Here is a 56,474-nt window from a genome sequence, read left to right as displayed (position 1 = left end):
AGATTAATCTAGGCCGGTTTTTTTGCCCGCCGCCGGAGCCTTTCCCATGCCCATCCTCGAGATCCGCCATCCGCTGATCCGTCATAAACTCGGCCTGATGCGCCGCGCAGACATCAGCACCAAGAATTTCCGTGAGCTCGCTCAGGAAGTCGGCGCCCTTTTGACCTATGAAGCCACCAAAGACCTGCCGCTGGAATCCTACGACATCGAAGGCTGGTGCGGCACTGTGTCGGTCGAGAAAATCGCCGGCAAGAAGATTACCGTGGTGCCGATCCTGCGCGCCGGTATCGGCATGCTCGAAGGTGTACTCAGCCTGATTCCGGGGGCCAAGGTCAGCGCCGTGGGCGTGGCCCGCAACGAAGAAACGTTGCAGGCCCACACCTATCTGGAAAAACTGGTTCCCGAAATCAACGAACGCCTGGCCATGATCATCGACCCGATGCTCGCCACCGGCAGCTCCATGGTCGCCACCATCGACCTGCTGAAAAAGGCCGGTTGCCGCGACATCCGCGCCATGGTGCTGGTCGCCGCGCCGGAAGGCATTGCCGCCGTGGAGAAGGCTCACCCGGACGTGACCATCTACACCGCTTCCATTGACGAGAAACTGAACGAACACGGTTACATCATCCCAGGCCTGGGCGATGCCGGTGACAAGATCTTCGGCACCAAGCAGAAGGACGCGTGACCATGCAGCAAGAGTTCAACGATCCGCTCTGGCGCACGGTGCTGTCCGGCGCCCAGATGCTGTTCGTGGCGTTCGGCGCCCTGGTGTTGATGCCGCTGATTACCGGCCTCGATCCGAACGTAGCGCTGTTCACGGCGGGCCTGGGGACGATTCTGTTCCAGATCGTCACCGGGCGTCAGGTGCCAGTGTTCCTGGCTTCGAGCTTCGCCTTCATCACCCCGATCATTCTCGCCAAGGGCCAATTCGGCCTCGCGGCGACCATGGGCGGTGTAATGGCGGCCGGTTTCGTCTACACCTTCCTCGGCCTCGCCGTGAAGATCAAAGGCACCGGCTTCATCGACCGCTTGCTGCCACCGGTGGTGATTGGCCCGGTGATCATCTCCATCGGCCTGGCCATGGCGCCGATCGCCGCCAACATGGCGATGGGCAAGGCTGGCGACGGTAGCGAGCTGATCCACTACCAGACGGCCATGCTGATCTCGATGCCTGCGCTGCTGACGACGCTGATCGTCGCGGTGTTCGGCAAAGGCATTTTCCGCCTGGTGCCGATCATCTCCGGCGTGCTGGTCGGTTTTGCGATGGCGTTCTATTTCGGCGTGGTCGATACCGCGAAGATTGCCGCGGCACCGTGGTTCGCGATCCCCAACTTCACCGCGCCGGAATTCAACTGGCAGGCGATTCTGTTCATCGTCCCGGTGGCATTGGCCCCGGCCATCGAGCACATCGGCGGCGTGATCGCCGTGGGCAGCGTGACCGGTCGCGACTACCTGAAGAAGCCCGGCCTGCACCGCACCCTGCTCGGCGACGGCATTGCCACCACCGCCGCCGGTTTGTTCGGCGGTCCGCCCAACACCACCTACGCCGAAGTGACGGGCGCGGTGATGCTGACCAAGAACTACAACCCGAAAATCATGACCTGGGCGGCGATCTTTGCCATCAGCCTGGCGTTCATCGGCAAGTTCGGCGCGCTGCTGCAAAGCATTCCAGTGCCGGTGATGGGCGGGATTCTGTGCCTGTTGTTCGGTTCGATTGCGGCGGTGGGGATGAACACGCTGATTCGCCACAAGATCGACCTGGGCGAAGCGCGCAACCTGGTGATCGTTTCGGTCACGCTGGTATTCGGGATAGGCGGCGTGCTGGTCGGCACCGGCACCGGTCCGGACGACTTCGGCCTCAAAGGCATCGCGCTGTGCGCGGTGGTGGCGATTGCGCTGAACCTGTTGCTGCCGGGCAATGACAGCTGGAAGCACAAGAAGGCGGATGAGCCGCTGATCTAAGGCTGACACAACACCCTGTGGCGAGGGAGCTTGCTCCCGCTTGAGTGCGCGCAGCACTCACAAAATCTTCATGGATTGCGAGAATTTTGGGGCCGCTTCGCGACCCAGCGGGAGCAAGCGCCCTCGCCACAGTTTGTATTTCTACAGCGCCAACGGCGCTCTTTCGCACAAAGTTTTCAGCGCCTTGGCCCACTGCGGATCATCATTGAGACACGGCACCAGCACCAACTCATCTCCCCCCGCTTCGCGGAACAGTTCATTCCCGCGATCACCGATTTCCTCAAGCGTCTCGATGCAATCGGCAACGAACGCCGGGCACATCACCAGCAACTTCTTCACGCCCATTCCCGCCAGCTCATCGAGGCGTGCTTCGGTGTAGGGTTCGATCCATTTCGCCCGACCCAATCGCGACTGAAACGACACCGACCACTTGCCGTCCGGCAAGCCCAGCCGCTTGGCAAACTCGGAAGCAGTGCGCAGGCATTGGGCGCGGTAGCAGGTCGACAAAACTTCTGGCGAAGCGTTCAGGCAGCAATTATCGCTTTGGAAGCAATGGTGACCGGTAGGGTCTATTTTCTTCAGATGCCGCTCCGGCAAACCGTGGAAGCTCAGCAGCAGGTGATCGTAATCCTGCAGTAAATACGGCTTGGCGCTGGCCACCAACGCATCGAGGTATTCCGGCTGATCGTAGAACGGCTGGAGAATCGAAAACTGCACGTCGAGTTGCTTCTCCCGCACGACCCGCCGGGCTTCCTCGATCACCGTAGTGACGGTGCTGTCGGCGAACTGTGGATAAAGCGGCGCGAGGGTAATTTTCTTGTGACCCTGGGCAGCGAGCTGCACCAGTTTCGTTTCAATCGACGGCTCGCCGTAACGCATGGCCAGTTCTACCGGACCGTGAGTCCACTCAGCGGTCATGGCCTGCTGCAAGCGACGGCTGAGCACCACCAGCGGCGAGCCCTCCTCCCACCAGATCGAGGCATAGGCGTGGGCCGACTGCTCCGGGCGCTTGATCAGAATCAGCGACACCAGCAAACGTCGCACCGGCCATGGCAGGTCGATCACGTACGGGTCCATCAGAAATTGATTGAGGTAGCTGCGCACATCCGCCACAGAGGTGGAGGCGGGTGAACCCAGGTTGACCAGAAGCAACGCGTGATCGGTCATGCAACGTCCTATTTCAGAGGCGGCTGGACAAGTCGTCCAGGGCCGCGCGCAAATCAGTGAACTGGAATGTAAAACCCGCTTTCAACAAACGCGCCGGCACGGCTTTCTGGCCGCCCAGCAGCAGCAATGACAATTCGCCCAAACACACCTTCAACGCCAGGGCCGGCATGGGCATGAATGCCGGGCGATGCAACACGGCGCCCAGCGTGCTGGCAAACTCACGATTGCGCACCGGTTTGGGCGCGCAGGCATTATAAGGACCGCTGGCGTCTTTCTGATGCAGAAGAAAATCAATCACGGCGATTTGATCCTTGATATGGATCCACGGCATCCACTGCCGACCATCGCCAAGAGGCCCGCCCAGTCCCAGTTTGAACGGCAACAACAGCCGCGACAAAAAGCCGCCCTCGGCAGACAACACCAACCCCGTGCGAATCAGGATCACTCGGATGCCCAAGGCCTCGGCGCGCTGCGCGGTTTCCTCCCAGGCAATGCACAACTGGCTGGCGAAATCGTCGATGACGGGTGGAGATTCCTCAGTCAATTCCCGCTCGCCACCGTCGCCGTACCAGCCCACGGCGGAGCCTGAGATCAACACCTGCGGTTTCTGTTCGCGGGTGTCGAGCCAGGCCAGCAGGGTTTCTGTCAGGGTGATGCGACTGCTCCAGAGCAAGGCCTTGCGCTTGGTCGTCCAGGGCCGGTCGGCAATCGGAGCACCCGCCAGGTTGATAATCGCGTCCACGGGCTCTTGTCCGAGGTCTTCCAACCGCGCGACACCACGAACTTCTGCACCGCAGATTTTCGCGACTTTTTCAGGTGCCCGACTCCATACCGTCAGACGATGTCCCTGGCTCAGCCAGTGTCGGCAGAGTTGACTCCCTATCAAACCAGTACCGCCGGTCAGCAATATGTGCATGACTTCTTCCTCGCGTGGCGTTTTACCCTGATCACTAGTCTATTTTTATAAGCAGGGATCTTTGATATCGGGCAGGCTCTGTTGATAACAATAGGCCAAGCTGTCAGAACGAGAACGCTAAAAGTTATACCAAAAAACAATATTGTACAGGTTTCATCCACGGCGTAGTCTGTACAGAAAGGCAAACGAGGCCCCTATGACTGTACCTATCGCAATCATCGGCACCGGCATCGCCGGACTCTCAGCCGCCCAGGCGCTTACGGAGGCCGGGCATGTCGTTCAACTTTTCGATAAAAGCCGCGGCAGTGGCGGACGCATGTCGAGCAAACGCAGCGACGCGGGTGCTCTGGACATGGGCGCGCAATATTTCACTGCCCGCGATCGCCGCTTTGTCACGGAAGTCCAGCGCTGGCAAGCCAACGGCTGGGTCGCCGAGTGGACGCCACAGCTCTATACCTTCCACGGTGGCCAGCTCAATCTGTCGCCGGACGAACAGACGCGCTGGGTCGGCACGCCGCGCATGAGTGCCATCACCCGCGGCTTGCTCGGCGATTCGGAAGTACATTTCGCCTGTCGCATCACCGAGGTCTATCGGGGTGAGGAGCATTGGCATCTGCAGGACGCCGAGGGATTCACCCATGGCCCGTTCAGTCATGTCATCGTCGCCACGCCCGCGCCCCAGGCGACCGCATTGCTGGCCTCCGCGCCGAAGCTCGCCGGTGCCGCCGCCGGGGTAAAAATGGACCCCACCTGGGCGGTCGCGCTGGCCTTCGATACACCGCTGGACACCCCCATGGAAGGCTGCTTCGTGCAGGACAGCCCGCTCGACTGGCTGGCCCGCAACCGCAGCAAACCGGGGCGTGACAACACGATGGACACCTGGGTGCTGCACGCCACGAGTGCCTGGAGCCGGCAACATATCGACCTGCCCAAAGAGGCTGTGATCGAGCAATTGCATGGCGCGTTCGCCGAACTGCTCCACAGCGCGATGCCAGCGCCTACGTTCAGCCTCGCCCACCGCTGGCTCTACGCCCGCCCCGCCACCAGCCATGAATGGGGCACCCTGGCCGATGCCGATCTGGGGCTTTACGCGTGTGGCGACTGGTGCCTGTCCGGTCGTGTCGAGGGGGCATGGCTCAGTGGTCAGGAAGCCGCCCGCCGCCTGCACGAGCACCTGCAATGAACCGAATCAACCCGAGCAAGCTGCTGCTGTCGAAATGGACAGCAGCCCAGCCGCAAAACCGCGAAAAACATTTTCTGGTCACCGAGCTGTTCCGCGACGAGGAAGGCACGGTGCTGGACGTCGAATTGCAGGCGGTGCTGACCAAGCGCAGTGAGCGGCTCGACTGGCAAACGCTGAAAAACAGCGACACCTGGATCCTCGGCTGGAAATAGATCGCCTGTAGAAGCGAACTCGCAATGTCCGTCAATGCCTTCGCTTTAAACCTGACACGCTTCAGCAATCTCAGGTTCATGGTGATCAGCCTCGCTCCCACAGGGCTCCCGCAAAAACCTATACAAATAATTTGACTTGTACACCTTTGAATCTATGATGAAGGCATGTTGTACAGAAATTTAATTTTGTACAGGTCTTGGATTCGAGGTGCACCCATGCCCCACGCCAGCGCGAAACCGAAAATTGCTATCAGCGCCTGCCTGATGGGCGCCGAGGTGCGTTTCAACGGTGGGCACAAGGAATCGCGGCTGTGCAGCCGCACCCTCACTGAATATTTCGAATTCGTCCCGGTCTGTCCGGAGGTCGCGATCGGTCTCGGCATCCCTCGGCAACCCATACGACTGGTCGGCGACGCTGAACAACCTGAAGCCCTTGGCACTGTTGACCCTGAACTGAATGTCACCCGAGCGCTGGCCGATTACGGCGAGAAAATGGCCATTGAGCTGGACAATATCTGCGGCTACATCTTCATGCAGAAATCACCGTCATGCGGCCTGGATCGGGTCAAGGTCTACCACGCCAACGGCGCGCCCGTAGACGGCGGCGGCCGAGGCATCTATGCCCAGGCTTTCTGCGCGTTGCATCCGGACCTGCCAGTGGAAGAAGACGGTCGTCTCAATGACCCGGTACTGCGGGAAAACTTCCTTACCCGAGTGTTCGCCTACAGCGCCTGGCAAGAGCTGCTGCAAGCGGGCCTGACTCGCCGCGGACTGACGGAATTTCACTCGCGGTATAAATACCTGCTGATGGCCCACAATCCGGTGCAGTACAAAACCCTGGGCAATCTGCTGGGCAACATGGGCCAGATCGATCCGAAAGAACTCGGCCCACGCTATTTCAGCGAACTGATGGCGGCCTTGAAGAAGTGCGCCACGCGCCGCACCCACACCAATGTTCTGCAACACATCAGTGGTTACCTCAAGCAGGTCATCAGCGCTGACGACAAACAGGAAGTGCAACACGTCATCGGCCAGTACCGTCACGGCATCGTGCCGCTGGTGGTGCCGCTGACGCTGCTCAAACATCACTTTCGCCGACATCCGGATCCGTACATTGCACAACAGGTTTACCTGCAACCGCACCCGGAAAACCTAAGCCTGCGAAACGCGATCTGATGAAAACTCCACTCGACACCAGTGCCCGCGAAGACCTCGGCGCCGACTTTAAAAAAGCCCTCGATGAAGGCTGGCTGCCGATTCGTGAAGTGGCCCGGCAGACCGGCGTCAACGCCATCACTTTGCGCGCCTGGGAACGACGTTACGGGCTGATCGTGCCGCAACGTACGCCCAAAGGGCATCGACTGTTCAGCGCCGAACACGTGCAACGCATCCTGACGATCCTCACCTGGCTCAATCGTGGCGTGGCCGTCAGCCAGGTCAAGCAACTGCTCGACTCCCCGCAAGCTTTTAGCGAGTCGGTCGAAAATGATTGGCAGGTGCTGTGCAACACGCTGCTGCAAGCGGTCACTTCGCTCAACGAACGCACCCTCGATGACACCGTCAACCAGGCGATCGCTTTGTACCCACCGCGGACCCTGTGCGAACAGTTGCTGATGCCGTTGCTGGCCGAGCTTGAACAACGCTGGCAGGGCCAGTTTGGCGCGCAGATGGAGCGTGTGTTTTTTTACTCCTGGTTACGCAGCAAATTCGGCGCGCGCATCTACCATAACAACCGTCAGTTGCGCAGCGCACCGCTGCTGTTGATCAATCACTCCGACCTGCCGCTGGAACCACATCTGTGGCTCACCGCGTGGCTGATCAGCAGTGCCGATTGCCCGGTGGAAGTGTTCGACTGGCCGCTGCCGGCGGGCGAGCTCGCACTGGCGGTCGATCACCTGCAAGCTCGCGGCGTACTGCTGTATTCCAGCAAAGCCATGAACCTTGCGCAGTTGCCGAAACTTTTCAACGGCGTCGACGGCCCAAAAATGATTGCCGGACCAACGGTGTGCATCCACCACGCCGAGTTGTCCGTAAAAACGACAGAGATTGCAGAATTGTTCCTGGCCGAAGATCCGTTATCGGCGCATCAGGACCTGCTTCAGCGCGGGCTTATTTAAATGAATCGTACGGATACCACCCTGCAATTGATCTGGCTGCGCAGCGACTTGCGCCTGCATGACAACACCGCCCTGTCGGCCGCCGCATCCCGGGGCCCGAGCGTGGCGGTGTACTTGTTGAGCCCGGAACAATGGCGCGAGCATGACGATGCACCGTGCAAAGTGGATTTCTGGCTTCGCAACCTTCGCGAATTGAGCCGCACACTCGGCGAGTTGAACATCCCGCTGCTCATCCGCATGGCCTCGCGCTGGGATGAAGCGCCGAAGGTTTTGCTCGACCTGTGCCAGCAGTTGAAGATCGACGCGGTGCACGTCAACGAGGAGTACGGCATTCACGAAAGCCGCCGTGATGCGGCGGTAGCCGACGCACTGAAAACCAAGGGTATCGACTTTTATAGCTACCTCGATCAGTTGCTGTTCAAGCCCGGCACCGTGCTGACCAAGACCGGCACGTACTTCCAGGTCTTCAGTCAGTTCCGCAAGGTTTGCTACGACCGTCTGCGCAGCTCGTTGCCGAGCCTGGTGAGCGCGCCAATGGCTCAATCGCGCCTGACCGTCGACAGTGATGAAATCCCTTCAAGCGTTGCAGGCTTCGCCACGCCCAGCGAAACCTTGCGCGCGCTGTGGCCCGCCGGTGAAACCGAAGCCCGTCGCCGCCTCGACACCTTCGCCGATGCGCAGATCGACTACTACAAAAGTGAACGCGACTTCCCGGCCAAACCCGGCACCAGTCAGCTCTCGGCCTACCTCGCGGCCGGCGTCATTTCCCCCCGCCAGTGCTTGCATGCAGCCCTGCAAAGCAATCAGGGCGAGTTCGAAAGCGGCAAAGTCGGCGCCGTCACCTGGATCAACGAATTGCTGTGGCGCGAGTTCTACAAACACATTCTGGTGGGCTACCCACGCGTCTCCCGCCACCGCGCCTTCCGCCCGGAAACCGAAGCCCTGGCCTGGCGCGACGCCCCCGATGAACTGGCGGCCTGGCAAGAAGCGCGTACCGGCCTGCCGATCATCGACGCCGCGATGCGCCAACTGCTCGAAACCGGCTGGATGCACAACCGTTTGCGCATGGTCGTGGCGATGTTCCTCACCAAGAATCTGCTGATCGACTGGCGTGAAGGCGAACGTTTTTTCATGCGGCACCTGATCGATGGCGACCTCGCGGCGAACAACGGCGGCTGGCAGTGGAGTTCGTCCACCGGCACCGACTCCGCGCCCTACTTCCGGATTTTCAACCCGCTCAGCCAATCGGAAAAATTCGACAGCGAAGGCCTGTTCATCAAGCACTGGCTGCCGGAGCTGGCCGGGCTGAACAAGAAAGACGTGCACAACCCGGAAAACCTCGGAGGCCTGTTCGGGGTGGCAGGTTATCCGTCGCCAATCGTCAATCTGAGTACGAGCCGCGCTCGCGCGCTGACCGCGTTCAAAAACCTGCCATCGCGACAAAATGCCGGAGGTGGCTATGAGTGATTTTCTGCGGCGCTTCGCCCGGCAGTTTGGTGAACTCAACAAAGACAACCTGCAACGCCTGAATGAGTTGTATACCGCTGATGTGCATTTCACCGATCCGCTGCACGAAGTACAGGGCATCGGGCATTTGCGCAGCTATTTCAGTGAGCTCTACGCCAACGTCAGCGAGCTGCGTTTCGATTTTTACGGCTTCGACCAGACCGGCGAAGGCGAAGGTTATCTGCGCTGGGTCATGAGCTACCGCCATCCACGCCTGGCCGGCGGGGGCTTGATTCGGGTGGATGGCTGCTCGCACCTGCTCTGGAGTGACAAGGTCTATCGCCACCGGGATTACTTCGATGCCGGGGCTCTGCTTTACGAACATGTACCCGTATTGGGCCGGGCAATCGCCTGGTTGAAAAGGAGAATGGGATGAGCCTTACACCTCCACGACGATATTGGCTGACCGGGGCCAGCAGCGGCATTGGCGCCGCGCTGGCCGAGGAAATCCTGAAAACCGGCGCCCACCTGGCGGTCAGCTCACGCTCGCTGGCGCCGCTGAAAGTCTTGTCGCAACGCTATCCCGGGCAAGTGTTGGTGGTGGCGGGAGACCTGACCAACAGCCAGACCGTGCGCGAAATCGGCGAGCAAATTACGCATGACTGGGGCTCGCTGGATACGGTGATTCTCAATGCCGGCACCTGCGAATACGTCGACGTTCAGCAGTTCGACTCGTCGATCATCGAGCACGTGGTGCGCACCAATCTGCTGGCCAGCAGTTACTGCATCGAAGCGGCGCTGCCGCTGTTGCGCAAAGGCACCGCGCCGCACCTGGTGGGCGTCGCCAGTTCGGTGACCTACCTGCCGCTGCCACGGGCGGAGGCGTATGGCGCGTCGAAGGCCGGGCTGCGTTATCTGTTCGAATCGTTGCGCATTGACCTCGCGCCCGAAGGCATCGAAGTCACCGTGGTCAGCCCGGGGTTCGTCGACACACCGCTGACGGCGAAGAACGATTTCCCGATGCCGCTCAGTTGGCCGGTGGGCAAAGCGGCGCGGCACATCTTCGCCAAACTGAAAAACCGGCCACTGGAGATCGCGTTCCCGGCGCTGTTCATGGCGGCGCTCTGGCCGCTGTCGAAAATGCCCAACCGGGTGAAACTCGCCATCGGCAAACGCATGGTGCGCAGCAGTCCGCCGATCAAGGACGTGCCGTGAACATCGCTATCATAGGCAGCGGCATCTCGGGGCTCACCTGCGCTTACCTGCTGAATCGAAGCCACGCGATCACCCTGTTCGAGGCCGGCGACCGGGTCGGCGGTCATACCCACACCGTGGACGTGAAGGTCGATGGCAAGGAGTATGCCGTGGACACCGGTTTCATTGTGTTCAACGACCGGACCTACCCGAATTTCATTCGCCTGCTGGGCCAGATCGGCGTCGGTTTCAAAGCGACAGAGATGAGTTTCTCGGTCACCGACCCGGACAGCGGCCTCGAGTACAACGGCAACAACCTCAACAGCCTGTTCGCCCAGCGCCGCAATCTGCTGTCGCCGAGGTTCTGGGGCATGCTGCGGGATATCCTGCGCTTCAACAAGCGCGCTCAGTCCGACCTGTCCGAGGGCCGGATCGCGGCCGACACCACGCTCGATGAATACCTCAAGGCCGGCGGTTACGGCGAACGGTTCATCCTGCATTACATCGTGCCGATGGGCGCGGCGATCTGGTCGATGCCGATGGCCCAGATGCTGAATTTCCCGGTGGAATTCTTTGTGCGGTTTTTCAAGAATCACGGTTTGCTGTCGGTCAACAATCGCCCGCAATGGCGGGTGATCGAGGGCGGTTCGAGTGCGTACATCGCACCGTTGACCGCGACCTTCAAGCAGAAGATCCGCCTCAACTGTCCCGTGATACGGGTCGAGCGCGATGCCGATGGTGTCGTGATCCACAGCAGCGCCGGCAGCGAACGCTTCGACAAAGTCGTGTTTGCCTGCCACAGCGATCAGGCGCTGAAACTGCTGGCCAAGCCGAGCGAAGCCGAACGGTCGATCCTCGGCGCCCTGCCCTATGCCGACAACGAAGTGGTGCTGCACACCGACACGCGCCTGCTGCCGTCGCGCAAACGCGCCTGGGCCAGTTGGAATTACCGCCTCGGCGGTGCCGGACATACGCTGGCCGCGGTCACCTACGACATGAACATTCTGCAAGGCATCCAGAGCGACACCACCTTCTGCGTCAGCCTCAACCAGAGCGCCGGCATCAGTCCGTCCATGGTGCTCGGCCGATTCACCTACGCCCATCCGCAGTACAGCCTGGCGGCAGTGGCCGCACAGGCGCGCTGGGAAGAATTGAATGGCGCGCAACACAGTTTTTATTGCGGCGCCTACTGGGCCAACGGTTTCCATGAAGACGGCGTGGTCAGCGCGTTGCGCGTGGCCCGCTCGTTCGGGGAAGTGCTGTGAACAGCGCCCTCTACAGCGGCTGGATCGCCCATCGGCGGTTTGCCCCAAGGCGCCATGAATTCCGTTACCGGATCGGCCTGCTGTACCTCGATCTCGATGAACAGGACGTCGTGCTCGGGTTGTCACCGCTGGCGGGCAACCGCCGTTTCTTGCCGTTTTCGTTTCGCGAAAGCGACTACCTCAAAACCTGCACCGGCAACGGCATGCGCCTGATCGATGCAGTGCGCGAACAGGTCCGCCTGGCCATTGGTCATGCGCCACAAGGGTCGGTGTGCCTGTTGACCCAGCCTCGCAGTTGGGGCCTGGCGTTCAACCCGGTGAGTTTTTTTTATTGTTACGAAGCTGACGGCCAACTGGCGGCGATTCTTGCCGAAGTCACCAATACCCCGTGGCGCGAGCGTTATCACTATGTGCTGCCAGCCAGGACGCCGGAGGACCTGCGTGACTTCCATCAGCATTTCGCCGTGGCCAAGTCGTTTCATGTGTCGCCGTTTCTGCCACGCGATCTCGAACACCGCATGAGCTTCAGCCCCGTCGCGAAAAAGCTCGGCGTGCACATGGCCGACTGGCAGGGCGAGCTGAAGCTGTTCGACGCCACGCTCAACCTGAAACGCGAAGACTTGAGTCGCGCCAGCCTGCACCGTTACTTGCGGCGCTTTCCGTGGATGACCGCGAAAACCTGCCTGGCGATTTATTGGCAAGCCCTGCGCCTGCTGCTCAAACGCACGCCGATATTTGCTCATCAAGCTGCCAATGGCAGCTTTCAAACCGCCACCGTTCCGCCCAAGGATCGCCGCCATGAAATCCTCTAGTGTCTCGGCCAAGGCCACACCGCGACGCATCAACGGTCTGACCGAGATGTTGCTGCGTCGCGGTGTGCTGCGGCAACTGGCCCACCTCAAACATGGACAACTGGTGGTCGTCGAGGACGGCGAGCGTCTGGTCTTCGGCACCGCTGGCAGCCATTTGCTGGGGGAGATTCACATCCTCGATGCCGCAGCGTGGGGACTGGTGGCAAGCAACGGTTCGATCGGCGCGGGCGAGGCGTTTATCCACGGTTACTGGAGTTCGCCGGACCTCACGGCAGTGGTTCGCGTGTTCGTCAGCAACCTGGAAGTGCTGGATGCGCTGGAAGGCGGTCTGGCAAAACTCAGCCGGCCGTTCGTTCAAGGGTTGCACTGGCTCAACCGCAACACGCGCAAGGGCTCGCAGAAAAACATCGCCGCGCACTACGACCTCGGCAACGACCTGTTCGAACAGTTTCTCGACCCGACCATGATGTATTCGGCGGCACAATTCCTGAGTCCCGAGGACAGTCTGGAACAGGCTCAGTTGAACAAACTGCAACGGATCTGCCAGAAACTCGACCTCAAACCAAGCGATCACCTGCTGGAAATCGGCACCGGCTGGGGCAGCATGGCGCTGTACGCGGCACAGCATTATGGCTGCAAAGTCACCACCACCACGCTGTCCAGGGAGCAGTACGCCTTTACCGCGCAACGGATCGACGCCCTCGGGTTGCAAGATCAGGTCACGTTGTTGCTCAAGGATTACCGCGACCTCACCGGGCAGTACGACAAACTGGTGTCGATCGAGATGATCGAAGCCGTGGGCCATCGCTTTCTGCCGACCTATTTCAAGCAGTGCGCGCACTTGCTCAAAAGCAATGGCTTGATGCTGTTGCAGGCGATCACCATCCGCGAGCAGCGCTACGAGCAGGCCAAGGGCAGCGTCGATTTCATTCAGCGCTACATCTTCCCTGGCGGCGCCCTGCCCTGTGTGCAGAAAATGCTTGAGATCGTCAGCCGCGACACCGACATGAACTTGCTGCACATGGAGGATTTCGGCCTGCACTACGCACGAACCTTGCGCCTGTGGCATGAAAACTTTCGCCGCGCCCAAGGTCGCTTGAGCGAATTGGGCTATGACGATTATTTCCTGCGGCTGTGGGAGTTTTACCTGTGCTACTGCGAAGGGGGTTTCCTGGAGCGCACCATCGGCACTGCGCAGTTACTGCTGGCCAAACCTTCGGCGATCACCGAGCCGCTGCTTGGCCGCTTCGATGCTTGAACGCTTGGCCAACGCGGCGCTGTTCCAGCTCGGCTGGTTTGTCTGCGTGATCGGCGGCAACAGTTTGTGGTTGTTGGTGGCGCTGGGCGCTTTGGTGATTCATCTGCTGTGGATAAGTCGTTGGGTGGACGAAGGCCGGCTGATTCTCAGCGTGGTGTTGCTGGGCACGACCGTCGACAGTTCATTGCACTGGCTGGGGGTGTTCGAGTTCAACGAGATCGTGCCGCTGATTCCTCTATGGCTGATGCTGTTATGGGCGCTGCTGGCAACGACGTTGCGCCATTGCCTGCAATGGACCGCAACGCCCTGGTGGCTGGGCAGCCTGCTGGGCGCCGTGGGTGGACCGTTGTCGTATTACGCGGGAGGACAACTGGCCGGGGTGCAATTCCCTTATGGCCAAGTACCGACGCTGATAGGCATCGGACTACTCTGGGCACTGCTGTTTCCCACGTTGCATTTCATGGCCCAGCGGTTGGCGGCGTCCGACACCCATGATTGAGCGTCCGTCAGGCCTTTCACACAGCGCCGACCGACTGACTTACACTGCGCGCCATGAAGACCATTCCCCACACACAAATCGCCGAAACGGCGGTCACCTGCTCGACCTGCGCAGCCTGCTGCTGCCAGCTCGAAGTGATGCTGATCACCGACACGGGTGTGCCCGAGCGTTTTATCGATACCGATGATTGGGGCGGGGAAGTCATGCTGCGTCTGGACGACGGCTGGTGTGCCGCGCTGGATCGCAACAGCATGATGTGCACGATCTACGAAAAACGCCCGCTGATCTGCCGGGAATTCGAAATGGGTGCACCGGAGTGCATCGATGAGCGCCAAGGGATTACTACGGCGTATCGGTGATCTGCATTAATGCCTTCACAGTCGCCAAAGCGAGACACAGAACCTGTGGCGAGGGAGCTTGCTCCCGCTGGACTGCGCAGCAGTCCCCTTTCTTATTGACAAGAAATGGGGCCGCTCTGCGCCCCAACGGGAGCAAGCTCCCTCGCCACAATTTTTAAACCTTACAACGGCATCGTGTAGTGCAGTGCGTAACTTTCTACGCCATCGTTCGGGCTGCTGAACCCTGCATTGGAATAGTGCGTCGCACGAATCCCGACTTCATGTCCGCCCGCAAAACGCAGGCCGAAGCCGAAACGGTCTTCGAACTGAAAGGCACTGCCCAGTTTGTTGTCTTCAAGTTCGGTATTCGAGAACAACGCCACGCCAACCCCGAGCTCTACATAAGGCTTGACGTTCTGACCGGCAAACTCATAAACAAGAACCGGCGAAAACGAAAGGCTGTTGTTGCTGGAAGTCTTGTCGCCTTCCCAATAGGTGTAGGCGCCGCTCCAGTACCCGGTCAATCGACCGACATCACTCTGCAACCAACTCGTGTCCCAATCGAATTGCATGCCCAGTCGATAGGTCATGGTCGAATCGCTGGTCTGGCCGACCCCGAACTCCACGCCTGCCGCCTGTGCGCTAACACTTTGCCCCATTAGTGCGGCCGCAATCGCGGCCAAGCAGAATAGTCGCTTCACTAGAAACATCCTTTTCCGAACGATTTCATAGGTTTTTTTTGTTGCTCACCGCTATAGAAGTCCGCGCTTAATCAGAAGTTCACCCCAATTATTCGTTCCCCCAGGATTTTTTTTCATCTCTTGAAGCTTTGCACAACGCCAGCGGTATTCCACAGGATCGGCAAGATATTCCTGAAATGCTCCGGATCGGCACTCGTCCAGAACTGCGCAGCACGTGCAGGTCCCTCGGCGAGCAATTCACGCTCAGCCAACAAGCGCTGAAGTTGCCGCGCTACAGCGGCGCCGGTATCAATCAAGCTGATATCTTCAGGGATCATCTGCTTTAGCAACGGTTTTAGAAAGGGATAATGCGTGCAGCCGAGAATTATCGTGTCGCAGCCGGCGGCGAGCAGCGGCCCTACATAGCCGGCCAGCAATTCACGCAGGGCAGGACTGTGCAAATCGCCGTTTTCAATCAACTCCACCAGCCCCGGACACGGCTGAGTGATCACCCGTACATCGGTGGCGAAGCGGTCGAGTAACGCGGCGAATTTGGCACTCTGCAAGGTGCCGGTGGTGGCGAGCACACCGACCACTCCGCTGCGGGTAGCCGCTGCAGCCGGCTTGACCGCGGGCTCCATGCCGACGATGGGCCAGTCTGGATAATCGCGCCGCAAATCCGCAACGCCGGCGACCGTTGCCGTGTTGCAGGCCAGCACCAAGGCCTTGGCGCCCTGCTGCTGAAAGAAATCGGCCATCACGCGGCAACGCTGCTGGATGAATTCCGGGGTTTTCTCGCCGTAGGGAATATTTCCGCAATCGGCGACGTACAGCAGGGTTTCGTTGGGCAGCAATCGCTGGATCTCGGCCAGCACCGACAGCCCACCGACACCGGAGTCGAACACGCCAATCGGCGCTTCACGCATGTGTCGACCCACAGACGCTGCAACCCGGATCACGCTTGACCCGCAGCTCGCGAAAACGCGAACCCAAGGCATCAATCAACAACAACCGTCCCACCAGCGGCTCGCCGAAACCCACCAGCAGTTTCATCGCTTCCAGCGCCTGGAGGCTGCCAACCAGCCCCACCAGCGGACCGACGACGCCGGCTTCACTGCACGTCAGTTCAGCTTCACTGCCGTGCCCGTATAGACAGTGGTAGCACGGACTTTCCGGACGACGCGGGTCGAACACCGACAATTGCCCTTCGAGGCGAATCGCCGCGCCGCTGACCAACGGCTTGCCCGCGGCCACGCATGCGGCGTTGACCGCTTCGCGGGTGGAAAAATTGTCGGAGCAGTCCAGCACCAGATCCACGGCCGCAACGGCGGCGGCCAAAGAATCTTCGTCCAGCGCAGTGCGATGAGCGACTAACGTGATTTCGGGGTTGATTGCGCTCAGTCGGCGAATGGCCGAATCGACCTTGGTCTGACCGACGCTGTCGGTGTCGTGAACGATCTGGCGTTGCAGGTTGGTCAGGTCGACGGTGTCGAAGTCCGCCAGATGCAGTTCACCGACGCCAGCCGCGGCGAGGTAAAGCGCAACCGGTGAACCGAGACCGCCAAGACCGACGATCAACACGCGGCTTTCTTTCAGTCGCAACTGACCGTCGATATCGACGTGCTGCAACAGAATCTGCCGACTGTAGCGCAACAATTCCTGATCATTCAGCACGGCAGGCGCCCCAGGCTGATCCGTTGGTGGCCGCCCAGATCGGTGCGGCTGTGGACTTCTTCAAAACCGCGGGTCTGCAGCAGATCGCGTACGGCTTCGGCTTGATCATAACCGTGTTCGAGCATCAACCAGCCACCCGCGTCCAGGTGATCCGGTGCCTGGGCGACGATCAGACGCAAGTCGTCGAGCCCGTCGATACCCGCTACCAACGCACTGGCCGGTTCGAAACGCACATCGCCTTCCACCAGATGCGGATCGGTTGAAGCAATGTAAGGTGGATTACTGATGATCAGCTGAAAACGCTGACCTTCCAGCGCGCCGAACCAATGGCTGTTCAGCACGGTGGCATTGTTGAGGTGCAGGCGCTGGCGATTGCGCTCGGCCAGGGCCACGGCTTCGAGCACGCGATCCACGGCGGTGACGCTCCACGCCGGACGTTCACTGGCCAGGGCCAGGGCGATGGCGCCACTGCCGGTGCCGAGATCGAGGACTTTGGCGGGTGCCGCGGACAACAATTCAAGCGCGGCCTCCACCAGCAATTCGGTGTCGGGGCGCGGGATCAGCGTGTGCGGGGCGACTTCCAGATCGAGTTTCCAGAAACCTTGCTGGCCGAGAATGTACGCCACCGGCTCTCCGCCACGGCGGCGTTGCAGGTATTCGGCGAATTTCAGCGCAGCGTCGCTCGGAACGATGCGCTCCGGCCAGGTGTGCAGAAAACTGCGGGACTTGCCCAGCGCCGCCGCCAGCAGCAATTCGGCATCCAGACGCGCCGTCGGCGAGTCGGGCAAATCAGCGGCGCGCAACAGACTGGCAATGATCGTCATTCGATGGCCGCCAGTTGGTCAGCCTGATATTCGGCCAGCAACGGCTCGATCACCGCATCGACACCGCCCGCGAGAATTTCATCGAGGGAATACAGCGTCAGGTTGACCCGGTGATCGGTGACCCGGCCCTGAGCAAAGTTATAGGTACGGATCCGCTCCGAGCGATCCCCCGAACCCACCAGCAATTTACGCTCGCTGGCGATGGCATTGGCGGCGGCGCTGGTCTGCTGGTCGTTGAGCTTGGCCGACAGCCAGGACATCGCCCGGGCGCGGTTTTTGTGCTGGGAACGTTCTTCCTGGCACTCGACGACGATACCGGACGGCAAGTGCGTGATGCGGATCGCCGAGTCGGTCTTGTTGACGTGCTGTCCACCGGCGCCAGAGGAACGATACGTGTCGACCCGCAAATCCGCCGGGTTGATCTCGATCGCTTCCTGTTCGTCCGGCTCGGGCAATACCGCCACGGTGCAGGCCGAGGTGTGGATGCGCCCCTGGGATTCAGTGGCCGGAACCCGTTGCACGCGGTGCACGCCGGATTCGAATTTCAGCTTGCCGTAGACGTTATCGCCCTCGACGCGGGCGATGACTTCTTTATAACCGCCGTGTTCGCCGATGTTCTCCGAGAGGATTTCCACCCGCCAGCCACGCCGCTCGGCGTAACGCGAATACATGCGGAACAGGTCGCCGGAGAAAATCGCCGCCTCGTCGCCGCCGGTGCCGGCACGGATCTCGAGGAACACGTTGCGCCCGTCGTTCGGGTCCTTGGGCAGCAAAAGCCGTTGCAGGCTGGCTTCGATCTCGATCAGTTGCTCCTTGGCTTCGCGAACTTCTTCCACGGCCATTTCGCGCATGTCCGGGTCGCTGTCCTTGAGCAGGGCCTGGGCGCCTTCGAGGTCGCTTTGCACCTTGAGCAACTGTTTATAGGTGTCGACGATCGGCTCGACCTCCGCGTACTCCTTGGAATAGGCGCGGAATTTGGTCTGATCGGAAATGACCTCGCCATCGCCAAGCAAGGCGGTCAATTCCTCGAAACGGTCCTGGAGGATGTCCAGCTTATTGAGCAGTGACGCTTTCATTGCGGTTTTTTATCCGAAAAGCTATCCGATGAGCCCTCACCGAGGGCAAAGAGTTCCTGGGCCATGGCCAGTGCGTCGAGGCGACCTTCGGCAGAGAGCTTTTTCAACTGCACGCTCGGTGCGTGCAAGAGTTTGTTGGTCAAGCCTCGCGCCAATTGCACCAGCACGTCTTCGGCGCTGCTGCCATTGGCCAGCATCCGCTGGGCCTTCTGCAATTCTTCGTCACGCAGGCGCTCGCTTTGTTGGCGATAGGCCTTGAGCACATCCACCGCCGCCAGTTCGCGCAGGCGGACCATGAAATCTTCAGCGCCGATCGACACCATCTCTTCCGCCGCTTGCGCAGCGCCCTGACGGCTCTTGAGGTTTTCGGCGACCACTTCGTGGAGATCGTCGACGCTATACAGGTAAACGTCGTCCAGCTCGCCGACTTCAGGCTCGATATCGCGCGGTACGGCGATGTCCACCATGAAGATCGGCTTGTGCTTGCGCAGCTTCAAGGCACTTTCCACCGCGCCCTTGCCGAGGATCGGCAACTGGCTGGCGGTGGAGCTGATGACGATGTCGCTGCGCACCAGTTCTGCCGGAATGTCCGAGAGCAACACGGCATGCGCGCCAAACTGCTCGGCCAGAATGCTTGCGCGTTCCAAGGTGCGGTTGGCGACAACGATGCGTTTTACGCCAAGCTCATGCAAATGCCGGGCGACCAGAGTGATGGTCTCGCCGGCGCCGATCAGCAAGGCCTGGCTGCGTTGCAAGTCGCTGAAAATCTGTTTCGCCAGGCTGACCGCGGCAAACGCCACGGACACCGGGTTTTCGCCGATGGCGGTATCGGTGCGCACTTGCTTGGCGGCATTGAACGTCGCCTGAAACAGACGCCCGAGCAGCGGACCGATGGTGCCAGCCTCGCGGGCCACGGCGTAGCAGGATTTCATCTGGCCGAGAATCTGCGGTTCGCCCAACACCAGCGAATCGAGCCCGGAAGCAACCCGCATCATGTGACGAACTGCCGCATCATCTTCGTGCACATAAGCGCTCGCGCGCAGCTCGTCGAGGCTCAAATGGTGATAATCGGCCAGCCAGCGCAGCACGATGTCAGCCGAAAGGTGATCCTGTTCTATATAGAGTTCACTGCGATTGCAGGTGGAGAGGATCGCAGCTTCGCGGCTGTCGGTGAGTCGGCAGAGCTGCTGCAAGGCCTCAACCAGCTGCTCAGGGGTAAAGGCCACGCGCTCGCGGACGTCTACTGAAGCAGTCTTGTGGTTAATACCGAGTGCAAGGAAGGCCATTCAAGGTCGCTGATGGTGACGTGAAGCCGGCAATTGTCCTACTTCGACACAACGAGAACAACTACTCGATCTCTATTGCCCCGGTAGGCGATGCCCGGATTTGCGAGCGGTTCTCGTTTACACGAAGCGTACACCGGCCCTGGGGGCGCTGGCTTGCCGGCGATGGACTGACACACACAGCCAGTTCCCTGTAAAAACTCGTCATCGTTAACGACCATCGCTGGCAAGCCAGCGCCCACAGGACACGACGCAGAAGGGAAAATGCCCGGCCGGTTATGTTTGGCCGAAGGCTTGTGTCATGATGATCCGACCGCAGGTTAGTCGTCCTCTTCCTATATGAATAGATCTTCCGCGTTGCTCCTCGCTTTTGTCTTCCTCAGCGGCTGCCAGGCCATGGCACCCGTTTCGTCGGACGGTACGCCGCCGGTCGAAGACAGCACTCCGGCCCCTGAAAAGCCCAAGGTTTACAGCTCATTCAGTGAAGAAACCGTCTTCAGTCTGTTGAGCGCCGAACTGGCTGGCCAACGCAATCGTTTCGACATTGCGCTGGACAACTACGTGACCCAGGCCATCAATACCCAGGATCCGGGCATCTCCGAGCGGGCGTTTCGCATCGCCGAGTACCTGGGCGCCGACCAGGCCGCCCTGGATACCGCGCTGATCTGGGCGAAAAACGCCCCGGACGACCTCGAGGCGCAACGGGCCGCCGCCGTGCAACTGGCGCGCGCCGGGCGTTATGACGACTCCATGGTCTATATGGAGAAAGTCCTGCAAGGCAAGGGCGACACGCATTTCGACTTCCTTGCCCTGTCCGCGGCCGATACCGATCAGGAAACCCGCAACGGCCTGATGAAAAGTTTTGACCGCTTGCTGCAGCGTCATCCCCACAACAGCCAGCTGATTTTCGGCAAGGCCTTGTTGATGCAACAGGACGGCGACAGCAAAGGCTCGCTGGCCTTGCTGGAAGACAACCCGCCGGACGACGGTGAAATCGCCCCCATTCTGCTGCGCGCACGCTTGCTGCAAACCCTTGATCGCGGCGATGAAGCGTTGCCTCTTCTGCAAAAAAGCATCAAGAAATACCCGGACGACAAACGCCTGCGCCTGACTTACGCACGCATGCTGGTCGAACAGGACCGCATGGACGACGCCAAAGCCGAGTTCTCGAGCCTGGTTCAGCAGTACCCGGAAGACGATGAACTGCGATACTCCCTGGCGCTGGTGTGCCTGGAAGCCAAGGCCTGGGACGAGGCCAAGGGCTACCTCGAAGACCTGATCGCCCGGGAAAGCCATGTCGACTCGGCCCATCTGAACCTCGGTCGCATCGCTGAAGAGCGCAACGATCCCCAGGGTGCACTGATCGAATACGCCCAGGTCGGCCCGGGCAACGATTACCTGCCGGCGCAATTGCGTCAGGCCGATATCCTGATGAACAACGGCAAGACCGCCGAAGCACAAAGCCGTCTGGCGAGCGAGCGCGATGAGCAGCCCGACTACGCGATTCAGCTGTACCTGATCGAAGCCGAAACGCTGTCCGCCAACAAACAGCCGGAAAAGGCCTGGAGTGTTTTGCAAAAAGCCTTGCAGCAATACCCGGACGATCTGAATCTGTTGTACACCCGCGCCATGCAGGCGGAAAAACGCAATGACCTGGCGCAGATGGAAAAAGACCTGCGCCTTATCATCAAGCGTGACCCGGACAACGCCATGGCACTGAACGCCCTCGGCTACACCCTGTCCGACCGCACGACGCGCTACGCGGAAGCCAAGGCCCTGATCGAACAGGCACACCAGATCACCCCGGAAGACCCGGCGGTACTCGACAGCCTCGGCTGGGTGAATTTCCGCCTGGGCAATCTTGATGAAGCCGAGCGGTATCTGCGCCAAGCACTGGATCGCTTCCCCGATCAGGAAGTCGCGGCTCACCTGGGTGAAGTCCTGTGGGCCAACGGCAAGCAACGGGAAGCCAAGCAGATCTGGGGCAAATTCCTCAAGGCACAACCCGACAGCCCAATCCTGCGCGGCACCATCAAGCGCCTGACCGGATCAGAGACTCTTTAAGATTATGTTTTTGCGCCACTTCATCGTTTTCAGTTTTATCGCCCTGCTCGCCGGTTGCGCGGGCTTCGGTGCCCGCGAATCGGTTCAGGGCCAGGGCGACGCCAGTCTATGGCGCGTTCACAAAGAGCAACTGACCAGCCTCGACGGCTGGCAGATCAACGGCAAGATCGGCATCCGCGCGCCAAAGGACTCGGGGAGCGGCACGCTGTTCTGGTTGCAACGCCAGTCCTATTACGACATTCGCCTTTCGGGCCCCCTGGGTCGCGGCGCCGCACGCCTGACCGGGCACCCCGGAAAGGTTTCGCTGGAAGTCGCCAATCAGGGGCGCTACGAAGCGCCGACGCCGGAAGTGCTGCTTGAAGAACAGCTCGGCTGGAAGCTGCCGGTGTCGCACCTGGCCTGGTGGGTCCGCGGACTCCCGGCGCCGGACAGCAAAAGTCGCCTGACACTGGATGCCGACAGCCGCCTGGCCAATCTGGATCAGGATGGCTGGCAGGTCGAATACCTGAGTTATGCCGAGCAAAACGGCTTCTGGCTGCCCGAGCGGATCAAACTGTATGGCACCGACCTTGACGTCACGCTGGTGATCAAGGAATGGCAACCTCGCAAACTGGGGCAATGAACATGACGGCCCCACGCTTGACGCTGCCCTCCCCGGCCAAACTCAATTTGATGCTGCACATCCTCGGCCGCCGCGAAGACGGTTACCACGAGTTGCAGACTATTTTTCAGTTTCTCGACTACGGCGATGAAATCACCTTTGCTGTGCGCGACGACGGTGTGATCCGACTGCACACTGAATTCGACGGTGTGCCTCACGACAGCAATCTGATTGTTCGTGCTGCAAAAAAACTTCAGGAGCAATCCGGTTGTTCGCTCGGTATCGACATCTGGATCGAAAAAATTCTGCCCATGGGCGGTGGCATCGGTGGCGGCAGTTCAAATGCCGCGACGACTTTGCTCGGCCTGAATCATCTCTGGCAGCTGGGTTGGGATGAGGATCGGCTGGCCGCACTGGGCCTGACGCTGGGCGCCGACGTCCCGGTTTTCGTGCGTGGCCACGCGGCTTTCGCCGAGGGCGTGGGAGAGAAACTTACCCCTGTAGACCCCGAAGAACCGTGGTATCTCGTGCTTGTGCCGCAAGTATCTGTAAGTACAGCAGAAATTTTTTCAGATCCGTTGTTGACACGTAACTCTTCTCCCATTAAAGTGCGCCCCGTTCCCAAGGGAAACAGTCGAAATGACTGCTTACCGGTGGTAGCAAGGCGTTATCCAGATGTACGTAACGCATTGAATTTGTTAGGTAATTTTACCGAAGCAAAACTAACCGGAACTGGAAGTTGTGTGTTTGGGGGCTTCCCAAGCAAAGCTGAAGCTGATAAAGTCTCGGCCCTTCTTACAGAGACCCTTACAGGGTTTGTAGCAAAAGGAAGCAACGTTTCGATGTTGCATCGCAAGCTGCAAAGTCTGCTCTAAAGGAACCGAGTACTGGGTACTCGTTGCAACAGATACAGGGGCGTCGCCAAGCGGTAAGGCAGCAGGTTTTGATCCTGCCATGCGTTGGTTCGAATCCAGCCGCCCCTGCCATTTTCCTATACTCATCCAGGTTACCCTCAGCCTCTAGGTACTGCGCGTGTCCAAGATGATGGTCTTTACGGGGAACGCTAACCCCGATCTGGCTCGACGTGTCGTACGTCAGCTGCATATCCCTCTCGGTGACATCTCTGTCGGCAAGTTTTCCGACGGCGAAATTACAGCCGAGATCAATGAAAACGTCCGCGGTAAAGACGTCTTCATTATTCAGCCGACTTGCGCTCCGACCAACGATAACCTGATGGAACTGGTAGTGATGGCTGATGCCTTCCGCCGCTCCTCGGCTACTCGTATCACTGCTGTTATTCCTTACTTTGGTTATGCCCGTCAGGATCGCCGTCCGCGTTCCGCACGTGTGGCTATCAGCGCGAAAGTCGTCGCTGACATGCTTACCGTAGTCGGCATCGACCGTGTTCTCACGGTTGATCTGCATGCTGACCAGATCCAGGGTTTCTTCGATATTCCGGTAGATAACATCTACGGCTCCCCAGTATTGGTGGATGACATTGAAGATCAGCGCTTCGAAAACCTGATGATTGTGTCCCCGGACATTGGCGGCGTCGTGCGTGCACGTGCTGTTGCCAAATCCCTGGGCGTGGATCTCGGGATCATCGACAAACGCCGTGAGAAAGCCAATCACTCTGAAGTGATGCATATCATCGGTGATGTCGAAGGGCGTACCTGTATTCTGGTCGATGACATGGTCGATACCGCCGGCACTCTGTGCCACGCGGCAAAGGCTTTGAAAGAGCATGGCGCTGCCAAGGTTTTCGCCTACTGCACACACCCTGTGCTGTCCGGTCGGGCGATCGAAAACATTGAAAATTCCATGCTGGACGAACTGGTGGTGACCAACACCATCCCGTTGTCCGCTGCTGCTCAAGCCTGCTCGCGTATCCGTCAACTGGATATCGCGCCGGTAGTTGCCGAAGCGGTCCGCCGCATCAGCAACGAAGAATCGATCAGCGCGATGTTCCGTTAAGGGCCCTGCCCTTCTCGAACATCTCGTTGACGAAAAGCGCCCCGCCCCGGCATTCCTGTCGGGGCGGGGCTTTTTTGCCCATATCGCCTTTAGCGCTGGTCGCAAACGCTGGGGCGAATGTGGTTATTTTGGAGATACAACATGAACGAATTTACTCTGAATGCTGAAGTGCGTTCCGACCTGGGGAAAGGTGCGAGCCGCCGCCTGCGTCGTCTCGCAAGCCTGGTACCAGCTGTAGTTTACGGTGGCGAAAAAGCCCCTGAATCCATCAGCATGCTGGCTAAAGAAGTTGCCAAACTGCTCGAAAACGAAGCGGCTTACAGCCACATCATCGAGCTGAACGTTGGCGGCACCAAGCAAAACGTAATCATCAAGGCTCTGCAGCGTCACCCGGCCAAAGGCCACGTGATGCACGCTGACTTCGTACGCGTTGTAGCTGGCCAGAAACTGACCGCTATCGTGCCTGTACACTTTGTTGGTGAAGAAGCTCCGATCAAGAAAGGCGGCGAAGTTTCGCACGTTGTTGCCGAGATCGAAGTGAGCTGCCTGCCTAAGGACCTGCCTGAATTCATCGAAGTCGACCTGGCTAACGCCGAAATCGGCTCGATCATTCACCTGTCCGACCTCAAAGCCCCTAAAGGCGTTGAGTTTGTTGCTCTGGCACACGGCGATGACAAGGCTGTTGCCAACGTCCACGCTCCACGTGTTGCTCCAGAAGCTACCGAAGAAGGCGCAGCAGAGTAATTTACTCTGTGATGCCGGAGTGACCCGGTAACATCGCGGACTGGAACGTAGCGAGAAAGCGGGCGAGAACGCGGAGTTTACATAATGGTAAATGAGCACTTGTCGTCCACTTTCGCCGCACACCCAGGTTGCGGCGATGTTATCCACCACTCCAAGGAAGGGCCCCTATCGTGACTGCCATCAAACTGATCGTTGGCCTGGGAAATCCAGGCGCTGAATACGAACAGACCCGGCATAACGCAGGGGCCCTTTTTGTTGAGCGCATCGCGAACGCACAAGGCGTGAACCTTGTGGCGGATCGCAAATATTTCGGCCTGACCGGGCGCTATTCGCATCAGGGTCAGGATGTTCGTCTGCTGATCCCCACCACGTACATGAACCGTAGCGGCCAGGCCGTAGCGGCGCTTGCCGGCTTCTTTCGCATCAAGCCGGAAGAAATCCTCGTGGCGCATGACGAACTCGACCTGCCACCGGGCGTTGCCAAACTCAAACAGGGCGGCGGCCATGGCGGTCACAACGGGTTGCGCGACATCATCGCGCAACTGGGCAATCAGAATACCTTCTACCGCTTGCGGCTTGGCATTGGCCACCCGGGCGTAGCCAGTATGGTTTCAAATTTCGTCCTGGGTCGTGCGCCACGCGCCGAACAGGAAAAACTCGATGCCAGCATCGACTTTGCCCTCGGCGTGCTGCCGGATATCCTCGCCGGGGAATGGAACCGCGCGATGAAAAACCTGCACAGCCAGAAGGCCTGACTCTTATCCGAGGGGAAACACCATGGGATTCAATTGCGGCATCGTCGGCCTGCCTAACGTCGGCAAGTCCACCCTGTTCAACGCCCTGACCAAATCCGGGATCGCGGCCGAGAACTTCCCCTTCTGCACCATCGAGCCGAACACCGGTATCGTGCCGATGCCGGATCCACGACTGGAAGCCCTGGCGGCCATCGTCAATCCAAAGCGCATCCTGCCGACCACCATGGAATTCGTCGACATCGCGGGCCTCGTTGCCGGCGCCTCGAAAGGTGAAGGCCTGGGCAACAAATTCCTCGCCAACATCCGTGAAACCGATGCCATCGCCCACGTGGTCCGCTGCTTCGAAGACGAGAACGTGATTCACGTCTCCAACAGCGTCGACCCGAAACGCGACATCGAGATCATCGACCTGGAACTGATCTTTGCCGACCTCGACAGCTGCGAAAAGCAACTGCAGAAAGTCGCCCGTAACGCCAAGGGCGGGGACAAGGACGCCGTTGTCCAGAAGGGCCTGCTGGAGCAGTTGATCGCTCACTTCACCCTCGGCAAACCTGCGCGCACCTTGATGAAGAACATGGCAGCCGACGACAAGGCGGTGATCCGTGGCTTCCACCTGCTGACCACCAAGCCGGTCATGTACATCGCCAACGTCGCTGAAGACGGTTTCGAGAACAACCCGCTGCTGGACATCGTCAAAGCCATCGCCGAAGAAGAAGGCGCCATGGTGGTTCCGGTCTGCAACAAGATCGAAGCCGAAATCGCCGAGCTGGAAGACGGCGAAGAAAAAGACATGTTCCTCGAAGCCCTGGGCCTGGAAGAACCTGGCCTTAACCGCGTGATCCGCGCCGGCTACGAAATGCTGCACCTGCAGACCTACTTCACCGCCGGTGTCGAAGAAGTCCGCGCCTGGACCGTCCGCGTCGGTGCCACCGCACCGCAAGCCGCCGGCGTGATCCACACCGACTTCGAAAAAGGCTTCATCCGCGCCGAAGTCATCGCCTACGACGACTTCATCCAGTACAAGGGCGAAGCCGGTGCCAAAGAAGCCGGCAAATGGCGTCTGGAAGGCAAGGACTACATCGTGAAAGACGGCGACGTGATGCACTTCCGCTTCAACGTCTGAATCATTCAGGACGGGACACCCGCCCAAGAAAAAGCCGCGTTTGATACGCGGCTTTTTTGCACCTGAAATAAATACCTGCCACACCATCAATCTTCTGAGCGAGCAGCTCGCTCCCTCAGGAGGATGCTGTCAGATCATGCCTTATTGGTTCTTGGCAGCAAGATTGCCAACACACCCAACAGCGGCAGGAACGAGCACAGGAAGTACACGTATTCGATACCGTGCACGTCCGCCAGGTGCCCCAGCAACGCCGCGCCAATCCCGCCGAAACCGAACATCAGCCCGAAGAACACCCCGGCGATCATCCCGACATTGCCCGGCACCAATTCCTGTGCATAAACCACAATGGCCGAGAATGCCGAAGCCAGGATGAAGCCGATCACCACGCTCAGAATGCTGGTCCAGAACAAGTCAACATGCGGCAGGATCAAGGTGAACGGCGCGACCCCAAGGATCGAAAACCAGATCACCGCCTTACGCCCGATCTTGTCGCCGATCGGTCCACCGAAGAACGTCCCCGCCGCCACCGCCCCCAGAAACAGGAATAAATGCAGCTGCGAACTGGCCACCGACAGGTCGAACTTCTCGATCAGGTAGAAGGTGAAGTAGCTGGTGAAGCTGGCCATGTAGAAGTACTTGGAGAACACCAGCAACCCGAGCACCACCAGCGCGCTGATGACCCGGCCCTTCGACAAGCCATGCGTCGCCGCCTGGCCTTGCTTGAGTTTGAACAGGCTCAGGTGATTGGCGTACCAGCGGCTGATCCGGTAAAGCACAAACAGCGCAAACACTGCGAACAAACCAAACCACGCCACATGGCCCTGACCGAACGGAATGATGATCGCCGCCGCCAGCAACGGGCCGAAAGCGGAGCCCGCGTTACCGCCGACCTGGAAAGTCGATTGCGCCAGGCCAAATCGCCCGCCCGACGCCAGCCGCGCCACGCGAGACGCTTCCGGGTGAAAGGTCGACGAGCCGATGCCGATCAACCCCGCCGCCAGCAGAATCAATGGAAAGGTGCCGACCACCGACATCATCAAAATGCCGATCAACGTGCACACCGTCCCGGCCGGCAGCAGCCAGGGTTTGGGGTGGCGATCGGTGTGGTACCCGACCCACGGCTGCAATAGCGAAGCGGTCAGCTGGAAGGTCAGGGTGATCAGGCCGACCTGGGTAAAGGTCAGGCCATAGTTGGCCTTGAGCATCGGATAGATCGAAGGCAGCACCGACTGAATCAGGTCGTTGATCAAATGCGCCAGCGCCACGGCGCCGATGATGCGCATGACCAGAGGGCTGCTTTGTGAAGTCGCGGATGCCGGCGTCGCGCCGGTCTGGGCATTGCTGATAGCCATGGGAAATTCCGTACAACAGATGGGTGCACACGGGCAGGTGGGTCAATGTGCCATTTTTCAGTGCAGCAGCGCCATCCCCTTAGCCAGCTAACGAACTAAATTCAGACGGTAATAGCGCAACGCCATGGTCTGAATCTTGCCTTGTTTATTCCCTTCAACGCGGCGCCCTTACAAAGGGCACCGAGAATGGGAAGTTTCGCTACAGAGTCGGCCTACAGAGCTGGCGAGGGTGAACTTTCGAGGCCTTTAAAACGGGCACATGTCGCGGTCGCTACGACCTCGACGCACGCGATTGGTGCGTGGTGTTCAGGGGAGTCATGGGGCATGCAGGCTTTTTTATCTCCGGGGATCGGGTTGCTGGGGCGTTTTGGCTTCGCCCGCAAGTTTCAGCTGTTGTTTCTGCTGTTTATCCTGCCACTCGCAGGCAGCCTGCTGATGATCGGCCAGGACTATCGCGCCAAACTCAACCTGATTTCCGGCGAGCGTGCCGGGGTCCGGCAACTGCTCGCGCTGGATGCGCTGGATAACCTGCTCGCCGCCCAGCGTGACCGCGCCGCGCGCTGGCGTGCCACCGAGACCAATCGCCAGCCGACACCGGCCACTCTTGCTGCGATGGCTGCGTTCGATGCGGTTCAGCCAGCGGTCGCCCAAGCCACCACGGACCTTGGCAACGCGTTGCAAACCGAAGGCGCCGTGGGCGAAACCCTGGCCCGCTATCAAGCCCTGCAGACAGCCCTCGATGGGCTCGACTCGAAAAGCCTGAGCAGCGTCGGCTGGTGGCCGGACGGTTACGATCGTTTCACCAATGCCTTGAGCGCTCTGCAGGCCTTGCGTGAACAGATCGCCATGGACAATCGTCTGACGCTGGCACCATGGCTGGAAACCTACCTGCTGACGCAGATTTCCACGCAACACGCGCCGGACCTGATTGAGCGCGTAGGCCGTCTGGCCAGCGTCGGCCAGGCGTCGGTGGTGTCCGGTCAGTTCACCCTGCAAAGCCGTCTGCAATTGCGCGATCTGCGCAGCCGCATCGGCGACGCCCGTGAGCAGCTGGCGAAAACCGCCACGCTTCTGGAAGCACGTCTGCCCAGTGCCTTGCAGACTTGGGCCGGTCAATACCATGACAGCCTCAAACACCTCGATGCCGAGCTGAAAGTCCTTGATGACGGCGTGTTTGGCGGCAGCATCAAACTCAAGCCCGAGGAGTTCGAGCGCAGCCTGGACAGCCTGCTCACCGACCTCGCTTCGCTGCGCCAGCAGTCGTTGGTCTCGCTGGATCAGCGTCTGGATTACTACCACGGCTCGGCGATCCGCCAGTTCATTGTGGTGGCGGCGATTTTTGGTTGCCTGTTGCTGGCCGCGCTGTACCTGTTTATCTGCTTGCAGGCCTCGATCCGTCGCAGCGCCAGCGGCATCACGCTGCTGGCCGAAGCCTTGCGCGACGGCAATCTGAGCCTGCAAGTGCCGGTTGAAGGCCGCGACGAACTGGCGGCGATCAGCACCGCGCTCAACGTCGCCGTGGTGCAACTGCGCAACAGCCTGCTGGGGGTCGATCACGAAACCCTGCAGCTGAGTAATGCGGTGCGCACGCTCAACCATCATTCCAGCGGTGCGCTGGGCGAAGTCGAAGCCCAACAATTGCAGATCAGTCAGATCGCGGCGGCGGCAACGCAATTGGCCGCCACCTCCCAAGGCGTCGCCCAGAGTTGCGAACAGGCTTCCGGCAGCGCCCAGCACACCCAGCGCATTGCTGCCGACAGCAGCCGTGACAGCCAACGTACCACCGCGAGCATTCAACAGCTCAACCAGCGTTTGAACGAAACGGCGGCGGCACTCGGACGGGTCAGCGAACAAGGTCAGCAGATCCAGTTGGTGGTCGACACCATTCGCGGGGTTGCCGAGCAGACCAACCTGTTGGCGCTCAACGCCGCCATCGAAGCCGCTCGAGCGGGTGAACAGGGTCGAGGCTTTGCGGTGGTCGCCGATGAAGTGCGCAGCCTGTCGCAACGCACCCAATCGTCCACCGCGCAGATCGCCGGCACCGTCGACAGTTTGCGTAGCACGGTGAATGAAGCCGTAAGCCTGATGGAAGCCGCGTGCGGCCAGGCGCAATCCGATGCGCAGTCGGTCACAGGGTTGGGCGAACGCCTCGGGGAAATCGCCCACGCGGTACAAGGCGTCACCGACACCCTGGCGCAAATTGCTACGGCGGTAGAAGAGCAAGCCAGCACCGCCGACGAAGTCAGCGGCAACATCCAACAAGTCGATCAGGCGGCGGTACGCCTGCTCGAAGGCGCGCGGGCGGTGAACCTGGCTGCAGACACCTTGAGCCAAGGCAGCAAAGCGCTGAGTGCCAATACCGGGAGATTTCAGCTCGGTTGACGCCCTCCCCTGACCCGATTTTGCGGGTCAGGTGGATAAGCGGTTGAAAGCGTAGAGAAATATTTTAGATTTACGCTTGACACATCTTCATTACGAGCCAATAATGCGCGCCACTTGGCTACATAGCTCAGTTGGTTAGAGCATAGCATTCATAATGCTGGGGTCCGGGGTTCAAGTCCCTGTGTAGCCACCAAGTACTAAAAACGGCTTACCGAAAGGTGGGCCGTTTTTTTATGCCTCGAGAAAAGTGCCCCGAAATCACAGAGGTGACTTCAGGCAACAAGAGCAAGCCTCAGGATCGCGCCAACGCGGACAATGCCCGCTCCCATATCTGCCACGTACGCAACCAGACCATCGCCTGCCAGTCGTTGTCGGCAGGATAGAACTGCTCCAGCAGATTCAGTTTGATTTCCCGCCCGACCGCATCACTCGGATTGCCGTGCAGATGCAGCCAATGGTCGTCGCGCAAATGACGATGAACCTCGGCTCCCGGATAAGTCCCGCATTCGATCACGAAGGGCATCAATCGCACCTGCGGCAGCGCGTCGATCAGCGCCTGCGAGGTGTAGCCGGTGGCCGTGGCCGCCACACCGGTTTCGCTCAGCGTGTCGGCGCCGGTCAGCAGCGTGTAGAGCCACGGTCCATAGATCGACTGCGCCTCCGGCAACGCTGGATAGGCGGACTCGGTAATGGTCAACAACATCGGATGGCCGTATTCCCCGGCGCCGGTGTGCAAGTCGAAGCACATCGCAACATCGGCATGGGCGACATGTTTTTGAAGGATCTGGTGCAATGTGCGGTTCGACCAGCTCGGCGCTCGTCCGCCGTAAAACAGACCGTCGGGATGACTGTGCTGGCCGCCCTCGACAATCGACATCACCGCCGGCCAGCCGTGTTCCTGGATCTGCTGATCAAGCAGTGCATCGGCGCGATCACGCTCCGGGCCTGTCAGCTCGGTGCAGGCATAGATTTCATGCAGCGCGGCGTAGGCCTGATTGTCCGGCAGCGGATGTTCGAAGTTCAGGTGATTGCGATTAAGGTCGATGTTGTCTTCGTTGACCCGGCGCAGCCACGCCGTGCCCCACGGATTGATCAGATGAACAAACACCACCGCGACATCGGCCGGCAATGAACGCTTGCCCAACTCCTGCAGCCACTTGATCTGACAGCCCGAGCCATAGAAGCCTTCGACCCCGTGAGTGCCACTCAGCGCTATCAGCAAGCGTTTGGAGGCCGGATCACCGAGCACCGCCACATCGGTGCTCAGAGGCTCCCCGAACGGTCCTTTGAGCGGGTGCGGATACTCGGTCAATGTCGCGCCGGCCGCCTTCGCGGCTGCCAGAAACTGTTCACGCTGAGCGCCATAGCTCGGCTGTGCGGGGAAGTCGGTCTGCATGTCTGCCTCTTGTTGATCTTCTGACTCGTCTAATGCCCTTGACCCTACAGAAATTCCGTCAATGGATGAAGGACAAAAACGGCCATGGTTTGCGTCACTGGCTGTCGGCCGATAAAGTCCCCTGACCTTTCCCACGGACGGAGTGCCCCGCGTGTTTACAGCCATTCACTGGAATCGCTATCGCCTGCCAGCCCTTTCGCTGATTGTCGGCGCATTAACCCTCGCGGCGTGTAACGTTCCGCCCGCGTCGAAGTTGCCGATCGCACCGGAAGCCGCCTCGGGTTATCGCGCCGACCTGCAGACCCGGCACGCCTCGAAGCATATGGCTGCGGCGGCGAATCCGCTCGCCGCCGAAGCCGGGCGAGCAATGCTGCGTCAGGGCGGTTCGGCGATTGATGCCGCTATTGCGATGCAAGCGGTGTTGACGCTGGTCGAACCGCAATCCTCGGGTATCGGCGGTGGTGCGTTTATCGTGCTATGGGACGGTAAAACCGTGCGCACCTACGACGGTCGAGAAACCGCGCCGGCCGGCGCCACCGAGAAGTTGTTCCTGCAAGCCGACGGCACACCGATGCCGTTCACTCAGGCCCAGATTGGCGGTCGTTCCGTGGGCACCCCCGGTGTGTTGCGAGCGCTGGAACTGGCCCATCGGAAACACGGGCGCCTGCCATGGGCGCAGTTGTTCGAACCGGCGATAAAACTCGCGGAGCAAGGTTTTCCCATCTCGCCACGCCTGCATCAGCTGATTGCTTCGGATTCGTCCATGCAGCGCTCGCCAGACATGATGGCGTATTTCCGGAATACCGATGGCAGCCCGAAAGCCGTCGGCACCCTACTGAAAAACCCGGCGCTGGCCGCTGCGTTCAAACGCATCGCCAAGGAAGGTCCTGATGCGTTGTATAAAGGCCCTATCGCGCAGGAAATCGTCGCCAAGGTTCAGGGCCACGCCAACCCCGGCAGCCTGTCGCTGAACGACCTCGACGGCTACTCCGCCAAGGAACGCGCGCCGCTGTGCTCCGATTACAAACGCTGGCAGGTCTGTGGCATGCCTCCACCGTCGTCGGGCGGAATCGCCGTGGCGCAGATCCTCGGCACCTTGCAGGCGCTGGAAACCCGCGATCCGCGTTATGCCCTGGCGCCACTGAAACCAGTCAAAAGCACCCGCTCCGCAGGCATCGAACCGGCCCCGGAAGCCGTGCACCTGATCTCCGAAGCCGAGCGTCTGGCCTATGCCGACCGCGCACTGTATGTCGCCGACAGCGATTTTGTGCCCGTCCCGGTCAAAGGCCTGGTGGACCCGACCTATCTGGCCAGCCGCGCCGCCCTCATCGGTGATCGCAGCATGGGCACGGCCAGGCCTGGCACGCCGCCGGGCATTCAGGTGGCCTACGCGCCGGACCGTTCGCCGCTGCGCATTTCCACCTCGCAAGTGGTGGCGGTCGATGACCTGGGCGGTGCGGTGTCGATGACCACCACGGTGGAATCCGCATTCGGCTCGCACCTGATGGTTCAAGGCTTTCTGCTCAACAACCAGATGACCGACTTCTCGTTCATCCCCGAAGAAAACGGGCAGAAAGTCGCCAACCGCGTCGAACCCGGCAAACGCCCACGCTCGTCCATGGCACCCACCCTGATCTTCGACCGCCAGAGCGGCGAATTCCTCGCCACCCTCGGCTCTCCTGGTGGCTCGCAGATCATTGAATACGTCGCCAAATCCACCGTCGGCCTGCTCGACTGGAACCTCGACCCGCAAACCGCCATCAACCTCCCCAACTTCGGCAGCCGCAACGGCCCGACCGAGCTGGAACAGGGGCAGTTCAGCGCGGAGCTGATTCAGGCGTTGAAGGACAAGGGGCATAGCGTGAGCGAGATCGACATGACCAGTGGCACTCAAGCGATTGTCCGGGTCAAGGATGCTCAGGGGAAAGCGTCGTTGGCGGGTGGGGCGGATCCACGACGCGAGGGGGAAGCGTTAGGGGATTGAGTCTTGCCATGGCATGGAAAAGGCTTACCGGGAGGTAAGCCTTTTAGTCCCGCGCAGCCTAGCGAGAAATCTTCAGCAACTGCCGCGCCTGGTGTTTCTCCAGCGCCAGCTCGATCAGGCGGCTGACCAGTTCGCTGTAGGTCATGCCGGCGGCCTGCCACAGCTTGGGGTACATGCTGATGCGGGTGAAACCGGGGAGCGAGTTGATCTCGTTGATCAGCACTTCGCCGCTGTCGGTCAGGAACACATCGACCCGCGCCAGACCGGAACAGCCCAACACCTGAAACGCCTTGACGGCCAGGGCTCGAATGCGCTCGCTGGCTTCGCGGCTGATGTCGGCCGGGACCACCACTTCAGCGGCCTGTGCGTCGATGTACTTGCTGTCGTAGGAATAGAACCCGCTGCGCACGACGATTTCGCCGCAACCGCTGGCGATGGCGTCTTCGTTGCCGAGCACCGCGCATTCGATTTCGCGGCCGCTGACGGCGGACTCGACCAGCACTTTCTCATCGAAACCCAGGGCCAGTTCGACTGCTGCCGTGTACTCGGCTTCGTCGTTGACCTTGCTCACGCCCACCGAAGAGCCCTGGTTCGCCGGTTTGACGAACAGCGGCAGGCCGAGCTTGCCCTGGACCTCGGCGAACCCGGTGCGCCTCGCTGTGGCGCGGGTCAAGGTCACGAACGGCGTGACGGCCAACCCGGCATCACGCAGCAGGCGTTTGCTGATGTCCTTGTCCATGCACACCGCCGACCCGAGCACATCGGAGCCGACAAACGGCAGATCGGCCATGCGCAGCAACCCTTGCAGGCAACCGTCTTCACCCAGGGTGCCGTGGACGATCGGGAAGATCACGTCGACGTGGCCCAGCAGCTCCTGACTTGAGGTTTCCAGCAGTTGCTGACTGGCCTTGCCCGGCACCACGGCAAGTTCGCGGTTGGACTGGTTGAGGGCGATCAGCGCCGGGTTTTCCTGGTTGAGCAGGAAATTCGACGGATCATTGAGGTGCCAGTGGCCCTGCTTGTCGATGCCGATCAGCACCGGTTCGAAGCGCGACCGGTCCAGCGCGTCGACGATGTTTTTCGCCGATTGCAGCGACACCTCGTGCTCCGCCGAACGGCCGCCAAAAATAATGCCTACCCGCAGTTTGCTCATTCAGGATTCCTCAACGATTGGCCACCAGATGCGCACCGAACAGCACGTAGCAACTGCCGGCAAAGCGATCTAGCCATTTACGCGAACGGTCGTAAGCCCCCGCCATCCGACGACTGGAAAACAGCAGCGCGACGCCGCTGTACCAACTGAAAGACAAGGTCGCCATGGTCAGCACGGCCAGCGCCAGTAACATCGGCGGCACGGACGCGGGCATGGCCGTCGCAAAGATGGTCGCGACGAACAAGGCGGATTTTGGGTTGGTCATGTTGCCCAGGAATCCTTGGCCATACACCGACAGTAACGTGCGCCCCGCTCCGTCAATCGAACCGGACTTGCCCGCCACCACGGGCGGTTTACGCCTGAACTGCTTCAAGCCCAGATAGATCAGATAACAGCCACCGGCAATCTTGAAGCTCAGGTAGAGCGTCGGCGCGGCACTGAACAACGACTTGATGCCCAGCCCGCCCGCCAGCCCCCACAGCACTGTGCCAGTGGCCACGCCCAGTGCGGCCACCACCCCGTGCCGTTTGGATTGGCTGGCGGCCAGTTGCGCGATGTTGAAAAAATTCGGCCCCGGCGTCACCACGGCAACCGTCCACAACAGCGCCAGCGACAACAACGGAGCGGCATAGCTCAGGTGGGAAGTTTCCATGATGCGGGTCGCCTTCTTGGCTTCAGAGAATGTGTCACACAGTGCAACATTTGCCTTCGATTTTCTACTCGTGCGCGGGCTTACATCGGCCAGAAGACAGACAACCGCTCACTGGGTTAACGTGACCGGCATCGAGTTCCAGGCAACGATCAGCATGACCAGGCACCCACCGCACAATGACTGGTTCCACCGCGCGCCCGATGTGGCGGGGCTGCAGCGCTTCGAGGCGTTTTTTGCCGGACATGGCTACGACTTGCACCGTCATGACACTTACGCCATCGGTCACACCCTCGCCGGCGTGCAGCGCTTTCAGTACCGCGGCGGTTGGCGCCACAGCCTGCCCGGTGGGACGATCGTGCTGCACCCGGACGAAATCCACGATGGCGAAGCCGGGACCGAGCTCGGATTCCAGTACCGGATGATGTACATAGAACCGGCACTTATCCAGCAGATGCTCGGCGGTCAGCCACTGCCGTTCATCAAGAACGGTTTGTCGACCGATCCATGCCTGTTCGCCGCCACCGAGGTTCTGCTGCGCAGCCTCGATACCCCCCTCGAACCGCTGGAAGCGCAAGACGCACTGTTCGATCTGGCGCAAGCCTTGAACAGCGCTGGCGGAGTCACTGCCAGGCATGCAAGCTTCGACTACAGGGCTGCGGAACGCGCGCGGGAATACATGCACAGCGCACTGGATCGCACCGTGACGCTGGAAGAACTGGCGCACCACAGCGGCCGGGATCGCTGGAGCCTGTCGCGAGATTTTCGCCTGTTGTTCGGCACCAGCCCTTACCGTTACTTGACCATGCGCCGCCTCGACCTGGTTCGTTCGCTGCTGATTCAGGGCCAGTCGCTGGTCAGCGCCGCGCTGATCGCCGGCTTCACCGATCAAAGCCACATGACCCGCCAGTTCAGCAAAACCTACGGTTTGTCGCCAGCGCGCTGGATGAAAATGCACCGCCGCTGAGCCACGCACAATCGTACAAGAAGCACGCTGCTGCGGTGGCTATCGTGGTTTCACGATCAACCACGAGAGCTGCTCCATGAAAGCCTACGAAAGCCTGAATTTCGCTGCAAAAATCTCCCGGATCGACGCGCACTGGACACCGCGGGTCATCGCCGAAATGAACGACTACCAGTTCAAGGTGGTGAAGCTGCTGGGGGATTTCATCTGGCATGACCACCTTGATACCGACGAAGCCTTCATCGTTCTCGAAGGCCAGTTGCGCATCGATTTTCGCGATGGCCACGTGCTGGTGAATGCCGGCGAAATGTATGTGGTGCCCAAGGGGGTCGAGCACAAACCGTTCGCTGGGCAGGAGGTGAAACTCCTGCTGATCGAACCCCGGGGCGTGCTGAACACCGGCAGCAATGGCGGCGAGCGCACGGCTGAAAATGACGTTTGGGTGTGACGTCTTACGGCTGTAGGGTTTTGCCGTCCACCGGATCACCGATTGTCAGGAAATGCCCGCCTGCCACGTGGTGCAAGGTGCGCAACGCATCGTACCCCTCGAAATGCCAGCGACCATCGCTGAATACGCGGTCGTCCGCCTGAGCGGCAATCACTTCGGCCAGGAACAGATCGTACTGTTGGTGATTGCCGGGCTCCGGCAGCAGCCGGCATTCCAGCCAGGCCACGCAACCTTCGAGCATCGGCGCATCAATCAGTTCGCCGCTGAAGGTCTGCAAGCCATAGGTCTGGAATTTGTCCCGGCCCTGGCCCTGAGTCAGCTCCAGGCCAGACGTCGAGCCAACGGTTTGCACGATATCGGCCTGGGCGGCGCAGGGTACGTTCAGCACGAATGTGCCCGACGCTTCCAGCAGTTGCCGGGTCCAGGTGGACTTGTCCAGCACCACGGCAATTTTCGGCGGTTCGAAATCCAGGGGCATGGCCCAGGCCGCCGCCATGATGTTGCGCTGCCCGTCATGGGCCGCGCTGACCAATACGGTCGGCCCATGATTGAGCAGGCGATAAGCCTTGGACAAGGGAACCGGGCGGCGGTGGGAAGCGCTCATGGCATCTGCTCCTGGGAAAAGAGCCGATTGTAGCGAACTCCCGAGATAGGGAGTTCGAGCAGTCGAAAAGATCGCAGCCTGCGCCAGCTCCTGCAGGGTGTACGTCATTCCAATGTTGGAGCAGCCGCAGGCTGCGATCTTTTAAAGGCTAACCATCAACTCGACAGCTGATTGGCGAACTGTCCGACCGCATTCACCACCTTCTGCGCGCCGTCCTGAATCTCGACAATGACCGTCCCCGCCTCTGCCGCCAGCGCCAGGCCTTGTTCGGCCTGGAGTTTGCCGTCGGTCATCAGGGACACGGCGTTACGCGCCATGTCCTGGTTCTGACGGACCACCAGGACAATTTCATCGGTGGCCTGGCTGGTGCGCGAAGCCAGTTGCCGGACCTCGTCCGCCACCACGGCAAAACCGCGGCCCTGTTCACCAGCCCGGGCGGCTTCAATGGCCGCGTTGAGCGCCAGCAGATTGGTCTGCTCGGCAATGCCACTGATGGTTTTGACGATGGTGCCGATCACCAGCGATTGCTCGTTCAAGGCCTCGATGCCTTCGCCGGCGGTTTGCATGTGCTTGGCCAGGTCGCGCATCACGTTCACCGCTTGCGTCACCACGGCGGTGCCGCGCTGGGCGCTTTGATCGGTATGCTGCGAGGTGCCGTAGGCAATGTTTGCCGCTTCAGCGACGGCCAGTTCCTGATTGACCTGATCGGTAATCACCGTGGCGAACTTCACCACTTTGTAGAGCTTGTTGTTGGCGTCGATCACCGGGTTGTAGGACGCCTCCAGCCAGACCGTACGCCCGTGGCTATCCACGCGCTTGAAGCGGCCGGCGACATATTCGCCGGCATTCAGGCGTCGCCAGAAGTCCTGATACTCGGCGCTGTTGTATTCCTGCGCATCACAGAAGGTACGGTGATGTTTGCCCTTGATCTGCGCCAGGCTGTAACCCATGCCGTTGAGGAACCGTTCATTGGCTGTGAGCACATTGCCCGCGAGGTCGAATTCGATCACCGCCGTCGAGCGCACCAACGCACCGATCAGGTTTTCGTGCTCACGGGAGGCCTCGATGGTGCGGGTCAGGTCACTGGAAAAAATCGAGAAATGCTTGATCCGCCCGTCCGAGGAACGCACCGGCTGCAGGATCGAGCGCAACCAGGCCTCCTGGCCATCGCCACGCAGCAGGCGCACCGCACCGGCGAAATGCTCGCCACGGGTCAGCGCAGCCTTGAAACGGTGGTGGAATTCATCGGACTTCACGTGGGGAGGCACAATGTCTTCGATCGGACGATCGATCAGGTCATGGCTCTTGTAGAGCATCTCGCTGAGAAAGTTCTGATTCACCGATTGAATTCGCCCATCGGGATCAAGGGTCAGGACCAGCATCTCGCTTTCCAGACTTTCCTTCACTTGCTGAAGGCTGGAGAGTTCTTCGCGAAGAGCCGACAACTCTTGCTTCAAGCGTTTGTTGAACATGGGAAAGCACCGATGGGCAGAGATAGAAAGCGGCATGCAGCCTAGCCATCGGCCTTGGGAATATTTTCTGAAGAGTGTTTCAGGCTTGTCCTACAAAAATAGTTGTCATATCCGCCGCACCATTTTCAATCAGATGGCGCCCGCCGCCGGGCAACTGCCTGTTCTGGACATGCGCGCACCGAAATACAACGCGCTGCTCACGCCCACCGCACCCATCACGGCGCAGAAAATCACGCAGATCCAAGGGCTCCAAGGCATCAGGCCAATCAGCAACAGCGGTGTGATACTCGCCCACGCGGCGTAGGCAATGTTGTACGTGAAGGAAATCCCTGAAACGCGAATCCGCGCCGGAAACAGGCTGACCATGACCGACGGCACCGCACCGACCACGCCGCAACCGAGGCCGGCAATCGCGTACGCCAGACCGATCCAGTTGCTGCCAATGATCAGGCTGGTATAGAGCACGCCAATGCCCAGTGGCAGCAACAGGCTGTATAGCATCACGGTGCGCCAGGCGCCGATGCGGTCGACCAGCAACCCGGCGAGCACACAGCCGACGTTAAGGAACACGATGCCCAGCGCACTCAGGGCGAAGGTGTGGCTGGCGGTCATGCCGAAGGTTTTCTGCATCATGGTCGGGGTGATGACCACGAACACCACCACCGCCGAGGTCAGCACGCAGGTAAGAATCATCGCCGGTAAAATGGCCAGGCGATGCTCACGCAGAACCGTGCGCAATGGCAGTTCGACGGCGGCATCACGCTTGGCCTGCATCGCCATGAACACCGGGGTTTCGCTGAGCCAGCGGCGAAGCCAGACGCCTATCACGCCAAATACGCCACCCAGCAGGAACGGGTAACGCCATGCGCAATCGAGGATTTCCGCCGGGGTGAACGCCTGTGCCAGAAAGGTCGCCGTCAGCGCGCCGATCAAGTAACCAAAGGTCAGTCCCGCCTGCAGGAAACCGAGTGCATAACCACGGTGCGCGACCGGTGCGTGCTCGGCGACGAAGACCCAGGCACTCGGCACTTCACCGCCCACCGCCGCGCCTTGCAGAATGCGCAGGGCCAGCAGCAGCAGCGGCGCGAAATAGCCGATCTGGGCGTAGGTCGGCATGATGCCGATCAGCAGGCACGGCAGCGCCATCATCAGAATGCTCAGGCTGAAGACTTTCTTGCGCCCCAGCCGGTCAGCGAAATGCGCCATCAGGATCCCGCCCAACGGCCGCGCCAGATAACCGGTCACGAAAATCCCGAAACTTTGCAGCAGGCGCAGCCATTCGGGCATTTCCGGCGGAAAGAACAGCTGGCTGAGGGTCAGGGCGAAAAACACGAAAATGATGAAATCGTAGATTTCCAGCGCACCACCGAGGGCCGCGAGGCCGAGGGTCTTGTAGTCCGAGCGGCTGAACGGTGCCGGGCGCGAATCGTTATGGGCTGTCATCAAAAAAACTCTGGTGTAGGCAAAAAACCAAGGCGCCCATGGTCTACGCAAACGCGCCAGTGGACAACCCGTTAGACCAAAGTCTCAGCCAGGTAAAACTTCGTCACAAACATGACCGTTTGATTTACTGTTGGCACCTGTCCAGACGGGCCTCTGCGGCCTGGAAGACCACAACAAACATAAAAATAGAGGTACTCCCGTGGCTGCTGATATCGAAGATACCCGCTCTGCCCGCTTTGCCCTGCGCTGTTCAAGTTTTGCCGAACGCTGGTTTCCCGATTCCTGGGTGTTCGCCGCGCTGGCGGTGATTATCGTCGCCGTCGCCACCCTGTTCATGGGCGCCAAGCCCACCGACGCGGCCATGGCGTTCGGTGACGGGTTCTGGAGCCTGATCCCGTTCACCATGCAAATGGCGTTCGTGGTGATCGGCGGCTATGTGGTCGCCAGCTCGCCCCCTGCCGTGAAGCTGATCGACCGTCTGGCGCGAATCCCGAAGAACGGTCGTTCCGCCGTGGCGTGGGTGGCGCTGATTTCCATGGTCGCGTCGCTGCTGAACTGGGGTTTGTCGCTGGTGTTCGGCGGCTTGCTGGTGCGCGCCCTCGCCCGCCGTGTCGATCTGAAAATGGATTACCGCGCGGCCGGCGCCGCAGCGTATTTGGGCCTTGGCGCCGTGTGGGCCTTGGGCCTGTCGTCGTCCGCTGCGCAATTGCAGGCCAACCCGGCCAGCCTGCCGCCGTCGATTCTGTCGATCACCGGGGTGATTCCTTTCACACAGACGATCTTTCTCTGGCAGTCCGGCGTGATGTTGCTGGCGCTGATCGTGATTTCGCTGATCATTGCCTACGCCACCGCACCCGGCCCGAACTCGGCCCGTGATGCCAAAGCCTGCGGCATCGATCCAAGCTTCAACCTGCCGCCACTGCAACCGCGCACTCGTCCCGGCGAATGGCTGGAACACAGCCCGTTGCTGACGATTCTGCTGGTGTTGCTGGCAGCCGGGTGGCTGTTCCACGAGTTCTCGACCAAACCGGCGATCAGCGCGATTTCCGGGCTGAACACCTACAACTTCCTGTTCATCATGCTCGGCGCCCTGCTGCACTGGCGCCCGCGCAGTTTCCTCGATGCGGTGTCCCGCGCGGTTCCGACCACCACCGGCGTACTGATCCAGTTCCCGTTGTACGGCTCGATCGCCGCGCTGATGACCACGGTCAAAGGCACTGACGCGCAAACCCTGGCTCACCACATCTCGACCTTTTTCGTACAAATTGCCTCCCACGACACTTACGCGCTGCTGATGGGCGTGTACTCGGCGATCCTCGGATTCTTCATTCCGTCGGGCGGCGGCAAGTGGATCATCGAAGCGCCGTACGTGATGCAAGTGGCCACCGACCTCAACTACCACCTGGGCTGGGCCGTGCAGATCTACAACGCCGCCGAAGCCCTGCCGAACCTGATCAACCCGTTCTACATGCTGCCATTGCTGGGCGTGCTGGGGTTGAAGGCGCGGGACTTGATCGGGTTTTCGTTCGTGCAACTGCTGGTGCACACGCCGCTGGTGCTGTTTCTGCTGTGGGCGTTGGGGACGACGCTGACGTATACGGCGCCGGTGATGCCGTAAACGGAGTTGATTGCACCTGTTGTGAGGCAGGTGCAATCAGCCTTGATCGGTGGGTAACACCTTCAGAAGTTCAAGCAAAGCGGCTTGGACTTTATTCCACACCACTAGTAGCCGTGAGCAATGCGATTGCGCATGGACGAGCCTGCTCAAGCACTTGCTGGCGAAACTTCACTGGAGGATCGCCGGGCGTCAGCAGATCTACACTCACCCCCAACAAATCCTCGAGTTCGACCTGAAGACCGCCAAGATCAAAAAGCGTGGCGCCTGGCAGTGCATCTACCAGCAAATCAAGGTCACTCCCCCTCTTTATCCGTTCCGAGCAGTGCCGAACCAAACACGCGAGGATTGGCTGTACGAAAGCGGCCTACAACCTCGCGAACGGCTGCTCGTTGCAGATCAAGAGCGGTGGAGGGCTTCATTTTTCACCTTTACCCAGTGCAGTATTGCGCCAGTCCAGCAGTGCTTGAGAGAGGTAAACACTGCGCCACTGGTAACCTGACCTGTCACATCCCACTGTACCCGCCTCCGCTTCAGAGGCCCACACGCTGAAAAGGATCTGAGCATGTTCAAACTCGCAGGACTCACTCTCGCCGCCCTCACCCTGAGTGCCGCCGCCCACGCGGACGCCGATCTGAAGCTGGGCAGCACCGAGCGCGTCACCCGGCTGTTTGCTTACCCCAACAACTGCAACGTGATCTGCTTTCGCAACTGGACGCTGGAGCAAACCGTCGAGCATTACCTGACGCAAAGCGTGCAGCGCGATGGTTACAGTGATGCGAAGGTGCAGGTCAAAACCGATAACGATCAACTCTATGCCGCCATCACCGGGGTGCCCCGGGGCTATGAAAAGCCGTTGGCGGCGCTGCTCGATGCAGGCGACCTGGCCTACACCGGCGCCAGCAAGCTGAATGCCGACGGCAAATGGGCTTACAGCTGGTATTTGTTCCTGCCGCTGGGCATGGCGCTGGAGAACCGCAGAAGCGTCGAGTTGCTGCACTTCCCGCCGGATTACTCTCTGACCCAGGCGCAGGATTACCTGAAGTCGGCCACCACTGATCGGTGGGCCACGTTGCTGACGGTCAACGGGATCGCTGCCGATCAGACGCCGGCATTCCAGACCATCATCGACATCGCCCCGATTGCCGCGCCCTCCAACGCCGGCAAGGATCTGGAAGGCGTCTACGACTACTTCAAGGACTACCAGACCACCATGGTCAAGGAAGTCAGCCAGAACGCCAGCGGTACCACGCTGCCGATGGTCGCGTTCGGTGCGCCGGTACGCAACTGGATCAAGCAGCAATATGGGCCGACCGTAAACGTGCTGGGCCTGGCAACCATCAGTCCGAAGGACGGGGTAAAAGTGCCGGTGCTGGGTTCCAACCACCCGAGCTACATCTGGTACGCCGCCGACCCGGACAGCTATTCCGGTAAGGATGCCCAGGCCCAGGCCGACGCGGCGGGCCTGAAAGTCATGGGCCAGGACTTGAGTGCCGCGTGCTGGCAGGCCGCCATGGGCCGAGACCCGGACAGCAATCCAGACATTGAACTGAGAAGTTGCACCCAGACCTGGCAGGTGGCCCAGGCCGATAAAACCTGCGAGCTGTTCTACACCTCGATCCGCAACCTGACGCCAGGACAAGCCACGGCCAAATGCTCGACGGCGCCGATCAAGACTCAGCTCAAACAGCTCAAGGTCCCGGCGCCTGCGACTGCGGTACCTGCTCCACATTTGTAAAAAGCTGAACCACGTTCCTGCGTGAGCCTTGGCTCACGTGGGAACGCGCGTTTTTCCTCTGTCAGTTATGACAGTAGACCGGTTGTTTCTTTTGCGAGAGTCTTGGGACATCCCCATTCGCTGCAGGGCTGACAGGATGTCAGCTGACGGAAGTCGCAGCGCCCCGCCGACAAGGATTGTTATGAAAGCCCACGCTGAACAAGCACTACCCCCACCGCCGTCCAAAGGCATCTACCCGTTTATTGAGCTGCCGTTGAGCCTTGGATTCCCCTCCCTGGAAGATTTTCAGATCGTCTATAGCCCTCAGGCAAAGGCAAAAGCCGTCTGCGCTCTGCGGGAGTTTCCACGCCTGAGTCGAATCTGCCGGGTTTCCGGACATCTATTGCCGTATCGCTGTCGACATACCCGGCAAATGGCGCCGGGCATCCACGTGTACGACCCACGGTTCTGTGGATTGCTCAGCCACGCCTGCGACCCCAACACCTTTCTCGACATGAGCGAGCTATGGTTATGGGCGCTGAAAGACATCAGGAAAGGCGATCGGCTGACGATTGATTTAGCCATGACCGAAGACAAGCTGCAGCGGCAATTCGCCTGCCGCTGCGCCTGTCCTTGCTGCCGAGGCTGGATCACTGGCTACGACGAAACACCGAATGTCGATGGCCAGTCGTTCTTCCAGCATTGGCGTCGGTGAAGCCTTTGCTGATGTTATTTACAGCGGCTCGAACGGACGCAGGCGGTACTGTGGCGGCAACTGCTCGAAACCACTGATGGTTGCGTTCAGGCTCTTCCACCGACCGTCCTTGATGCCATAGATGCAGCCGTGAATCGACAGTTTCTGCCCGCGGTGCCAGGCATTTTGAACAATGCTGGTGTGCCCGACGTTGGCCACTTGCTGGATCACGTTGAGTTCGCAGAGGCGATCAACTTGCTCCTCCTCGCTAGGCAGTTTGGAGAGTTCTTCACGCTTTTCGTAATAAAGATCGCGAATAGAACGCAGCCAGCCGTCGATCAAGCCAAATTGGCGATCCTGCATCGAGGCGCGCACACCCCCGCAGCCATAATGGCCGGTAACAAGGATGTGTTTGACCTTGAGCACGTCAACCGCGTACTGAATTACCGACAGGCAATTGAGGTCGGTGTGCAGCACCACGTTGGCTACGTTGCGGTGGACGAACAGGTCGCCGGGCAGCATGCCGACAATCTCGTTCGCCGGCACGCGGGCGTCGGAGCAGCCGATCCAGAGGAACTCCGGTGTTTGCTGACGGGCCAGTTTGGCGAAGAAGTCAGGATCTTCTTTAGTGATCGCGTCAGCCCAGCGCTCGTTGTTATCAATCAGATCTTGTAATTCGTTCATGCAATGAAGCCTCGATAATGATGCGCAGCTTTGACAGACAACCGTCCGTCGGGGTCACGCGCGAGATGCAGATTGCCGCTGATGCATATTACCTGAACGCCATGGCGGTTGAATTCTGAGGAACCCAGTGGGTCCACCGTAGTAAGGCCCACAGTATGAGGAATTGCCATGACTGATTCACGACGTCCGTTCGATGCGGTGCAACCCGAGCCCATCGACGACAACGAAGACCGCATGGGCTCGATGCATGAGCTGGATTTCGATGAGGAAGAACCTAGTGCCAAAATCGGCGATGAACTGCCGGAAAACGAGCGCGAGCAACTCATGCCGCGCGAGCGCGTGCTTGAAGCGGGCATGACCGGCGCCTCAACCGCTGACCATGAATCCACCGATGATGACATGAGCCCGGAAACACTGATCCGTGAAGACGGTGCTCGGGATGCGCATGAGGCGGGGGAAGGTGATCAGGCCGATTGGGATTTGAGCGTTGTCGATGAAGACGACATCGGCGGGGGCAATGGTCTGGATGAAGAGGAATTGGCGCGGCGGGATCCGATGGATGGGAATCGGTGAGTCTGTAATTCTTTGACTCTGTGGCGAGGGAGCTTGCTCCCTTTCGGTTGCGAAGCAGTCGCATAGATTATGACCTGCTCACGATCAGGCCCGCTTCGCGGCCCAGCGGGAGCAAGCTCCCTCGCCACAATGGTTATGCGTCAGTCAACCAGGGTGCAGGCCATGACCACCGCGTCTTCGCGCCCACCCACCGCCGGATAATAATCCCGACGCCGGCCAATCTCGTTAAACCCATACCGCTCATACAGCCGAAACGCCGGCCGATTGCTGTCGCGCACTTCCAGAAAACACTCCCGCGCCTCAGCCTTATAGGCAATCGACATCAAGTGCTCCAGCAGCGTTAAACCCAACCCGCGCCCCTGATTTTCCGGTTTGACGGTGATGTTCAGCAAATGCGCTTCATCCAGAATAATCTGCACCACGCCGTGCCCGACCTGTTGCGAACCTTCAAACATCAGCCAGATCTGGTACTTGCCCAGCCCATCGAGAAAAATCCCGCGGGTCCACGGATGGCTGTACGCCGCGTATTCGATTTTCAGCACAGCGTCCAGGTCCGCCTCGGTCATCGGGCGAAACGATACAGCGTCACTCATTCGATTCTTTCCAGCGCGCCATCAGCCGACGCATGGCTTGCCAGACATCAGCCTTACGCTGTGGCTCTTCCATTAATAATTCCAGACCCGGCAGGGCCCAGACCGTACCCAGGCCGTCGACCTGGAGTTCACGGTTGAAGGATTCGGCATTTGCCTCTGCGGCGAAACGTACCGCCGGCAGGCCGATCAGCCACACACAGACGCAGGGTGCGTCTTCCAGGCGGGCCGAGAGAAAACCTTGCACAAAATCACGAGCGGCTTCCGGGCCTTGATCCATCGTACCTCGGGCCAGCAGCGGCCAGCGCACCGGTTCGCCGACGATCTGCGGGCTGTCCGGCAGACCGGCGGCGCGCAGCATGTCCTTGAGCAGCAGATACGCGGGGTCGCGGGTCTGGAAGGTTTCGCCTGTGGGTAACTCCACCAGCAGCAGGCAGCGACCGGCGCGCAATAATTGCAGGGCGAATCGCGGCGGTGGCACGACGGGCGCCTTGACCGCGACCGGTGCCTCCTCTTCTTCAACCTTGGCGTTGTCACGCGTGCTGGCCAATGATGGCCGCGGCACCTCTATTTTTACCCGTTCGGCCGGTTTGACCACCGGTTCCGCGGGCGCATCGACCACTGGCGCCAGCGCCACCGGTGCGACGACCAATGGCTCGGGCATCTCCAGTAGCTCTGGCCGCGAAGGCGCGGCAAAGGGCAATTCGGTGCGCGGCAGCCAGTTGACCACCTGCATGGCGGTCAAATAAGCGCGACGACGGGACTCGATTAGCAAAGGTCGGCCACTTGTGGATAACTGAAAGTGCGCTGATTCTACCGCCCTTCACTCAAGATCGCCCACGCTTGATCGATAGAAAACCTACAGTCTGTCCCGAGAGTGAATCGCATCGCCTGCGATGCAGTACAATCGCGGCTTTTAATCGCCAACCAGCCGGCCATTCCGATGATCGAACCCAAGCGCGTCTTGCGCGCCCTCGCTGAACACTGGGCACTTCTGGAGCCACTGTGCGAGCACTTCGACCAAGGCACACTGAGCCTCAACGAACTGCGCACGCAATTGGCCGCCCAGCAACTCGACAGTACGCCGCAGGACATCACCAGTCTGCTGGACGTGTGGATCCGCCTCGACATTCTGGTTCCCGTGGCGAAAAGCCCGAACCGTTTCGAGCTCAACGCGCAAATCCACGACTTCCTCGCTTACCTGCGCCGAGAGCACCGTCTGGGCCTGTGCCTGGAAATCGAAGCCTATTTGCGCCACCTCGAACGCCTGGCCGGTTACATCCAGGACGCTTTCGACATCCGCGACGGCCACGACCTGGCGCGTCAGTTGCGCCTGCTCGACATGCGCGTACGGGATGTATTGAAGAAACTCGCCAACGACGAACAGGCCCTGGTGGCCGTGGCCGAGCGCGCCAAGACCAGCGACCGGCAGATTCCCCTGCGTCAGCGTTACGCTGAAGTACTGGCGACCTGGGACGAATACGTCGAACCGATGATTCAGTTGGTGAATGCCGATGGCGCCTTCGAGCAAGGCGTGCGCAAGGTCGAAAATGTCCTGCTGAAGATGCTCACCGAGCAGCAGCGCCTCGGCCATCTGGTCGATGACGACATGCTGCTGCGCACCCACGCGCGCATCCTCGAAATGCAAACCAGCGCCCAATTGACCCTGCGTCATGCCCGCGAACTGCTGCTGCCGCTGCGTGAAGAAGCCCGTCGGCACAACGCCGTGACCCGGGGCGCGGCGCTGGCCTTGTCGGCCATTCGTCGCAAAGGCATTGATGCGGTACCACAAGCGGCAATGCCGATGTTCACCCGGCCGCAAAGCACCTTCCTCGGCAGCGCCAGTCAGGTCGAAGCCTACGTTTACGCATTGGCCCGTTTCGAGCCAAAGCCGGCACGCTTCCCCAAGGCCCACAAGACCCAGAAAGGCGAAGCACCGCGTGCGCCACGCACCGTTCGGGAAATGCTCGAACGCTGCGAAGATGCCCTGCCGATGCCGGACCTGATGACCTGGTTGCTGGAGCAGGAGCCGGACGGCGCCACCGACGAACTGCTTTATTGGTTCTCTCGCCTGTCACGGGAAAAACGTTTCAAACGCGAGCGTCTGGAACGCCGCGATTACCACACTCACGAGCACCAGGTCAGCCTGCGCTCCTTCGCCCTGCTCTCGGCCCGCGATACCGCCGCCGAGGATTCTGCGAGCATCCCACATGCATCTTGATCTATCCGAACTGTCCCAGCTGGCGCCGATCTTTCGCGAGCTGTTCAAGGGCTACCACGTCAGCCGCCGCGATCCGGAGCTGTACGCACAACTGTCGAACTTCCAGGATCAGTACCGCACGCTGTTCAAGGCGTTGGGTTTTGAACTGGTCTGCGATACAAGGGGTTTCTACTACTTCGTGCCGGACCTCGCCGCCGCTGCGGTGAACAAGACTGCACAACGTCTGGCGCTGTTCACCTTCATCCTCGTCGAGCATCTGGCCGATCAGGGCCGTGACCCGATTGCCGTGCTCGACGGTGGCAGCCTCGGTCGCGACGAACTGCCGTCGTTGCTGGAAAAGTACCGCGACCTGTTCATTCAGGCTGAAGTGCAGACTGTCGAAGAACTCGAAGAAAAAATCATGCGCCGCATGACGCAGCTCGGTTTCGCCGGCGAAGAAAACGGCGTTTACCGTTTCCTGCCGCCGATGCACCGTTTCCTCGATGTTTGCCTGTCGGTCCAGCAGGACCGTGACCTGGCCGCCAGCCTGCACAGCGTATTGCCGCTGCCGGTTCCGGTGCTGATCGACGACGACAGCGACGAAAAACTGTTGCAGACCGATGATCCGCTGGACCTCAGCGATTTCGCTGAAGAAAGCGAAGAAGACGCCATGGCCCGTGCCATTGCCGAAGAACAGGAGACCGACGCATGAGCAAGGAACGCTACGGCATCCGCCGCTTTGCCCTTTTGAACACCGCCGGTTACAGCCTCGGTCTGTTCCCGCTGGAAGAACCGCTGTCGGTCTACGGCGCGAACAACCTCGGTAAATCCGCCTCGATCAACGCGCTGCAATTCCCGATTCTGGCGCGCATGTCGGACATGAGTTTCGGCAAGTACAGCCTGGAACAATCCCGGCGCTTCTACTTCGCCTCGGACACCAGTTACATCCTCGTTGAAGTCTCGCTGCCCCACGGTCCGCACGTGATCGGTGTGGTCGGTCGCGGCCCGGGCGGTGGTTTCGGCCATCAGTTCTTTGCCTACGCCGGCAAACTGGATCTGGCGCATTACCAGAAAAACGACACCTGCCTGCGTCAGAAAGAGCTGTTTACCAACCTTGAACGCGAGGGCCTGAAGGCCTACGAACTCAAGCCGGATGAACTGCGTCGCTTGCTGGTCGGCGGCCACACGTCGATCCCGCTGGATTTGACCCTGATCCCGCTGCGCTCCACCAGCGAACAGAGCCTGAAGACCTTCCGCGCTCTGTTCATCAACCTGCTGCACATGCGCGAAATCACCGCTGCCAAGCTCAAGCAGCTGTTCCTCGATGCCTTCGAACACAGCCTGCGTTCCGGCAGCGTCGATTACATCGCCGCGTGCGAAGAAGCGTTCCGCGATGTACGACGCATGGAGCAGGACTACAACTCCCTGGTCACTGCTGGTCCATTGGTTGAAGCCCTCGCGGCAGGCGTGACCCAGCGCAATATCCTGCGCGGCAAACTGCACCGGATCTCGCCGCTGCTCGATTCGTTGCTCGGCACCTGGTCGGACTACGCCAGTGCACGCAAGGAAGAGCTGACGATTCAGGCCGAGCATTACCGTAACGAGCAGGACGCACTGCAAAACGATCAGCGTGGCGGCACTCAGGAGCTGATGCGCCTGGAGCGGGAAATCACCGGTATCCAGCGTTGGCTCGGCGAACTCTCGGCGCTGAAGAATCGCTTCGCGCTGGTCGATGACGTGAAAGTGCTGGAACAGCAGTTGCTCGCGGCCAAGGACGCTCACGATGAACTGGCCGGCGCATTGGCGCAGTCGCGGCAATTCTCTGCCGAAGACCTGGAAGAACGTCTGCGGGATCTGGAAAAACGCCTGAAGTCGGTCAAGCAGCAACTCGATCATGCCGACAACAACAGCTACGCCCGCCTGCGCGAAGAGTTCTCGCAACAGGATGTCGAGCGCCTGATGCGCCTGTTCAACAGCGCATTGTTCAGCCTGCCGCTGGGCGAGCACGGTATCGCGCTGGACGAAGACGGTCAGTGGGTCAAATCCATGGAGCTGATCCTCGACGGTTTCAAAGGCGAACGCTTCGAAGTGCCGGGCCTGTCCATCGACCTCTCGCACATCGAACCTCCGGCGTTGCAGGCGCTGGCTGACCGTGCAGCATTGCGCGATCAGAAAGAGCGTCTGGACAAAGAACTCAAGCAACTGAAAACCCAGCAAACCGTGGCCGCCGACCGCGCCGCGAGCAAGACCCAGACTGAAGCGCTGTACCAGCAAGTGCTGGACGCGCAAAAAGCCCTGGAAGATTTCCGTCGCGCGCAAACCCTGAGCGCCGAAGAAGGCGACAAGCTTGAGCAACTGGCACAGATGGAAGCGGCACAGGACGAGTTGAAGCGTTCCAGCGACGCCTTCACCGAACGCGTCCAGCAACTGTCGGCCAAGCTGCAACTGGTCGGCCGACAGATCGGCGACATGGAAGCCAAGCAGCGCACCCTCGACGACGCCCTGCGCCGCCGCCAACTGCTGCCGGCAGACCTGCCGTTCGGCACGCCGTTCATGGACCCGATCGACGATTCCATGGACAACCTGCTGCCGCTGCTCAACGACTATCAGGACAGCTGGCAGGGTTTGCTGCGCAGCGATGGCCAGATCGACGCGCTATACGCTCAGGTGCGCCTCAAGGGCGTGGCCAAGTTCGACAGCGAAGACGATATGGAGCGTCGCCTGCAACTGCTGATCAACGCCTATGCGCATCGCACGGACGAAGCCCTGACCCTCGGCAAGGCACGTCGCGCGGCGGTCACCGACATCGCCCGGACCCTGCGCAATATCCGCAGCGACTACGACAGCCTCGAGCATCAACTGGCGCTGTTCAACCGCGAGATCAACAAGCGTCAGGTCTCCAACCTGCAGAGCTTCCGTATCGTCCTCGCGCCGAACAAGGAAGCGTTGAAGCACATCGACCAAATCATCCACAGCGCCGGCCAGTACGAAGAAGGCGAAACCCTCTCCGTGTTCGACTTGAGCCAGAGCGCCGATCAGGACAACAAGAACGAAGAAGCCAAGGAATACCTGGCGCGCCTGGTGGCCGCGAACCACAACCAGCTCGGTCTCAAGGACTTGTTCGAACTGGCGTTCGAGATCACCAAGGTCAACGGTCAGCCGGTGATTCATACCGACATCGATGGCGCCGCGTCCAACGGCACCACGATGACCATCAAGGCGTTGACCAACATGTACTTGTTGCTGCACTTGATGGACCGCGACCAGGCCGGCCGCGTGCGCCTGCCGTACTACCTCGACGAGGCAGCGGACATCGACGAGAGGAACCAGGCAGCGCTGCTGGAAACCAGTCTGCAACTGGGCTTCGTGCCGATTCTGGCGAGCGTGAAACCTCAGGTCTGTGCCAGTGTTGCGATTGACCTGGAAGGCGGGAGCGGGCCGAACGGCATCTACATTGATGAGGCGGACTGGAAGTACATTCGTCGTCACGATGAGGTGAAGGCTGCCGTTAACGTTGAAGCAGACGAGCCGGAGCTGGATGCGGTCTGATTTGGGTTAATTGAAGTCAATAAAAAGGCCGCGATCCAAATGGATCGCGGCCTTTTTATTGCGTGGAATTTTTAGTGAACTTTAGGGCCGCATCGCGGGCAAGCCCGTGAAAGCGTCCTCACAAACGCCCACTCAGGTACTTGCTATTTGCCGAGGGAAATCTTCGGCGCCCAGGTCAGCCATTCATCTTCAAACTTGTCGAACAACGGGAACGTCTGCTCAGGCCGTGCCGGGCTGCCCATGCGATCACCGTCCGGGGTGGCGAATGCGATACCACCCTGAATCAGCGTCTCCAGCGACTCGGTGCGCACCGTCGCCCCCTTGAACAAACCGTAGTCGAAACCAAAACCGCTGGTGTTCCAGAAACGTGTGCCGCTGCGCACCAACGGTGCGTATTTCGGTTCGATCAGAATGTGCACCAGAACACGGTCAGCGGTCTGGCCGAGTTCATAACCCGTCACCTTGCCCACCGTGACCTCGCGATAGGTCACCGGCACACCGGTTTTCAACGAGCCACGGCGAGCGGCGCTCAGGACCAGGCTTAAACCGGGTTCCTGTTTGGCGGTTTCCGGTGCATTCGCCAGGGCGACGAAGTTTTTCTGTGGGCCAAGGTTCTTCGCTGCAGGCTGCACTTCGATGTACTGGCCAGTCACCAGGGTTTCCAGGTTCGAGGTCTTGATCAGACCCAGCTCGGGTTTGACCACCCAGAACTGACTGCCGACGCGGGCAATGCGCTCCGGCACTTCGGTGATCCGCGCGGTCAGCAGCACCGATTGCAAATCATCACTGAGGTCGACGTCTTCAATCTTGCCCACATCCAGGCCTTTGAATCTCACAGGAGTGCCGCTGCGCAAACCATCGGCACGATCGACCTTGATCGTAACCACGGTGCCTTTCTGGTTGGCTTCGTCATGGCTGGCGAACAGACGGAAACGTGGAATGCGTTTTTGCAATGGCGCTTTGGCTTGCGGTGTTTCGAAGGCGATACCGCCGGCCATCAGGCTTTGCAGCGACTCACTTTTGACCTGGATTCCTCCGGTCAATCCACCCGTGAGCGTAATACCGCTGGCGTTCCAGAAACGCGTTGAGGCGTTAACCAGCCCTTCGTATTCCTTCTCGATGTGCACGCCAATCACCAACTGTTTCTTGGTGCGCGAGAACTGATAGCTCTGGACCGAACCGACCTTGACCTGCTTGTAGAGAATCGGGCTGCCGACTTCCAGTGAGCCGAGGTTCTCGGTGAACAGCACCAGGTGCAGGCCCGGTGCACGCAAGTCGAGCGGCGGCGCTTTCGGCCTCGCCACGAATTCGCGCTGCGGAGCTGCCCCCTTGTCCCCTGGGCGCACGGCAATGTAGTTACCTTTGACCAGCGCTTCGAGACCGGTAATGCCCGCGAGGGAGATCGAGGGTTTGACCACCCAGAACTGGGTGCCATCAACGAGGTAATCCTCAGCCAGCGGATCAAGGGTCAATTCCGCGGTGGCACTGGACAGATCAGGATCGATCTTGAGCGCTTTGAGCGTGCCGACCTGAATGCCTTTGTACATCACTGGCGTCCGGCCAGCCTGCATGCCTTCGAAGTCACTGAGTTTGACCTTGACCCGGATACCGGCTGCGGCGGCATCGAAATCTTCGTAGAGACGAAATGGCAGGCTCGGATCGGTGGGCGGGCTGTCCTTGCGGTTCTCCGGCGTGGCGAAGGCGATACCGCCGGCGACGATGCTCGCCAGGGATTCGCTGCGCACTTTCACACCGGACAGGTTAGCGTCGATGCTGATGCCGCTGGCATTCCAGAAACGCGTGTGTTTGCGCACCAGCTTGGCGTAGGTGGGTTCGATGAACACCTTGAGCTCAACGGTACTTTGGTCTTCGGACAACAGGTAGCTTTTGATCTGGCCGACCCTGATCTGCTTGTAGAACACCGGGCTGCCACGGTTCAGCGAGCCAAGGCGATCAGCCTTGATGGTCAGGTGCAGACCGGGTTGGGCGTCAGACAGCGGCGGCTCTTCGGCCAGCGCCTTGAACTTGCGCGTAGGTTCCCCTTCGCCCGGACTGATCGCCACATAGTTACCGGAGACCAGGGTTTCCAGCCCTGTGATACCGGCCAGGGTCACGCTCGGCTTGACGAGCCAGAAGCGTGTACTGGTGCGCAGGTATGGCTCCACGTCCTTGTTCATCTCGACGGTGGCAATCACCCCTTTTGAGGAGCCTTCATCGTCGAGCGTGAGGGTTTTCACCTTGCCGACCGACATGCCTTTGTAAACGACTTCAGTCTTGTTGGCCTGAATGCCTTCACCACTTTCGAAACGCACCTGAATCTCGATGCCGGTTTCGCTGTAGGCACGCCAGCCGAGCCAACCGCCAATGATCAGAGCGATCAGGGGCAACACCCAAATGGCGGACCAGTTCGAGGCCGGTCGGGTTTTCGCTGTAGGCAAATCAGTCATGGTCGTCGTCCGACTCCGTGTTATCCCAAATCAGTCGGGGATCGAAAGTTACTGCGGCAAGCATCGTCAAAATCACCACACTGGCGAAAGCGATGGCGCCAAGATTGGCTTCGACACTGGCAAGCCGTCCAAAATTCACGACGGCCACCAGGATAGCGATCACAAAAATATCGAGCATCGACCAGCGGCCGATGAACTCGATAAAGCGGTACATCCAGATGCGTTGGCGTGCAGAAAGTGGCTGGCGGCGCTGCACGGAAAACAGCAGCAAGGCGATGCCCACCAGTTTGAACGTCGGTACCAGAATACTGGCGATGAAAACCACGGCGGCGATGGGAATCATGCCGTGCTGAACCAGCTGGATCACACCGGACATGATGGTGCTCGGATCGCCCTGACCCAGAGAGCTGACCGTCATGATCGGAAGCACGTTGGCTGGGATGTAGAGCACCGCGGCCGTCACCAGCAGCGCCCATGTGCGCATCACACTGTTCGGGCGACGCGCGTGAACCAGCGCACCACAACGTGTGCAGACCTGCTCGTCGGTGTCAGCGTCCTGCTTGTTCAACTCATGGCATTCGGTACAAATCAGAATGCCTGCATCAATCGCCCGCATGGGCATCCTCTCCTGATAAAGCCTGCCAGATCTGATGAGGCGACATCACAACTTCCAGCCAAACCTGAACCAACAACAAACCGATAAAGCACGCCAGGCCAAGACCAACAGTGATTGCTGCCATATCTGCCAGTTTGACGATCGCCACCAGAACGCCCATGAGGTAAACCTCGAGCATCCCCCAGTCTCGTAAATGGTGATAAATCCGATAGAGCAGCAAACCGTAACTACGGCCGACATCAAAACGAATACTCAGCAGCACGGCCAGTTGGCAGAGCAGCTTGAGTAGCGGAATTCCCATGCTGCACAGAAACACGATGACCGATACACCTTGCATCCCGGTATCGAACAGACCGACAACGCCGGTCCAGACAGTGTCTTGTGACGACTGCCCGAGTAGATTGAGCTGCATGATGGGTAAAAAGTTCGCAGGGATGTACAACAACAGTGCGGCGAGAACCAAGGCGAGACTGCGTTGCACAACATTGTGCCGATGGGCGTAGAGCTCGTAGCCGCAGCGCGGACACAGGGCTTTCTCGCCATGGGCGAGCTCGGGCTTGCGCATCAGCAAGTCGCACTCATGACACGCCACCAAGTCGTCCAGCGGTAATTCTGACAGCCCGGAGGCGTCAACCGGATCTGGCATAAAGGCTATGACTCCGAAAAAGTTGGATCTATTCTAGTGTCATGAGTCGAAAATAACTGTGCAAATTTGTGCAGGTCCGAATCGTGCTTTTATTCCGGGCAAAACAAAACCCCAACTGCTTTCGCAATT

At 59.9% G+C, this 56,474-nt stretch carries 52 protein-coding genes, 2 tRNA genes and 4 pseudogenes; 35 read left to right on the top strand and 23 right to left on the bottom strand.

Features of this window, described 5'->3' with window-relative positions; all coding sequences use genetic code 11:
- Positions 1-46 precede the first annotated feature (46 nt).
- Both upp and ACM6I5_RS15300 read left to right on the top strand, forming a co-directional pair.
- Positions 47-685 (top strand): uracil phosphoribosyltransferase, encoded by a 639-nt coding sequence (upp, locus tag ACM6I5_RS15305; RefSeq protein WP_017340734.1) that lies wholly within the window; start codon positions 47-49, stop codon positions 683-685.
- Between the two features lie 2 nt (positions 686-687).
- The gene (locus ACM6I5_RS15300; protein WP_017340735.1) at positions 688-1,962 is read left to right on the top strand and encodes a uracil-xanthine permease family protein; all 1,275 of its coding nucleotides are present in this window, start codon (positions 688-690) and stop codon (positions 1,960-1,962) included.
- Between the two features lie 141 nt (positions 1,963-2,103).
- Here ACM6I5_RS15300 and hemH read toward each other — a convergent pair whose 3' ends face one another.
- Together hemH and ACM6I5_RS15290 are read right to left on the bottom strand one after the other, a co-directional pair.
- Positions 2,104-3,129 carry a ferrochelatase gene (gene hemH, locus ACM6I5_RS15295; RefSeq protein ID WP_414884174.1) on the bottom strand — a complete coding sequence of 342 codons (1,026 nt, stop codon included), beginning with the start codon at positions 3,127-3,129 and terminating at the stop codon, positions 2,104-2,106.
- A gap of 13 nt (positions 3,130-3,142) precedes the next feature.
- A complete protein-coding gene (locus ACM6I5_RS15290) occupies positions 3,143-4,045 on the bottom strand; it encodes a TIGR01777 family oxidoreductase (protein ID WP_017340737.1) in 903 nt (300 codons plus the stop codon).
- A gap of 196 nt (positions 4,046-4,241) precedes the next feature.
- Between ACM6I5_RS15290 and ACM6I5_RS15285 the strand changes: the two genes are divergently transcribed.
- The 12 genes from ACM6I5_RS15285 to ACM6I5_RS15230 all read left to right on the top strand — a co-directional run bounded on the left by ACM6I5_RS15285 (position 4,242) and on the right by ACM6I5_RS15230 (position 14,390).
- Entirely contained in the window at positions 4,242-5,228 is a 987-nt protein-coding gene (locus ACM6I5_RS15285) for an NAD(P)/FAD-dependent oxidoreductase (RefSeq protein WP_017340738.1), read from the top strand.
- A complete protein-coding gene (locus ACM6I5_RS15280) occupies positions 5,225-5,440 on the top strand; it encodes a TIGR02450 family Trp-rich protein (RefSeq protein ID WP_017340739.1) in 216 nt (71 codons plus the stop codon). The genes ACM6I5_RS15285 and ACM6I5_RS15280 overlap by 4 nt, the downstream gene beginning before the upstream one ends.
- A gap of 216 nt (positions 5,441-5,656) precedes the next feature.
- Complete coding sequence (locus ACM6I5_RS15275) at positions 5,657-6,616, top strand: YbgA family protein (protein WP_017340740.1); 960 nt, start codon at positions 5,657-5,659, stop codon at positions 6,614-6,616.
- The gene (locus tag ACM6I5_RS15270; RefSeq protein WP_414884173.1) at positions 6,616-7,557 is read left to right on the top strand and encodes a MerR family transcriptional regulator; all 942 of its coding nucleotides are present in this window, start codon (positions 6,616-6,618) and stop codon (positions 7,555-7,557) included. The genes ACM6I5_RS15275 and ACM6I5_RS15270 overlap by 1 nt, the downstream gene beginning before the upstream one ends.
- 21 nt (positions 7,558-7,578) lie before the next feature.
- Positions 7,579-9,024 carry a deoxyribodipyrimidine photo-lyase gene (gene phrB / locus ACM6I5_RS15265; protein ID WP_414884265.1) on the top strand — a complete coding sequence of 482 codons (1,446 nt, stop codon included), beginning with the start codon at positions 7,579-7,581 and terminating at the stop codon, positions 9,022-9,024.
- Positions 9,017-9,439, top strand: a complete 423-nt coding sequence (locus tag ACM6I5_RS15260; RefSeq protein ID WP_017340743.1) for a nuclear transport factor 2 family protein — start codon at positions 9,017-9,019, stop codon at positions 9,437-9,439. The genes phrB and ACM6I5_RS15260 overlap by 8 nt, the downstream gene beginning before the upstream one ends.
- Positions 9,436-10,218: an SDR family NAD(P)-dependent oxidoreductase gene (locus ACM6I5_RS15255; protein ID WP_017340744.1), complete on the top strand. Its 783-nt coding sequence runs from the start codon at positions 9,436-9,438 to the stop codon at positions 10,216-10,218. Before ACM6I5_RS15260 ends, ACM6I5_RS15255 begins: the two co-directional genes overlap by 4 nt.
- Positions 10,215-11,462 carry an NAD(P)/FAD-dependent oxidoreductase gene (locus tag ACM6I5_RS15250; RefSeq protein ID WP_017340745.1) on the top strand — a complete coding sequence of 416 codons (1,248 nt, stop codon included), beginning with the start codon at positions 10,215-10,217 and terminating at the stop codon, positions 11,460-11,462. Before ACM6I5_RS15255 ends, ACM6I5_RS15250 begins: the two co-directional genes overlap by 4 nt.
- On the top strand, positions 11,459-12,274 hold the full coding sequence (locus ACM6I5_RS15245) for a DUF1365 domain-containing protein (protein WP_414884172.1): 816 nt from the start codon (positions 11,459-11,461) through the stop codon (positions 12,272-12,274). Before ACM6I5_RS15250 ends, ACM6I5_RS15245 begins: the two co-directional genes overlap by 4 nt.
- Positions 12,261-13,532, top strand: a complete 1,272-nt coding sequence (locus ACM6I5_RS15240) for an SAM-dependent methyltransferase (RefSeq protein WP_017340747.1) — start codon at positions 12,261-12,263, stop codon at positions 13,530-13,532. Before ACM6I5_RS15245 ends, ACM6I5_RS15240 begins: the two co-directional genes overlap by 14 nt.
- Positions 13,525-14,031, top strand: a complete 507-nt coding sequence (locus ACM6I5_RS15235) for a DUF2878 domain-containing protein (protein ID WP_414884171.1) — start codon at positions 13,525-13,527, stop codon at positions 14,029-14,031. The genes ACM6I5_RS15240 and ACM6I5_RS15235 overlap by 8 nt, the downstream gene beginning before the upstream one ends.
- Before the next feature lie 53 nt (positions 14,032-14,084).
- Positions 14,085-14,390, top strand: coding sequence for a YkgJ family cysteine cluster protein (locus ACM6I5_RS15230; RefSeq protein ID WP_017340749.1), 306 nt, complete (start codon positions 14,085-14,087; stop codon positions 14,388-14,390).
- Positions 14,391-14,551: 161 nt separating this feature from the next.
- On the opposite strand, the gene ACM6I5_RS15225 is transcribed toward ACM6I5_RS15230, so the two are convergent.
- From ACM6I5_RS15225 to hemA, 6 genes are all read right to left on the bottom strand, one after another.
- Positions 14,552-15,070: an acyloxyacyl hydrolase gene (locus ACM6I5_RS15225; protein ID WP_017340750.1), complete on the bottom strand. Its 519-nt coding sequence runs from the start codon at positions 15,068-15,070 to the stop codon at positions 14,552-14,554.
- Positions 15,071-15,183: 113 nt separating this feature from the next.
- Complete coding sequence (murI, locus tag ACM6I5_RS15220) at positions 15,184-15,975, bottom strand: glutamate racemase (protein WP_414884170.1); 792 nt, start codon at positions 15,973-15,975, stop codon at positions 15,184-15,186.
- Complete coding sequence (locus ACM6I5_RS15215) at positions 15,968-16,723, bottom strand: molybdopterin-synthase adenylyltransferase MoeB (protein WP_017340752.1); 756 nt, start codon at positions 16,721-16,723, stop codon at positions 15,968-15,970. The genes murI and ACM6I5_RS15215 overlap by 8 nt, the downstream gene beginning before the upstream one ends.
- Entirely contained in the window at positions 16,717-17,547 is an 831-nt protein-coding gene (gene prmC / locus ACM6I5_RS15210; RefSeq protein ID WP_017340753.1) for a peptide chain release factor N(5)-glutamine methyltransferase, read from the bottom strand. The genes ACM6I5_RS15215 and prmC overlap by 7 nt, the downstream gene beginning before the upstream one ends.
- Entirely contained in the window at positions 17,544-18,623 is a 1,080-nt protein-coding gene (gene prfA / locus ACM6I5_RS15205; RefSeq protein WP_017340754.1) for a peptide chain release factor 1, read from the bottom strand. Before prfA ends, prmC begins: the two co-directional genes overlap by 4 nt.
- A complete protein-coding gene (hemA, locus tag ACM6I5_RS15200) occupies positions 18,620-19,909 on the bottom strand; it encodes a glutamyl-tRNA reductase (RefSeq protein WP_414884169.1) in 1,290 nt (429 codons plus the stop codon). Before hemA ends, prfA begins: the two co-directional genes overlap by 4 nt.
- Before the next feature lie 336 nt (positions 19,910-20,245).
- Here hemA and ACM6I5_RS15195 point away from each other — a divergent pair, with 336 nt between their 5' ends.
- The 8 genes from ACM6I5_RS15195 to ychF all read left to right on the top strand — a co-directional run bounded on the left by ACM6I5_RS15195 (position 20,246) and on the right by ychF (position 27,167).
- Complete coding sequence (locus tag ACM6I5_RS15195; protein WP_017340756.1) at positions 20,246-21,970, top strand: tetratricopeptide repeat protein; 1,725 nt, start codon at positions 20,246-20,248, stop codon at positions 21,968-21,970.
- Positions 21,971-21,974: 4 nt separating this feature from the next.
- On the top strand, positions 21,975-22,592 hold the full coding sequence (lolB, locus tag ACM6I5_RS15190) for a lipoprotein insertase outer membrane protein LolB (protein WP_414884168.1): 618 nt from the start codon (positions 21,975-21,977) through the stop codon (positions 22,590-22,592).
- 2 nt (positions 22,593-22,594) lie between these two features.
- Positions 22,595-23,446: a 4-(cytidine 5'-diphospho)-2-C-methyl-D-erythritol kinase gene (gene ispE / locus ACM6I5_RS15185; protein ID WP_031319119.1), complete on the top strand. Its 852-nt coding sequence runs from the start codon at positions 22,595-22,597 to the stop codon at positions 23,444-23,446.
- A gap of 36 nt (positions 23,447-23,482) precedes the next feature.
- Positions 23,483-23,557: transfer RNA gene (locus tag ACM6I5_RS15180), tRNA-Gln, on the top strand.
- Between the two features lie 46 nt (positions 23,558-23,603).
- A complete protein-coding gene (locus ACM6I5_RS15175) occupies positions 23,604-24,545 on the top strand; it encodes a ribose-phosphate pyrophosphokinase (protein ID WP_003208392.1) in 942 nt (313 codons plus the stop codon).
- 141 nt (positions 24,546-24,686) lie between these two features.
- Entirely contained in the window at positions 24,687-25,289 is a 603-nt protein-coding gene (locus ACM6I5_RS15170; protein ID WP_017340759.1) for a 50S ribosomal protein L25/general stress protein Ctc, read from the top strand.
- Positions 25,290-25,459: 170 nt separating this feature from the next.
- Positions 25,460-26,044, top strand: coding sequence for an aminoacyl-tRNA hydrolase (pth, locus tag ACM6I5_RS15165; protein WP_008037207.1), 585 nt, complete (start codon positions 25,460-25,462; stop codon positions 26,042-26,044).
- Positions 26,045-26,066: 22 nt separating this feature from the next.
- Positions 26,067-27,167, top strand: a complete 1,101-nt coding sequence (gene ychF, locus ACM6I5_RS15160; RefSeq protein WP_017340760.1) for a redox-regulated ATPase YchF — start codon at positions 26,067-26,069, stop codon at positions 27,165-27,167.
- Between the two features lie 134 nt (positions 27,168-27,301).
- Here the strand turns inward: ychF and ACM6I5_RS15155 are convergent, their stop codons facing one another.
- A complete protein-coding gene (locus ACM6I5_RS15155; protein ID WP_017340761.1) occupies positions 27,302-28,519 on the bottom strand; it encodes an MFS transporter in 1,218 nt (405 codons plus the stop codon).
- A 186-nt stretch (positions 28,520-28,705) separates the two neighbouring features.
- Here ACM6I5_RS15155 and ACM6I5_RS15150 point away from each other — a divergent pair.
- The 3 genes and pseudogenes from ACM6I5_RS15150 to ACM6I5_RS15140 form a co-directional block, all read left to right on the top strand.
- Positions 28,706-30,040, top strand: a pseudogene (locus tag ACM6I5_RS15150) (hypothetical protein); the annotation flags it as partial.
- Positions 30,038-30,901 (top strand): methyl-accepting chemotaxis protein, encoded by an 864-nt coding sequence (locus tag ACM6I5_RS15145; RefSeq protein WP_414880579.1) that lies wholly within the window; start codon positions 30,038-30,040, stop codon positions 30,899-30,901. The pseudogene ACM6I5_RS15150 and the gene ACM6I5_RS15145, both read left to right, overlap by 3 nt.
- A 116-nt stretch (positions 30,902-31,017) precedes the next feature.
- Positions 31,018-31,094, top strand: a tRNA-Met gene (locus ACM6I5_RS15140).
- A gap of 99 nt (positions 31,095-31,193) precedes the next feature.
- Here ACM6I5_RS15140 and ACM6I5_RS15135 read toward each other — a convergent pair.
- The gene (locus tag ACM6I5_RS15135; RefSeq protein WP_414884167.1) at positions 31,194-32,297 is read right to left on the bottom strand and encodes a DUF2817 domain-containing protein; all 1,104 of its coding nucleotides are present in this window, start codon (positions 32,295-32,297) and stop codon (positions 31,194-31,196) included.
- 151 nt (positions 32,298-32,448) lie between these two features.
- Here ACM6I5_RS15135 and ggt point away from each other — a divergent pair, with 151 nt between their 5' ends.
- Positions 32,449-34,281 (top strand): gamma-glutamyltransferase, encoded by a 1,833-nt coding sequence (gene ggt, locus ACM6I5_RS15130; protein WP_414884166.1) that lies wholly within the window; start codon positions 32,449-32,451, stop codon positions 34,279-34,281.
- Between the two features lie 58 nt (positions 34,282-34,339).
- Here the strand turns inward: ggt and ddlA are convergent, their stop codons facing one another.
- Both ddlA and ACM6I5_RS15120 read right to left on the bottom strand, forming a co-directional pair.
- Entirely contained in the window at positions 34,340-35,434 is a 1,095-nt protein-coding gene (gene ddlA / locus ACM6I5_RS15125; RefSeq protein ID WP_414884165.1) for a D-alanine--D-alanine ligase, read from the bottom strand.
- A 10-nt stretch (positions 35,435-35,444) separates the two neighbouring features.
- Positions 35,445-36,086, bottom strand: coding sequence for a LysE family translocator (locus ACM6I5_RS15120; RefSeq protein ID WP_414880518.1), 642 nt, complete (start codon positions 36,084-36,086; stop codon positions 35,445-35,447).
- Positions 36,087-36,240: 154 nt separating this feature from the next.
- Here ACM6I5_RS15120 and ACM6I5_RS15115 point away from each other — a divergent pair, with 154 nt between their 5' ends.
- Positions 36,241-37,050, top strand: coding sequence for an AraC family transcriptional regulator (locus ACM6I5_RS15115; protein ID WP_031319120.1), 810 nt, complete (start codon positions 36,241-36,243; stop codon positions 37,048-37,050).
- 76 nt (positions 37,051-37,126) lie between these two features.
- A complete protein-coding gene (locus ACM6I5_RS15110; protein WP_017340768.1) occupies positions 37,127-37,495 on the top strand; it encodes a cupin domain-containing protein in 369 nt (122 codons plus the stop codon).
- Positions 37,496-37,499: 4 nt separating this feature from the next.
- Here ACM6I5_RS15110 and ACM6I5_RS15105 read toward each other — a convergent pair whose 3' ends face one another.
- The 4 genes and pseudogenes from ACM6I5_RS15105 to ACM6I5_RS15090 all read right to left on the bottom strand — a co-directional run bounded on the left by ACM6I5_RS15105 (position 37,500) and on the right by ACM6I5_RS15090 (position 41,014).
- On the bottom strand, positions 37,500-38,099 hold the full coding sequence (locus ACM6I5_RS15105) for a flavin reductase family protein (RefSeq protein ID WP_414884164.1): 600 nt from the start codon (positions 38,097-38,099) through the stop codon (positions 37,500-37,502).
- Positions 38,100-38,254: 155 nt separating this feature from the next.
- Positions 38,255-38,689: pseudogene (locus ACM6I5_RS15100) on the bottom strand (methyl-accepting chemotaxis protein); the annotation flags it as partial.
- 159 nt (positions 38,690-38,848) lie between these two features.
- Positions 38,849-39,481, bottom strand: a pseudogene (locus ACM6I5_RS15095) (PAS domain-containing protein); the annotation flags it as partial.
- A gap of 219 nt (positions 39,482-39,700) precedes the next feature.
- Positions 39,701-41,014, bottom strand: coding sequence for an MFS transporter (locus tag ACM6I5_RS15090; RefSeq protein ID WP_414884163.1), 1,314 nt, complete (start codon positions 41,012-41,014; stop codon positions 39,701-39,703).
- Positions 41,015-41,213: 199 nt separating this feature from the next.
- Between ACM6I5_RS15090 and ACM6I5_RS15085 the strand changes: the two genes are divergently transcribed.
- A complete protein-coding gene (locus tag ACM6I5_RS15085; RefSeq protein ID WP_008037184.1) occupies positions 41,214-42,632 on the top strand; it encodes a short-chain fatty acid transporter in 1,419 nt (472 codons plus the stop codon).
- Between the two features lie 91 nt (positions 42,633-42,723).
- Here ACM6I5_RS15085 and ACM6I5_RS15080 read toward each other — a convergent pair.
- Positions 42,724-43,051: pseudogene (locus ACM6I5_RS15080) on the bottom strand (nucleotidyltransferase family protein).
- Positions 43,052-43,194: 143 nt separating this feature from the next.
- On the opposite strand from ACM6I5_RS15080, the gene ACM6I5_RS15075 reads away from it, so the two are divergent.
- Together ACM6I5_RS15075 and ACM6I5_RS15070 are read left to right on the top strand one after the other, a co-directional pair.
- Positions 43,195-44,367, top strand: coding sequence for a hypothetical protein (locus ACM6I5_RS15075; protein ID WP_017340773.1), 1,173 nt, complete (start codon positions 43,195-43,197; stop codon positions 44,365-44,367).
- Positions 44,368-44,548: 181 nt separating this feature from the next.
- Positions 44,549-45,061: a lysine methyltransferase gene (locus ACM6I5_RS15070; protein ID WP_414880516.1), complete on the top strand. Its 513-nt coding sequence runs from the start codon at positions 44,549-44,551 to the stop codon at positions 45,059-45,061.
- A gap of 18 nt (positions 45,062-45,079) precedes the next feature.
- Here the strand turns inward: ACM6I5_RS15070 and can are convergent, their stop codons facing one another.
- Positions 45,080-45,724, bottom strand: a complete 645-nt coding sequence (gene can / locus ACM6I5_RS15065) for a carbonate dehydratase (protein ID WP_414884162.1) — start codon at positions 45,722-45,724, stop codon at positions 45,080-45,082.
- Between the two features lie 168 nt (positions 45,725-45,892).
- Here can and ACM6I5_RS15060 point away from each other — a divergent pair, with 168 nt between their 5' ends.
- Positions 45,893-46,297, top strand: coding sequence for a serine kinase/phosphatase (locus tag ACM6I5_RS15060; RefSeq protein WP_414884161.1), 405 nt, complete (start codon positions 45,893-45,895; stop codon positions 46,295-46,297).
- A 140-nt stretch (positions 46,298-46,437) separates the two neighbouring features.
- On the opposite strand, the gene rimI is transcribed toward ACM6I5_RS15060, so the two are convergent.
- Both rimI and ACM6I5_RS15050 read right to left on the bottom strand, forming a co-directional pair.
- Entirely contained in the window at positions 46,438-46,890 is a 453-nt protein-coding gene (gene rimI, locus ACM6I5_RS15055) for a ribosomal protein S18-alanine N-acetyltransferase (RefSeq protein ID WP_414884160.1), read from the bottom strand.
- A complete protein-coding gene (locus ACM6I5_RS15050; protein WP_031319121.1) occupies positions 46,883-47,623 on the bottom strand; it encodes a hypothetical protein in 741 nt (246 codons plus the stop codon). Before ACM6I5_RS15050 ends, rimI begins: the two co-directional genes overlap by 8 nt.
- Positions 47,624-47,830: 207 nt before the next feature.
- Here ACM6I5_RS15050 and mksB point away from each other — a divergent pair, with 207 nt between their 5' ends.
- Genes mksB through mksF form a run of 3 tightly spaced genes read left to right on the top strand, consistent with a single transcriptional unit; the run spans position 47,831 to position 52,636 of the window.
- Positions 47,831-49,108 carry an Mks condensin complex protein MksB gene (mksB, locus tag ACM6I5_RS15045; protein ID WP_178118345.1) on the top strand — a complete coding sequence of 426 codons (1,278 nt, stop codon included), beginning with the start codon at positions 47,831-47,833 and terminating at the stop codon, positions 49,106-49,108.
- Positions 49,098-49,799 carry an Mks condensin complex protein MksE gene (gene mksE / locus ACM6I5_RS15040; protein WP_017340781.1) on the top strand — a complete coding sequence of 234 codons (702 nt, stop codon included), beginning with the start codon at positions 49,098-49,100 and terminating at the stop codon, positions 49,797-49,799. Before mksB ends, mksE begins: the two co-directional genes overlap by 11 nt.
- On the top strand, positions 49,796-52,636 hold the full coding sequence (gene mksF / locus ACM6I5_RS15035; RefSeq protein WP_414884159.1) for an Mks condensin complex protein MksF: 2,841 nt from the start codon (positions 49,796-49,798) through the stop codon (positions 52,634-52,636). The genes mksE and mksF overlap by 4 nt, the downstream gene beginning before the upstream one ends.
- A gap of 143 nt (positions 52,637-52,779) precedes the next feature.
- On the opposite strand, the gene ACM6I5_RS15030 is transcribed toward mksF, so the two are convergent.
- The 3 genes from ACM6I5_RS15030 to ACM6I5_RS15020 are packed head-to-tail and all read right to left on the bottom strand — an operon-like array spanning position 52,780 to position 56,345.
- On the bottom strand, positions 52,780-55,083 hold the full coding sequence (locus tag ACM6I5_RS15030) for an intermembrane transport protein PqiB (RefSeq protein ID WP_414884158.1): 2,304 nt from the start codon (positions 55,081-55,083) through the stop codon (positions 52,780-52,782).
- Entirely contained in the window at positions 55,076-55,699 is a 624-nt protein-coding gene (locus ACM6I5_RS15025; RefSeq protein WP_017340784.1) for a paraquat-inducible protein A, read from the bottom strand. The genes ACM6I5_RS15030 and ACM6I5_RS15025 overlap by 8 nt, the downstream gene beginning before the upstream one ends.
- Positions 55,686-56,345, bottom strand: coding sequence for a paraquat-inducible protein A (locus ACM6I5_RS15020; protein ID WP_017340785.1), 660 nt, complete (start codon positions 56,343-56,345; stop codon positions 55,686-55,688). The genes ACM6I5_RS15025 and ACM6I5_RS15020 overlap by 14 nt, the downstream gene beginning before the upstream one ends.
- Positions 56,346-56,474: the final 129 nt, after the last annotated feature.

Origin of the sequence: Pseudomonas sp. IT-P171 (genome assembly GCF_949767765.1) — a bacterium.
Lineage (GTDB): Bacteria > Pseudomonadota > Gammaproteobacteria > Pseudomonadales > Pseudomonadaceae > Aquipseudomonas > Aquipseudomonas fluorescens_B.
Note: the sequence above shows the minus strand (reverse complement) of the source record. Positions and strands in the feature narration are given on the sequence as shown.

Bases quoted from the DNA above. Each gene is read 5' to 3' on its own strand.
- hemH (WP_414884174.1), bottom strand. From the start codon at position 3,129: ATGACCGATCACGCGTTGCTTCTGGTCAACCTGGGTTCACCCGCCTCC.
- ACM6I5_RS15285 (WP_017340738.1), top strand. From the start codon at position 4,242: ATGACTGTACCTATCGCAATCATCGGCACCGGCATCGCCGGACTCTCA.
- hemA (WP_414884169.1), bottom strand. From the start codon at position 19,909: ATGGCCTTCCTTGCACTCGGTATTAACCACAAGACTGCTTCAGTAGAC.
- ACM6I5_RS15070 (WP_414880516.1), top strand. From the start codon at position 44,549: ATGAAAGCCCACGCTGAACAAGCACTACCCCCACCGCCGTCCAAAGGC.
- ACM6I5_RS15235 (WP_414884171.1), top strand. From the start codon at position 13,525: ATGCTTGAACGCTTGGCCAACGCGGCGCTGTTCCAGCTCGGCTGGTTT.
- ACM6I5_RS15030 (WP_414884158.1), bottom strand. From the start codon at position 55,083: ATGACTGATTTGCCTACAGCGAAAACCCGACCGGCCTCGAACTGGTCC.
- ACM6I5_RS15075 (WP_017340773.1), top strand. From the start codon at position 43,195: ATGTTCAAACTCGCAGGACTCACTCTCGCCGCCCTCACCCTGAGTGCC.
- ACM6I5_RS15060 (WP_414884161.1), top strand. From the start codon at position 45,893: ATGACTGATTCACGACGTCCGTTCGATGCGGTGCAACCCGAGCCCATC.
- ispE (WP_031319119.1), top strand. From the start codon at position 22,595: ATGACGGCCCCACGCTTGACGCTGCCCTCCCCGGCCAAACTCAATTTG.
- ddlA (WP_414884165.1), bottom strand. From the start codon at position 35,434: ATGAGCAAACTGCGGGTAGGCATTATTTTTGGCGGCCGTTCGGCGGAG.
- ACM6I5_RS15110 (WP_017340768.1), top strand. From the start codon at position 37,127: ATGAAAGCCTACGAAAGCCTGAATTTCGCTGCAAAAATCTCCCGGATC.
- ACM6I5_RS15135 (WP_414884167.1), bottom strand. From the start codon at position 32,297: ATGCAGACCGACTTCCCCGCACAGCCGAGCTATGGCGCTCAGCGTGAA.
- ACM6I5_RS15270 (WP_414884173.1), top strand. From the start codon at position 6,616: ATGAAAACTCCACTCGACACCAGTGCCCGCGAAGACCTCGGCGCCGAC.
- mksE (WP_017340781.1), top strand. From the start codon at position 49,098: ATGCATCTTGATCTATCCGAACTGTCCCAGCTGGCGCCGATCTTTCGC.
- ACM6I5_RS15050 (WP_031319121.1), bottom strand. From the start codon at position 47,623: ATGCAGGTGGTCAACTGGCTGCCGCGCACCGAATTGCCCTTTGCCGCG.
- ACM6I5_RS15170 (WP_017340759.1), top strand. From the start codon at position 24,687: ATGAACGAATTTACTCTGAATGCTGAAGTGCGTTCCGACCTGGGGAAA.
- prmC (WP_017340753.1), bottom strand. From the start codon at position 17,547: ATGACGATCATTGCCAGTCTGTTGCGCGCCGCTGATTTGCCCGACTCG.
- ACM6I5_RS15240 (WP_017340747.1), top strand. From the start codon at position 12,261: ATGAAATCCTCTAGTGTCTCGGCCAAGGCCACACCGCGACGCATCAAC.
- upp (WP_017340734.1), top strand. From the start codon at position 47: ATGCCCATCCTCGAGATCCGCCATCCGCTGATCCGTCATAAACTCGGC.
- ychF (WP_017340760.1), top strand. From the start codon at position 26,067: ATGGGATTCAATTGCGGCATCGTCGGCCTGCCTAACGTCGGCAAGTCC.
- ACM6I5_RS15115 (WP_031319120.1), top strand. From the start codon at position 36,241: ATGACCAGGCACCCACCGCACAATGACTGGTTCCACCGCGCGCCCGAT.
- mksB (WP_178118345.1), top strand. From the start codon at position 47,831: ATGATCGAACCCAAGCGCGTCTTGCGCGCCCTCGCTGAACACTGGGCA.
- ACM6I5_RS15195 (WP_017340756.1), top strand. From the start codon at position 20,246: ATGAATAGATCTTCCGCGTTGCTCCTCGCTTTTGTCTTCCTCAGCGGC.
- ACM6I5_RS15155 (WP_017340761.1), bottom strand. From the start codon at position 28,519: ATGGCTATCAGCAATGCCCAGACCGGCGCGACGCCGGCATCCGCGACT.
- prfA (WP_017340754.1), bottom strand. From the start codon at position 18,623: ATGAAAGCGTCACTGCTCAATAAGCTGGACATCCTCCAGGACCGTTTC.
- murI (WP_414884170.1), bottom strand. From the start codon at position 15,975: ATGCGTGAAGCGCCGATTGGCGTGTTCGACTCCGGTGTCGGTGGGCTG.
- ACM6I5_RS15120 (WP_414880518.1), bottom strand. From the start codon at position 36,086: ATGGAAACTTCCCACCTGAGCTATGCCGCTCCGTTGTTGTCGCTGGCG.
- ACM6I5_RS15275 (WP_017340740.1), top strand. From the start codon at position 5,657: ATGCCCCACGCCAGCGCGAAACCGAAAATTGCTATCAGCGCCTGCCTG.
- ACM6I5_RS15280 (WP_017340739.1), top strand. From the start codon at position 5,225: ATGAACCGAATCAACCCGAGCAAGCTGCTGCTGTCGAAATGGACAGCA.
- ACM6I5_RS15090 (WP_414884163.1), bottom strand. From the start codon at position 41,014: ATGACAGCCCATAACGATTCGCGCCCGGCACCGTTCAGCCGCTCGGAC.
- lolB (WP_414884168.1), top strand. From the start codon at position 21,975: ATGTTTTTGCGCCACTTCATCGTTTTCAGTTTTATCGCCCTGCTCGCC.
- ACM6I5_RS15105 (WP_414884164.1), bottom strand. From the start codon at position 38,099: ATGAGCGCTTCCCACCGCCGCCCGGTTCCCTTGTCCAAGGCTTATCGC.
- mksF (WP_414884159.1), top strand. From the start codon at position 49,796: ATGAGCAAGGAACGCTACGGCATCCGCCGCTTTGCCCTTTTGAACACC.
- rimI (WP_414884160.1), bottom strand. From the start codon at position 46,890: ATGAGTGACGCTGTATCGTTTCGCCCGATGACCGAGGCGGACCTGGAC.
- ACM6I5_RS15020 (WP_017340785.1), bottom strand. From the start codon at position 56,345: ATGCCAGATCCGGTTGACGCCTCCGGGCTGTCAGAATTACCGCTGGAC.
- ACM6I5_RS15025 (WP_017340784.1), bottom strand. From the start codon at position 55,699: ATGCGGGCGATTGATGCAGGCATTCTGATTTGTACCGAATGCCATGAG.
- ACM6I5_RS15260 (WP_017340743.1), top strand. From the start codon at position 9,017: ATGAGTGATTTTCTGCGGCGCTTCGCCCGGCAGTTTGGTGAACTCAAC.
- ACM6I5_RS15255 (WP_017340744.1), top strand. From the start codon at position 9,436: ATGAGCCTTACACCTCCACGACGATATTGGCTGACCGGGGCCAGCAGC.
- ACM6I5_RS15290 (WP_017340737.1), bottom strand. From the start codon at position 4,045: ATGCACATATTGCTGACCGGCGGTACTGGTTTGATAGGGAGTCAACTC.
- ACM6I5_RS15300 (WP_017340735.1), top strand. From the start codon at position 688: ATGCAGCAAGAGTTCAACGATCCGCTCTGGCGCACGGTGCTGTCCGGC.
- ACM6I5_RS15230 (WP_017340749.1), top strand. From the start codon at position 14,085: ATGAAGACCATTCCCCACACACAAATCGCCGAAACGGCGGTCACCTGC.
- can (WP_414884162.1), bottom strand. From the start codon at position 45,724: ATGAACGAATTACAAGATCTGATTGATAACAACGAGCGCTGGGCTGAC.